Source organism: Flavobacterium sp. LK-23, assembly GCF_058135255.1.
Map to the genome: position 1 here is coordinate 403,701 of NZ_JBYUVT010000003.1, position 41,312 is coordinate 445,012.

40 protein-coding genes, 1 tRNA gene and 1 rRNA gene (1 of these 42 only partly in view) are annotated in these 41,312 nt (G+C 33.4%); 20 read left to right on the plus strand and 22 right to left on the minus strand.

The genetic code is table 11. The features are described 5' to 3' along the window. Together AC3Y25_RS07400 and AC3Y25_RS07405 are read left to right on the plus strand one after the other, a co-directional pair. Positions 1-559, plus strand: partial view of a 3-ketoacyl-ACP reductase gene (locus tag AC3Y25_RS07400; protein ID WP_095931102.1) — the 3' portion only. 158 nt of this gene lie to the left of the window's left edge; the window shows 559 of its 717 coding nt (coding positions 159-717); its start codon lies off the left edge, out of view; the stop codon is at positions 557-559. 111 nt (positions 560-670) lie between these two features. Continuing rightward, positions 671-1,177 (plus strand): hypothetical protein, encoded by a 507-nt coding sequence (locus tag AC3Y25_RS07405; RefSeq protein ID WP_489902289.1) that lies wholly within the window; start codon positions 671-673, stop codon positions 1,175-1,177. A gap of 182 nt (positions 1,178-1,359) precedes the next feature. On the opposite strand, the gene mtaB is transcribed toward AC3Y25_RS07405, so the two are convergent. Then, positions 1,360-2,694: a tRNA (N(6)-L-threonylcarbamoyladenosine(37)-C(2))-methylthiotransferase MtaB gene (mtaB, locus tag AC3Y25_RS07410; protein WP_489902290.1), complete on the minus strand. Its 1,335-nt coding sequence runs from the start codon at positions 2,692-2,694 to the stop codon at positions 1,360-1,362. 488 nt (positions 2,695-3,182) lie between these two features. Here mtaB and AC3Y25_RS07415 point away from each other — a divergent pair, with 488 nt between their 5' ends. Beyond that, positions 3,183-3,707 carry a hypothetical protein gene (locus AC3Y25_RS07415; protein ID WP_095931853.1) on the plus strand — a complete coding sequence of 175 codons (525 nt, stop codon included), beginning with the start codon at positions 3,183-3,185 and terminating at the stop codon, positions 3,705-3,707. An 81-nt stretch (positions 3,708-3,788) separates the two neighbouring features. Here the strand turns inward: AC3Y25_RS07415 and AC3Y25_RS07420 are convergent, their stop codons facing one another. The 11 genes from AC3Y25_RS07420 to hisS all read right to left on the minus strand — a co-directional run bounded on the left by AC3Y25_RS07420 (position 3,789) and on the right by hisS (position 13,901). Then, entirely contained in the window at positions 3,789-4,319 is a 531-nt protein-coding gene (locus AC3Y25_RS07420) for a GNAT family N-acetyltransferase (protein WP_489902291.1), read from the minus strand. 7 nt (positions 4,320-4,326) lie between these two features. Further along, positions 4,327-5,130: a Cof-type HAD-IIB family hydrolase gene (locus AC3Y25_RS07425; RefSeq protein WP_379797033.1), complete on the minus strand. Its 804-nt coding sequence runs from the start codon at positions 5,128-5,130 to the stop codon at positions 4,327-4,329. Positions 5,131-5,209: 79 nt separating this feature from the next. Continuing rightward, positions 5,210-5,428, minus strand: a complete 219-nt coding sequence (locus AC3Y25_RS07430) for a putative signal transducing protein (protein WP_489902292.1) — start codon at positions 5,426-5,428, stop codon at positions 5,210-5,212. 94 nt (positions 5,429-5,522) lie between these two features. Further along, positions 5,523-6,182, minus strand: a complete 660-nt coding sequence (locus AC3Y25_RS07435) for a DEAD/DEAH box helicase (RefSeq protein ID WP_489902293.1) — start codon at positions 6,180-6,182, stop codon at positions 5,523-5,525. 102 nt (positions 6,183-6,284) lie between these two features. Beyond that, entirely contained in the window at positions 6,285-7,448 is a 1,164-nt protein-coding gene (locus tag AC3Y25_RS07440) for a sigma-54-dependent transcriptional regulator (protein ID WP_489902294.1), read from the minus strand. Between the two features lie 96 nt (positions 7,449-7,544). Continuing rightward, the gene (locus AC3Y25_RS07445; RefSeq protein ID WP_489902295.1) at positions 7,545-8,861 is read right to left on the minus strand and encodes an ABC transporter permease; all 1,317 of its coding nucleotides are present in this window, start codon (positions 8,859-8,861) and stop codon (positions 7,545-7,547) included. 82 nt (positions 8,862-8,943) lie between these two features. Next, positions 8,944-9,873, minus strand: coding sequence for an ABC transporter ATP-binding protein (locus tag AC3Y25_RS07450; protein ID WP_489902296.1), 930 nt, complete (start codon positions 9,871-9,873; stop codon positions 8,944-8,946). A gap of 160 nt (positions 9,874-10,033) precedes the next feature. After that, positions 10,034-11,143: a molecular chaperone DnaJ gene (dnaJ, locus tag AC3Y25_RS07455; protein ID WP_095931836.1), complete on the minus strand. Its 1,110-nt coding sequence runs from the start codon at positions 11,141-11,143 to the stop codon at positions 10,034-10,036. 69 nt (positions 11,144-11,212) lie between these two features. Beyond that, on the minus strand, positions 11,213-11,791 hold the full coding sequence (locus AC3Y25_RS07460) for a nucleotide exchange factor GrpE (RefSeq protein ID WP_379797042.1): 579 nt from the start codon (positions 11,789-11,791) through the stop codon (positions 11,213-11,215). Between the two features lie 491 nt (positions 11,792-12,282). Further along, a tRNA-Trp gene (locus tag AC3Y25_RS07465) sits at positions 12,283-12,353 on the minus strand. A 120-nt stretch (positions 12,354-12,473) separates the two neighbouring features. Next, the gene (gene hisS, locus AC3Y25_RS07470) at positions 12,474-13,901 is read right to left on the minus strand and encodes a histidine--tRNA ligase (protein ID WP_489902297.1); all 1,428 of its coding nucleotides are present in this window, start codon (positions 13,899-13,901) and stop codon (positions 12,474-12,476) included. Positions 13,902-14,103: 202 nt separating this feature from the next. On the opposite strand from hisS, the gene AC3Y25_RS07475 reads away from it, so the two are divergent. Continuing rightward, complete coding sequence (locus tag AC3Y25_RS07475) at positions 14,104-15,348, plus strand: ABC transporter permease (RefSeq protein WP_489902298.1); 1,245 nt, start codon at positions 14,104-14,106, stop codon at positions 15,346-15,348. 64 nt (positions 15,349-15,412) lie between these two features. On the opposite strand, the gene prmC is transcribed toward AC3Y25_RS07475, so the two are convergent. Beyond that, entirely contained in the window at positions 15,413-16,267 is an 855-nt protein-coding gene (prmC, locus tag AC3Y25_RS07480) for a peptide chain release factor N(5)-glutamine methyltransferase (protein WP_489902299.1), read from the minus strand. An 86-nt stretch (positions 16,268-16,353) separates the two neighbouring features. Continuing rightward, the gene (locus AC3Y25_RS07485) at positions 16,354-16,839 is read right to left on the minus strand and encodes a GNAT family N-acetyltransferase (RefSeq protein ID WP_489902300.1); all 486 of its coding nucleotides are present in this window, start codon (positions 16,837-16,839) and stop codon (positions 16,354-16,356) included. Positions 16,840-16,969: 130 nt separating this feature from the next. Here AC3Y25_RS07485 and ribD point away from each other — a divergent pair, with 130 nt between their 5' ends. The 3 genes from ribD to AC3Y25_RS07500 all read left to right on the plus strand — a co-directional run bounded on the left by ribD (position 16,970) and on the right by AC3Y25_RS07500 (position 19,374). After that, the gene (ribD, locus tag AC3Y25_RS07490; RefSeq protein WP_489902301.1) at positions 16,970-18,016 is read left to right on the plus strand and encodes a bifunctional diaminohydroxyphosphoribosylaminopyrimidine deaminase/5-amino-6-(5-phosphoribosylamino)uracil reductase RibD; all 1,047 of its coding nucleotides are present in this window, start codon (positions 16,970-16,972) and stop codon (positions 18,014-18,016) included. After that, positions 18,009-18,611 carry an HAD family hydrolase gene (locus AC3Y25_RS07495; protein ID WP_489902302.1) on the plus strand — a complete coding sequence of 201 codons (603 nt, stop codon included), beginning with the start codon at positions 18,009-18,011 and terminating at the stop codon, positions 18,609-18,611. The genes ribD and AC3Y25_RS07495 overlap by 8 nt, the downstream gene beginning before the upstream one ends. 130 nt (positions 18,612-18,741) lie before the next feature. After that, a complete protein-coding gene (locus tag AC3Y25_RS07500; RefSeq protein WP_489902303.1) occupies positions 18,742-19,374 on the plus strand; it encodes an IMPACT family protein in 633 nt (210 codons plus the stop codon). A gap of 24 nt (positions 19,375-19,398) precedes the next feature. Here the strand turns inward: AC3Y25_RS07500 and AC3Y25_RS07505 are convergent, their stop codons facing one another. Beyond that, on the minus strand, positions 19,399-19,812 hold the full coding sequence (locus tag AC3Y25_RS07505; protein WP_250837157.1) for an acyl-CoA thioesterase: 414 nt from the start codon (positions 19,810-19,812) through the stop codon (positions 19,399-19,401). A 187-nt stretch (positions 19,813-19,999) separates the two neighbouring features. On the opposite strand from AC3Y25_RS07505, the gene dnaA reads away from it, so the two are divergent. The 10 genes from dnaA (at position 20,000) to scpA (ending at position 30,224) form a co-directional block, all read left to right on the plus strand. Further along, positions 20,000-21,427, plus strand: coding sequence for a chromosomal replication initiator protein DnaA (gene dnaA, locus AC3Y25_RS07510; RefSeq protein ID WP_095931847.1), 1,428 nt, complete (start codon positions 20,000-20,002; stop codon positions 21,425-21,427). 8 nt (positions 21,428-21,435) lie between these two features. Continuing rightward, a complete protein-coding gene (locus tag AC3Y25_RS07515) occupies positions 21,436-21,903 on the plus strand; it encodes a low molecular weight protein-tyrosine-phosphatase (RefSeq protein ID WP_250837158.1) in 468 nt (155 codons plus the stop codon). Positions 21,904-21,963: 60 nt separating this feature from the next. Beyond that, positions 21,964-22,677: an SAM-dependent methyltransferase gene (locus AC3Y25_RS07520; RefSeq protein WP_489902304.1), complete on the plus strand. Its 714-nt coding sequence runs from the start codon at positions 21,964-21,966 to the stop codon at positions 22,675-22,677. Between the two features lie 23 nt (positions 22,678-22,700). Next, a complete protein-coding gene (locus tag AC3Y25_RS07525; RefSeq protein ID WP_489902305.1) occupies positions 22,701-23,153 on the plus strand; it encodes an energy transducer TonB in 453 nt (150 codons plus the stop codon). A gap of 44 nt (positions 23,154-23,197) precedes the next feature. After that, positions 23,198-24,325, plus strand: a complete 1,128-nt coding sequence (locus AC3Y25_RS07530; protein ID WP_489902306.1) for a methionine aminotransferase — start codon at positions 23,198-23,200, stop codon at positions 24,323-24,325. A 77-nt stretch (positions 24,326-24,402) separates the two neighbouring features. Continuing rightward, a complete protein-coding gene (locus AC3Y25_RS07535; protein WP_172426967.1) occupies positions 24,403-25,284 on the plus strand; it encodes an SDR family oxidoreductase in 882 nt (293 codons plus the stop codon). A gap of 251 nt (positions 25,285-25,535) precedes the next feature. Next, complete coding sequence (udk, locus tag AC3Y25_RS07540; RefSeq protein ID WP_489902307.1) at positions 25,536-26,144, plus strand: uridine kinase; 609 nt, start codon at positions 25,536-25,538, stop codon at positions 26,142-26,144. A gap of 194 nt (positions 26,145-26,338) precedes the next feature. Beyond that, positions 26,339-26,671 carry an FtsB family cell division protein gene (locus AC3Y25_RS07545; protein WP_095931869.1) on the plus strand — a complete coding sequence of 111 codons (333 nt, stop codon included), beginning with the start codon at positions 26,339-26,341 and terminating at the stop codon, positions 26,669-26,671. A gap of 14 nt (positions 26,672-26,685) precedes the next feature. Next, positions 26,686-28,050, plus strand: coding sequence for a methylmalonyl-CoA mutase subunit beta (locus AC3Y25_RS07550; protein WP_489902308.1), 1,365 nt, complete (start codon positions 26,686-26,688; stop codon positions 28,048-28,050). Positions 28,051-28,097: 47 nt separating this feature from the next. Beyond that, positions 28,098-30,224, plus strand: coding sequence for a methylmalonyl-CoA mutase (gene scpA, locus AC3Y25_RS07555; RefSeq protein ID WP_489902309.1), 2,127 nt, complete (start codon positions 28,098-28,100; stop codon positions 30,222-30,224). A gap of 129 nt (positions 30,225-30,353) precedes the next feature. Here the strand turns inward: scpA and AC3Y25_RS07560 are convergent, their stop codons facing one another. The 4 genes from AC3Y25_RS07560 to dapF all read right to left on the minus strand — a co-directional run bounded on the left by AC3Y25_RS07560 (position 30,354) and on the right by dapF (position 33,930). After that, positions 30,354-30,992 (minus strand): peptidoglycan-binding protein LysM, encoded by a 639-nt coding sequence (locus AC3Y25_RS07560; RefSeq protein ID WP_095931871.1) that lies wholly within the window; start codon positions 30,990-30,992, stop codon positions 30,354-30,356. Positions 30,993-31,477: 485 nt separating this feature from the next. Next, complete coding sequence (gene mltG / locus AC3Y25_RS07565) at positions 31,478-32,518, minus strand: endolytic transglycosylase MltG (protein ID WP_250837167.1); 1,041 nt, start codon at positions 32,516-32,518, stop codon at positions 31,478-31,480. Positions 32,519-32,528: 10 nt separating this feature from the next. Further along, positions 32,529-33,062: a GNAT family N-acetyltransferase gene (locus tag AC3Y25_RS07570; RefSeq protein WP_095931873.1), complete on the minus strand. Its 534-nt coding sequence runs from the start codon at positions 33,060-33,062 to the stop codon at positions 32,529-32,531. Positions 33,063-33,147: 85 nt separating this feature from the next. Next, entirely contained in the window at positions 33,148-33,930 is a 783-nt protein-coding gene (gene dapF, locus AC3Y25_RS07575; protein WP_489902310.1) for a diaminopimelate epimerase, read from the minus strand. A gap of 161 nt (positions 33,931-34,091) precedes the next feature. Between dapF and AC3Y25_RS07580 the strand changes: the two genes are divergently transcribed. Continuing rightward, a complete protein-coding gene (locus tag AC3Y25_RS07580) occupies positions 34,092-35,492 on the plus strand; it encodes a trypsin-like peptidase domain-containing protein (protein ID WP_095931875.1) in 1,401 nt (466 codons plus the stop codon). 200 nt (positions 35,493-35,692) lie between these two features. Then, entirely contained in the window at positions 35,693-37,141 is a 1,449-nt protein-coding gene (locus AC3Y25_RS07585) for a glyceraldehyde-3-phosphate dehydrogenase (RefSeq protein ID WP_427875012.1), read from the plus strand. A 64-nt stretch (positions 37,142-37,205) separates the two neighbouring features. Here the strand turns inward: AC3Y25_RS07585 and AC3Y25_RS07590 are convergent, their stop codons facing one another. Further along, positions 37,206-37,664 carry an Lrp/AsnC family transcriptional regulator gene (locus AC3Y25_RS07590; protein WP_073416996.1) on the minus strand — a complete coding sequence of 153 codons (459 nt, stop codon included), beginning with the start codon at positions 37,662-37,664 and terminating at the stop codon, positions 37,206-37,208. Between the two features lie 201 nt (positions 37,665-37,865). Between AC3Y25_RS07590 and ald the strand changes: the two genes are divergently transcribed. Beyond that, positions 37,866-38,984, plus strand: coding sequence for an alanine dehydrogenase (ald, locus tag AC3Y25_RS07595; protein WP_095931877.1), 1,119 nt, complete (start codon positions 37,866-37,868; stop codon positions 38,982-38,984). Positions 38,985-39,108: 124 nt separating this feature from the next. On the opposite strand, the gene pafA is transcribed toward ald, so the two are convergent. Further along, positions 39,109-40,728 (minus strand): alkaline phosphatase PafA, encoded by a 1,620-nt coding sequence (gene pafA, locus AC3Y25_RS07600; protein WP_489902311.1) that lies wholly within the window; start codon positions 40,726-40,728, stop codon positions 39,109-39,111. Positions 40,729-41,065: 337 nt separating this feature from the next. Then, positions 41,066-41,175, minus strand: a 5S ribosomal RNA gene (gene rrf, locus AC3Y25_RS07605). Positions 41,176-41,312 lie beyond the last annotated feature (137 nt).

Below are 41,312 nucleotides of genomic sequence, written 5' to 3' on the forward strand. Positions count from 1 at the left end.
GGGCGTAAAAACTTTGGCTTTGTCTGCCGATGTTTCTGACATCAGTTCTATCAATTCTGCTGTTGAAAAAGCTATTGCAGAATTTAAAAGCATTGACATTTTAATCAATAGCGCTGGAATTGCTTCTTTTGGAAAATTCTTAGAATTAGAGCCAGAAGCTTGGGAAAGAATTATTCAGGTAAATTTAATGGGAACGTATTACACTACTCGTGCCATTATCCCAAATATGATCGAAAGACAAACTGGAGATATTATCAATATTTCATCAACTGCTGGATTAAACGGAAACGCTTTGACAAGTGCTTACAGTGCTTCTAAATTTGCTGTTTTAGGCTTAACCGATTCTTTGATGCAGGAAATGAGAAAACACAATATTCGTGTTACGGCTTTAACGCCAAGTACAGTTGCAACTGACATGGCAAAAGATCTAAATCTGACTGACGGAAACCCAGAAAAAGTAATGCAGTCTGAAGATATGGCAGATTTAATCATTGCTCAATTAAAATTAAACCGAAGAGTGTTTATTAAAAATAGCAGCATCTGGTCTACTAACCCATAAAGAATAAAATCCAATTTTTTGAAATTCCAAATTCCAATCTCAAAGTAATTGGAGTTTGGAATTTAAATATTGGAATTTGGAATTTAATTATTGGAATTTTAAAAAAACATGATGGAACAATATTTAAGACAATTGGTCGAAATAGAATTTCAGGATAAAAAACAGATTTTCTCTGGATTTCTTATTGATTATTCTGATGAATGGATTTTGCTTCGAAATAACCCTGTCGATTTTATTTTGGATGGTTTTGTTATTTTGAGAAATAAAAACATTGAAGCTGTTAACCGAGATCACGATTTGGCCTTCACAGAAAAAGTAATCCGCATGAAAGGATTAAAAATTAATTCTGATGATATTATCCCGATTAAAGATTTGGCTTCGATCATTAAATTTATTTCTGAGAAATATGGCATTTTTCAGATTGCAAAAAAATCTTCTAAATCTGCTTATCTAGGAAAATTAATCGAATTAAATGAGGAAGAATTGACTATCGATTTTTTAGATACGCAAGGTCAGTTTGGCGGAGAATTAAGTTTTAATCCCGAAAAAATTCGAGTTATAGAATTTGATACCGATTATATTAATTCTTTGAAATTGATTGTTCAGGAAAATGAATAATTTATAAAAACAGAAAATCCCTTTTTACAAAGGGTTTTTCTGTTTTTTGTCATTTCGACGAAGGAGAAATCTTCACTAGAAGCTCGACAAAGATTGGATTTTCGTTGTGGAGTTACTTGCGGAGATTTCTCCTTCGTCGAAATGACAAACTATGTGGTAACTTTTGGATTATCTTAAAAAAATTAAGCTTCCGCCAATTTATTCAAAAACTCCAAACGTACACTTCCGTCTTCGTCTATTTTTGTCAAATTGATTTCTTGTAAAGTATTTACCAATTCTGGATTCCAAGGTGTTTTTACTTTTACGTAATTTTCTGTAAATCCGTGAATGTATCCTTCTTTGTTTTCACTTTCAAAAAGAACCGTTCTATTTGTTCCCAATTGACTTTCGTAAAAAGCACGGCGTTTTTTAACCGACAAACCGCGAAGCATTTTACTGCGTTTTGCTCTAACATTTGAAGGAACTACGCCTTCCATATCAACAGCTTCAGTATTATCTCTTTCTGAATACGTAAAAACGTGTAAATACGAAATATCCAATTCATTTAAGAAATGATACGTTTCTAAAAAGTGTTCATCTGTTTCTCCAGGAAAACCAACAATCACATCGACACCAATACAAGCGTGTGGCATTACTTCGCGAATTTTATTGACACGGTCAATATAAACTTCACGTAAATAACGGCGTTTCATCAATTTCAAAATATCATTGCTTCCTGATTGCAACGGAATATGAAAATGCGGTACAAAAGTTCTGCTTTTAGAAACAAATTCGATCGTTTCATTTTTCAATAAATTCGGTTCGATAGACGAAATTCTCAAACGCTCAATTCCTTCTACTTTATCTAAAGCCTGAACTAAATCTAGAAAAGTATGTTCGTGTTTTTTGTTTCCGAATTCGCCTTTTCCGTAATCACCAATATTTACACCCGTTAAAACAATTTCACGGATATTTTGAGCCGAAATTTCTTTGGCATTTTTTAAAACATTTTCTAAAGCATCACTTCTGGAAATTCCTCTTGCCAACGGAATTGTGCAATAGGTACATTTATAATCGCAACCGTCTTGAACTTTTAAGAATGCTCTGGTACGGTCTCCAATAGAATAACTTCCAACGTAGAAATCGGCTTCAGCAATTTCGCATGAGTGAACTTCCCCCATATCGTTTTTGCTCAAATCATGGATATAGTCTGTAATTTTGAATTTTTCTGTTGCGCCCAAGACCAAATCAACACCGTCTACTGCCGCTAATTCTTCAGGTTTTAATTGTGCATAACAGCCAACAGCAGCAACAAATGCTTTATCATTCAGCTTCATTGCTTTTCTAACTACCTGCTTAAACTGCTTATCTGCATTTTCTGTTACAGAGCAAGTATTGATAACATAGATATCTGCTATTTCTTCAAAATCGACGCGGTCAAAACCTTCGTCATTAAAATTTCTGGCAATTGTAGAAGTCTCTGAAAAATTCAGTTTACAACCCAGTGTATAAAAGGCAACTTTTTTTCTGTTTTCCATAATCTGCTTAAATTAATGAAATCGTTGTCAAAAAATTTAAGGCTGCAAATTTACAAACAATATTCATCAAAAGAAAGCAATTAATTTACTTCGAATCAATAATTTGACACTAATGTTAATTTAAAAACATTCGAAAGCTATTTTTTTCTATTTTTATTAAAAAAAAAATCTGAACCTGATATTCTTGAAATTTTAACACTCTGATAAGAATTAAATGACAAAATAATCGATTAAATGCAAATTTTATCGATTAAATACATTTTTCTCGGTTTTAAATTCTAAATTTCTTACATTTACCATTGTTATGAATGTAATTCAAAATTAGTTGAGATTAAAGAATTTTGATACGCTTTAATTAATTTAATAATAATTCGGGCATAACAATTTTGAATTTTACTCGTTATGTTGTTGTTTTGTGTTACAAAATGAAATGGGAAAGCCGAAAACCAAAGAGAGTAGGCAAAATTAAAATACAAATACCACGCTTTATGAAAGCATTTTTACCCACAATCTGCTTGATGTTCTTAACCGTATTTAGTTCGCAAGCGCAAACTAATGCTCCAGCCGCAAATGCAAATCCATTTCCTACTATTAGCACATTGACGACTTGGGCAAGCTTTAACTCACAACAGCAATTTGATGTTGCTATTCGTGCAGTTGGGTTTAAGTTTGAAGTTAAAGAACCTGGTGAAGGATCTACAGCTTATACCTACATTCGTAAAGTAACAGTTAACGAAGTAAATTATACCGATAGAATTGTATACAGAATTACAAATAACAATTCTGCAAGTATCATTTCTTTAGTAACCGCTTCTACTGATTTAGTTAGTTTATACACTCCACAATTAGCAAGCTTTAAAAACAACAACTGTAAAACAGAAATGTCTAAAGACAAAAATACGACTTGCAGCTGTTACGAAAGTGCCAATTTTGCAATCGATCTTTGCGACGAGCGTGTAAAATTAACTATGGGTGACGGAAATAAATATTTTGTTTCTGTAGCTAAAAAATAATATTTTCAAATATTACTTCTTAATTAATTCCAAATCTTTACTGACTTTTAAGTATGTAAAGATTTGGAATTCGTTTTTTATTTAAATTCTGTTTGGATTCTTAAGTTCGTACCAAACTTCTAATTCTTCATCGTATTCAAAAGAATTTACAAAATGAAATCCTAATTTCTCCAGAATTTTTCTTGAGTTTTCGTTTCCTGCATCTGCATAAGCATAAAGCACTTCTACTTTCATTTCATTAAAAGCATGATCAATAAAAGCTCTTCCTGCTTCTGTAGCATAACCTTTTCCCCAATGCTTTTCGATAAAACGATATCCTAACTCATAAAAGTTTTTATGATTATTTATCTCGTCTGTAATAAATTTGATTCCAGACCAGCCAATAAATTCGTTAGTTTCCTTAAGAACAACAGCCCATCTTCCTGTACCAAGATCTTTGTATTGTTTTTGAACAAATTTGATATATTCAATGCTTTCGTCAATATGTTTTACAGGTCTATTGCCGACAAATAAATGCACATTTGGATTAGAATCCAATTCAAACATTCCTTCTGCATCAGAAAGTTCTAATTCTCGTAAAAGCAAACGCTCTGTTTCAATTGGATTTTTCATCTTTTATTTAATTTAAAATATATTTTTGCACCACTTCAGCAACACCATCATCATTATTTGAAGCTACGATTAAATCTGCTCGATCACGCAATTCAGGATTCACATTATCTACCCAAACTCCTAAACCTGCATATTCTATCATTGTCAAGTCATTTCCTGCGTTTCCAACGGCGATAATCTCACTTTGATGAATACCCAGCTTTTCTGCCAAAAGTTTCAAACTCGCAGCTTTATCAATGCCTTGCTGTGCCGCTTCTAAGAAAAATGGTTTAGACATCGAAACACTTAAATGTGGCATAGCCTCCATTAAATCTTTTTCCAAGGTTTTTAAATAAGCTGGATCTTGCAGCAAAATACATTTAACCGCTGGTCTATCTACATAATCTTTAAAGCTCGAAACTTTAAGATGTGCCATTCCCGTGATTTCTTTTTCTACCTCAATATATTCAGAATCTGTTTCGCTAATGATTTGGTCATCTAAATACGTAATGATGTGCGCATTCTTTTTTACACTATAATCGTATAATGCATGAATTTGCTCTACAGTCAACTTTTGTTCAAACAAAACTAAATCATCTTTCACACGGCTGATTATTGCGCCGTTAAACGAAATCATATACGAATCGTTTTTATCTAATTCCAACTCCTTTGCATAAGCTGTCATTGCGGTAGTCGGTCTTCCAGAAGCCAAAACAACATAAACGCCTTTTGCTTGCGCTTCTAATATTACTTTTTTATTTAAATCTGATATTCTGTGATCGTCTGTCAACAAGGTGTCATCCATGTCGAGCACTAACATTTTGTATTGCATTTTTTTTTAGTTTTCAGTCGCAGTTTTCAGTCGCAGTCTCAATAACTATTGAAAAACTGCGACTGAAAACTGACAACTTTTAAAGACTCATTCTAAACTCTTCTATAACAGGATTTGCTTTTGCAAAATCTGTTTCTTGTATAAATACTTCAATTGCCAAATCTGTCTGGCCAAAACCTCCTAAACGTGCAGATTGAATATTGTCTTTTTTTACTGTTTCTACTCCAGCTTCTTGTAATCTTTCCTGCAAAGCAATTGCTAATACTTCACTTCCAGAAAATACTTTCATTAATCCCATAACTCTATATTTTTATTCTATTAATTTCTAAATCAAAAAATCCCGCTTTTCAGTTACTGAGACTGAAAACCGGGACTAAAAACTTTATTGTAAATTATTCTTCTTCAATATCGTCTTCGTCTTCATCAAGCTCTTCCCCATCTTCATCCATATCAAACAAATAAGGCTCAACCATGATTTTATCTGCCAAAATTTCAATACGCTCTGTCAGAGTTTCAGAAAAGATAATTCGTTGCACTTTGGCAATACTATTTGAAATACGTGTGATTTTTGGATCATGGCGTAATTTCAAGATCGGATCTGCATCATCCAAAATAAACATTTTTAAACGATTTACATTGTAACCCGCTGTACTAAACATGTCATTTAATTTAGTTGGCGTACCAATTAAAACGTCGATTCCTGTAGAAACGTAGTTTTTATCATAATCCATGTCGCCTTTTTCGTTTACACCATAAACTTCCAAATTGGTGTATTTCCCATACTTCTCAAAAAGCTCAACCATTTCCAAAACCTTTGCTTTGTCTTCCACAATAATTAAAGCGCGTGGCGATTCTTCCGTTTTACCAGCCAATTGCTGAATCACATTTAAAACAATCGTTGTTGTTTTTCCACTTCCTTTTGGAGAAATAATTATACAATCAGCACCACTTTTTATGGTTGAAAAAGTTTCCAACTGCAAAGCATTCGCTTCCGTTAAACCATTTTCAACTAATCCGTCTTGTAATTTCTCGTTTATTTTTTTTAGTTTCATTTTTTTGAGCTTTAAGCTTTAAGCTATACGCTGTAAGCAAAAATTATTTAATTTCTATAAAAGCTTAAAGCCTAAAGCTTATAGCCTAAAGCGCGAAGCACTTTATTTGCTTGCGAACATTTTCACATCTGATTCTGAGATTTCGTTTCCTCCCAAAATAATCAATCTTTCTACTACATTTCGAAGTTCACGAATATTTCCTGTCCAATCGTATTCTTGCAATAATTTTATGGCTTGCGCCGAAAACGACTTAACCACATTTCCTTGCTCTAAAGCTATTTTTTCTGCAAAATGCGAAATCAAAGCCGGAATATCATCACGTCTTTCATTTAATGGCGGAACTTTAATTAAAATCACAGCCAAACGATGGTATAAATCTTCACGGAAACGGCCTTCTGCAATTTCTGTTTTCAGATCTTTATTTGTTGCTGCAACAACACGAACATCAACTTTAATATCTTTATCAGCACCAACTCTCGTAATCATACTTTCTTGCAAAGCACGCAAAACTTTAGCTTGCGCCGAAAGACTCATATCTCCAATTTCATCTAAGAAAATAGTTCCTTTGTCTGCTGCTTCAAACTTTCCGGCACGATCTTTCACTGCCGATGTAAAAGCACCTTTTACGTGTCCGAACAATTCGCTTTCAATCAATTCGCTCGGAATTGCAGCACAGTTTACTTCAATTAACGGAAAACTAGAACGCTCGCTTTTTTCATGTAACTGATGCGCCACTAATTCTTTTCCTGTTCCGTTTGGTCCAGTAATCAAAACTCTAGCTTCTGTTTGCGCCACCTTATCAATCATCACTTTAATATGATTAATCGATTCGCTGTCACCAATCATTTCGTAGTTTTTGCTAACTTTTTTCTTCAGGATTTTATTTTCAACTACTAATTGTTTTTTATCCAAAGCATTACGAACCGTATTCAATAAACGGTTCAAATCTGGCGGTTTTGAGATATAATCAAAAGCTCCCAAACGCATGGTCTGAATCGCAGTTTCCATATCACCGTGCCCCGAGATCATCACCATCGGGATTTCTGGTTTGATCTTTTTTACTTCTTCCAAAACCTCAACACCGTCCATTTTTGGCATTTTGATATCACACAAAACCAAATCATAGTCGTTGTTTTTTATTTTTTCAAGTCCCGCAACACCATCTTCAGCTTCATCAACTTGATATGCATCATTTTCTTCTGATAATATTTTTACCAAAACTCTTCTGATCGCCGCTTCGTCTTCAATAATTAGTATTTTACTCATTCTTTTTAAAGATACTAAGATACTAAGATGCTAAGATTCTGAGTTTTTTAGCTAAAATCTTAGCATCTCAGAAACTTAGAATCTTAGAATCTCAAGTTAATATTTTAGCCACTTATACAATTCCTTCCACGTCGGTTTTTTGCCGTACATTAAAATACCTACACGGTAAATTTTGGCAGCAAACCAAACCAGAAGGAAAAAGGTAGCAAACAATAATGATACCGAAATTGCGATTTGCCACCACGGCACACCAAACGGAATACGCATTAGCATTACAATTGGCGAAGTTAACGGAATCATTGAAAAAATAACCGCAACACTTCCATGCGGATCGTTTACTACTGTAAAAAATCCGATATAGACGCTCAAAATCAGAGGCATTAAAATTGGCAGCAAAAATTGCTGAGAATCGGTTTGATTGTCAACTGCCGCTCCAATTGCTGCGTAAAATGAGCTATATAAAAAATATCCTCCAATAAAATAAATCACAAATCCGATTATGATACTTGCAATTGGCAAATTCCATAATTCAGCAATATACATTTGCGCTGATCCAGCAAATTCGTGCTGCGCACTTTGCATTAATTCTGGAGAAATTCTGGCTGTCGGACCAACATTCACTCCAAAAAAAGCTGAAGCTGCAAACATCAATCCTAATCCAATTATCGCCCAAATCATAAATTGTAAAATCCCAGCCAATGATGTTCCTACAATTTTACCAATCATCAACTGAAATGGTTTTACAGATGAAATAATGATTTCGATAATTCTGTTTGTTTTTTCTTCGATTACGCTTCTCATTACCATATTTCCGTAAATGATAATAAACATCATGATCAAGTAACCAAATGCGCCTCCGATTCCGATTTTAATTTCATTTAAACCTTTCAGACTTTCTTCTCCAGAAGCTTTAATCAAATGAATATTTACATCTGACTGCGCTTTCTGAATGGCCAAAGTGTCTAGTTTAGCTTCTTCCAGATTTAGTTTTGTAATTTTATTTCCAATGATATCTTGAGTGTTTTCAATAAAAGAAATGCTCGGACTATTATTAGAAATAAATTCAATTTTACTTTCTAAATCTTTTATATTTTTTGTTTTCGGAATAACAATTAGTCCGTTGAAATTTTCTTTTGTAATGCTGTCTTTTAAAGCCTTTACATCAATTTCAGATAAATTTAAATATTTGAATTCGGCTCCTTTTTTATTTTCTTTTAAAAAATCAGATGCAAAAAGTCCGGTTTCGTCATGAATTGCAATTCTTTTTGTTTCTGCTTTCATCGAGCTTAAATAGCCAATAAAAACAGCAATCGCCACAAATAAAAGCGGACTCAAAAATGTCATGACAACAAAAGATTTATTGCGGACTTTGGCAATAAATTCTCTTTTTATAATCAACGAGATGATGCTCATTTATAATTTTAGATTTTAGATTGTTGATTTTAGATTCCCGATTTCGATTTTAGTTTTCACTCTAAAATCTAAAATCTGAAATCTAAACTTTATTCTCTGTTACCGTTTGGATAAAAATATCGTTTATGCTCGGAATTTTTTCTACGAAATGTGTTACTTGTCCACGTTGTGTTAAAATATTCAATAATTCGTTTGGACTTGCATTTCCAATCTGAATATTTAATTTCAAATCATCATTTAGCGATTTAAAATTAGCAGGCGAAACCGTGAACTTTTGAGTGATATCGTACATCAAACCTTCAACATTATTGGTCAAAATTCCCACTTCAAAACTATTGGTTCTAAACTGACGTTTCACATCTGCCACTTTCCCTTCGATCAATTTATTTGATTTGTGAATTAAAGCAATGTTTTCACAAAGCTCTTCTACACTTTCCATTCTGTGCGTCGAAAAAATAATAGTAGAACCTTGTTCTTTCAATGCCAAAATTTCATCTTTAATAACATTTGCATTTACAGGATCAAATCCGGAGAAGGGCTCATCTAAAATTAGCAATTTTGGTTTATGCAAAACACAAACCACAAACTGAATTTTCTGTGCCATTCCTTTAGAAAGTTCCTGAATTTTCTTGTTCCACCAGCCTTGAATTCCTAATCGGTCAAACCAATAATCCAATTGTTTTTTGGCTTCAGCCTTAGAAAGGCCTTTCATTTGAGCCAGATACAAACATTGCTCTCCCACTTTCATCGAACTGTACAAACCTCTTTCTTCTGGAAGATACCCGATAGTTTGCACATGTTTGGGTTGCAATCTTTCTCCATCCAAAATTACTTCGCCACTATCTGGCAATGTAATTTGGTTTATAATTCTGATAAGGGAAGTTTTTCCGGCTCCATTGGGACCTAAAAGTCCATATATACTGCCTTTTGGCACATTTAATGAAACTTCGTTAAGTGCTACATAATCGCCGTATTTTTTTACGACTTTATGTACTTCAAGTAAGTTACTCATGCTATTTTTAAGGATTTACTGCGTCACTTTGCCTGTTACGGTTCAGCGACTGTAAAAGTAAATAATTCGAAGCGAAATTGTGGCATATTACGCAAAAAACCCATTCTAATTTATACTAGAATGGGTTTTTAATTTTTTATAACTTTAAAAGAAGTTAAGATTATGAGAACATATCTTTTACTTTTTCAAAAAACGATTTCTCTGATTTCTCTGGACTTGGAACAAAATGTTCGTCTGCCAAAGCATTTTCAAAGAATTGTTTTTGCTCTTTATTTAATGTTTTTGGAGTCCAAACGTTTACGTGAACTAATAAATCTCCGCTTCCGTAACCATTTAAACTTGGAATTCCTTTTCCTTTCAATCTTAAGATTTTTCCAGACTGAATTCCTTCTTCCAATTTAATACGAACTTTTCCGTTGATTGCTTCAATATCTTTTGAAGCTCCCAAAACTGCTTCAGGAAAACTAATGTATAAATCGAAATGGATGTTTTCTCCTTCACGCTTCAAGAATTCGTGCTCAACTTCTTCAATCGCGACAATTAAATCTCCTGGAATACTGTTTCCTGGAGCATCGTTACCTTTGTTAGCAACTTTTAACTGCATACCATCAACAACTCCCGCAGGAATTTTAATTGATACTGTTTCGTCTTCTTGAACCATTCCTTGAGCATCTGCCTCAGAAGGTTTTTTATCTAAAATCTGACCAGAACCACCACAAGTAGGACAAGTAGATGCAGATTGCATTCTTCCTAAAATGGTATTGGTTACACGCATTACTTGTCCTTGACCATTACAAGTCGTACAAGTTTTATACGTTACGCCTTTTGCCTGAACTTTACGTTTTACTTTTACTTTTTTCTCCACTCCATTTGCAATTTCTTCTAAAGTTAATTTCACTTTAATTCGAAGATTGCTTCCTTTCGCACGACGAGGGCCACCGCCTCCGCCTCCGAAACCGCCAAATCCGCCACCAAAAATATCACCAAACTGGCTGAAAATGTCATCCATATTCATACCGCCGTGGCCACCGCCAAATCCGCCAGAGCCATCAAATGCTTGATGACCATATTGATCGTATTTCGCTTTTTTCTGTGGATCACTTAAAACTTCATAAGCTTCTGCCGCCAATTTGAAGTTTTCTTCTGCCTCTTTGTCGCCTGGGTTTTTATCAGGGTGGTATTTAAGCGCGCTTTTTCTATACGCTTTTTTAATTTCGGCAGCATCAGCATTTTTTGAAATGCCTAGTATTTCGTAAAAATCTTTTTTCATAATTAGGTTTAAATTCCAAATTCTAAAATTCCAAAATCCAAAATTGGAGTCAGAATTTTTATTTGCTTTTTAGTTTCCAACTACAACTTTAGGGTAACGAATAATTTTGTCTCCTAATTTGTATCCTTTTTCAATAACATCAACAATTTTCCCTTTTAATTTATCAGACGGCGCTGGAATTTGGGTAATTGCTTCAGCAATATCAGCATTGAAAGCATCTCCTGCTTGAATTTCAACTTGCTCTAAACCTTTAGAAACTAAAGTACTTTTCAGTTTTTCGTGAATCAACTCAACACCTTTTTTCAAATTCTCATCCTCAGACTTGTTGATCTCTACTGCCGCTCTGTCAAAATCATCTAAAACCGGAAGCATAGCCAATAAAACCTCTTGATTTGCTGTTTTAAATAAATCAAGACGCTCTTTTGAAGTTCTTTTTTTGTAATTTTCAAATTCAGCAAATAATCTCAAAAACTTATCTTTTTCGTGAGCCAAGTCTTTAGCTAATTGCTCCTCAACACTTAATTCTTCAACAATTAACTGTTCTCCGTTGGCATTGTTCTCTAACGTTACATCGTCTAATTCCTGATCGAATTCTGTATTTTCCGTAGTCATATTACTTTTATTTTTAAAAATATTCTTAAACTTCATTTTTATTTCTTTCTGTTGGATTGCAAAAGTACTGCCAAATCTTATAAAATGTCAAATTGTCACTTTATTAATTATGAGACATTTAAAAAACGTATTTGCACAGAAAAAATTTATTATAATTTTAAGACTATTACGTTTTAGTTTATGTTATCTTTGAGACCAATAAATATAAATTATTACCACCAAAAATTGAATTTAAGGGTTGGCTTCGGCCTCTAAATAATTATTAATTCAAGTTTACCTTATATTAAAAAAAGCTTCGCCTATAGAGACGAAGCTTTTTTTTATGGTTTCTTCATCTTTAATGTATTCATGACAAAAGCTGAAAACGAAAAAAATTAGCGCAAAAAACGCTAAGTTTTTCGCTCTTAAGCTTTATAAAAATAAAGTTCGCAAAGCTTTGTATTGTATAAGCTTTGCGAACTTTGTGTTTTTTAAAGTATTCTAAGATAAAATCTTCGCGTTCTTTGCGGTAAAAAACTTTTTTTTTGCACGGGCGGAGGGATTCGAACCCCCATCAACGGTTTTGGAGACCGCTATTCTACCCTTGAACTACGCCCGTAACTTAAGGTTGGCAAATTAAAAGTTTTTTTTCTTCTCTGGCAACTATTTTAGGCAGAGATTTTAAAAGAAAAACCTTTGAATCTGCGGAATCTAAAGCAAAAACTTTTGTTCCAGATAGTTAACTTGATAAAGTTTTTTTCAATCCTTCGAAATCTACAGAAACCTGTTCTCCTGTCACTAAATTTTTAAGCGTATATGAGTTTGAATTAATCTCCTGATCACCAACTAATACTGCAAACGGAATCAAACGTTTGTCTGCATATTGAAATTGTTTTCCAACTTTTACACTATCAGGATACAATTCTACTTTTATATTTTCTTTTCTCAATTTCTGAATTGCCTGCGAAGCGTAAAGCGCTTCTTTGTCTCCAAAATTCAAAAACAGTGCTTTTGAAGTAGCTGCAACAGTTTCAGGGAATAATTGCAATTCCTCTAAAACCAAATAAATTCTATCTAATCCAAAAGAGATTCCGACACCACTCATATTTTTTAAACCAAAAATACCCGTCAAATCGTCGTATCTTCCGCCACCACCAATAGAACCCATGGCAACAGTTTTTGGAGCTGCAACTTCAAAAATAGCTCCTGTATAATAATTTAAACCACGAGCTAAAGTCACATCTAAATCTAAAATCGCAGTAAAAAGTCCTAATTCAGCAACATTGTCACATATAAACTTAAGCTCTTCAACGCCTTTCATACCTTCTTCAGAAGATGACAATAATTCTGAAAGCTGTGCAATTTTGTCTGCAAAAGTTCCAGAGAAACTAAAAAGTGGCTGTACTTTTACCAAAGCCTCCTCAGAAATTCCTTTTTCAATCATTTCTTTCTTTACGCCGTCTTCTCCAATTTTATCCAATTTATCAAGAGCAACCGTAAAATCGATTAATTTGTCTGAAGCGCCAATTACCTCAGCAATTCCAGATAAAATTTTTCTATTATTGATTTTAATTGTAACGCCTTCTAAACCTAAAGAAGTAAAAACTGTATCGTACAATTGAACTAACTCAACTTCTTGCCAAAGTGATTTTGAACCTACAACATCGGCATCACATTGAAAAAATTCTCTAAAACGTCCTTTTTGCGGATTATCTGCTCTCCAAACTGGCTGGATTTGGTATCTCTTAAAAGGAAATTCAATTTCACTTTGGTGCTGTACCACGTATCTTGCAAACGGAACTGTCAAATCGTAACGTAACGCTTTCTCAGAAATTTTTCCTGTAAATTTATTTAGCTCAATTCTTTGTTCTAAAGTAATTTTTTCAGCAGAATTTAATTGCAATTCTTCTATCGATTCTGGCAATTCAATTTTACTTTTATTGTAGAAAAAGTTACCTGAATTCAAGATTTTAAAAATCAGACGATCTCCTTCTTCTCCATATTTCCCCATTAAGGTATCTGAATTTTCAAACGAAGGCGTTTCGATTGGCTGAAAACCAAATTTCTCGAAATTAGCTTTTATAGTTTGAATAATATATTGACGTTTTGACACCTCTGCTGGTGAAAAATCTCTTGTTCCTTTTGGTATACTTGGTTTTGAAGCCATCTCTTTTATTTTAGATTTTAGATTTCTGATTTTAGATTATTTTCTAATCTTTATCTTCAAAAATCTTTAACATTAATTTCTTATTGATTTGGATTTTATTCAAAATCTCAAATCGTCTGCAAATATCTTACTTTTTAAAATAAATAATAACACTTCGAAAACAAACTTGTAACAAAAACCGTATTTTCGTGACAAATTGGTCATGATGCTAAAATTATTTAAAGAAAATATCCGAATTGCATTTGGTTCTATCAAAACACAATTGCTGCGAACTATTCTTACTGTTTTAATTATTGCCATCGGTATTACCGCTTTGGTTGGAATCTTGACTGTAGTTTCTGCGTTAGAAAACACAATTTCCAGCGATTTTGCTTCTATGGGAGCCAATACTTTTAACATCAATCAATACGAAAATAAAGTTCGAAACCGTGGCGGAAACGAACGCGAAGTCATCAATCCGATTATTTCCTATCCAGAAGCTGTGGCTTTCAAAAGCAAATACAAATACCCATTTACAGAAACCTCTCTATCTTTTACCGCAACTACAACTGCTGAAGTAAAATACTTGAGCGAAAAAACAGACCCAGAAATTACAATTGTGGGTGTAGACGAACATTTTATTACCAATTCTGGACTAGAAACTAGTTTAGGAAGAAGTTTTAACCAATTTGATATTGAAAACAATACTTACTCCTGTATTGTTGGTTCTGATTTTGAAAAAGGACTTTTGAAAGACGTTAATCCAATTGATAAAACCATCTCTATTCGAGGTGCACGATTTAAAGTAATTGGAGTTTTAAAAGAGAAAGGTTCTACGTTTGGCAACAGTCAGGATTTAAGAGTTCTAATTCCAATTCAAGTTGCGAGATCTTTATTTACTGCACCAAATATCAATTATACAATTAGTGTGATGGTTTCTAAGAAAGAAGTTTTAGACGAAGCCATAGACAATGCTACAAGTACCATGAGAAGAGTTCGTAAATTAAGTCCGGTTCGTGACAATAATTTTGGAATAGTTCGAAGCGATGATTTGATTAATCGTATCCTAAGCATAACTCAATATCTAGGATTGGCAGCGTGGACTATTTCTGTAATTACCATTTTAGGATCGTCTATTGCTTTAATGAATATTATGATTGTTTCGGTAACAGAACGTACACGCGAAATTGGTGTTCGTAAAGCATTAGGGGCAAAAAGATCAACAGTTGCTTTTCAGTTTTTTATTGAAACTTTATTAATCGGACAAATTGGTGGTTTAGTTGGAATCTTTCTTGGAATTCTTCTTGGTTTCGGAATAGCCACAGCTATGAGTTTTTCTTTTGTGATTCCGTGGATGGCTATTTTTGCCGCTTTTGCAACCAGTTTCTGCGTGGCAATAGTTTCTGGTTTGTATCCTGCTATTAAAGCATCAAAATTAGATCCTATTGAAGCATTGCGTTACGAATAAGTTTTTAGTCTCAGTCTCAGTTTTCAGTTAATGCTCTATGAAAACTGAGACTGAGACTGAAAACTTAAACACTTCCTTTAATCATTCGTTCATTATCATAAATATCTTTTCGAAGCTCTATACTTTTAAAATCCATACTTTCTAATAAATCGGTCATTTCTTTTCCAAGATATTGATTGATTTCGAAATATAATTTCCCTTTTTCTAGAAGGGCTTTTTTTGCCAGTAAGGCAATTTTTCTATAAAAAATCAAAGCATCGTGATCTTCAACAAAAAGAGCTAAATGCGGTTCGTAGTCCAAAACATTTTTTTTGATTTCTGCTTTTTCTAAATTTCGGACATACGGCGGATTGGAAACAATAATATCAAATTGACATCTCAACTCCTCTTCCTTTAAGATATCCTGCATAACAAAAGTTACATCTACATTATTTCTAACCGCATTTCTTTTCGCAGTTTCAATTGCTTTTTTCGAAACATCTATAGCAACAACCTCGGCATTTGGAAGGTTTTTAGCCAAAGAAATAGCAATACAGCCACTTCCTGTTCCAATATCCAGTATTTTTATTTTCTTAGATTTCTCTGGACTTGCATTTTCATTAATAATCCATTCTACCAATTCCTCAGTTTCTGGTCTCGGAATTAAAACATTCTCATTAACCTCAAAGTCCAAACCATAAAAATGTGTTTTTCCTAATAGATATTGAATAGGTACTTCTTTCTTCAAATGTTGCAAGATTTCATCCCATATCACAAAATCATTCTCATCAAATACCAACTCATGATTTAAAGCTAAATCAATCTGGCGAAGTTGGTGCTTATCTTCTAAAATCAAATAAAAAAAACTCTCAGCTTCGTACGCATCGTAAAAAGGAGATAATTCTTTAATAAACTGAGTACGATATTGTTTAATTTTCATTTTTATTTTTTGGGCATTTACATCAGTCAAAAACTGATATTTTATCTTTCAATAAGTCTTGCTACTTCAAATTTGTTACATTAAAATCACAATACTTTCAGCATCCATACCGGACAAGAATTGTGCCCAGTACATCCCATTGGAGTATCTAAATACTCAAAACCGGATTTTTTATAAAGCTTCTGCGCGGCATGCATAAATGGCATCGTTTCAATATAACATTTTTTGAAACCAAAAGCTCTTGCTTGTTCCAAACATTTATCCATCATTTGGGTTCCAATACCCAATCCTCTTGTTTTTGGAAGGAAATACATTTTCTGCAATTCACAAATTTCAGGATCTCCATTTTCTAAAGGCGCAATTCCAGCACAGCCTACAATTTCTCCATCATTTTCAACAACAAAATAGGCCGATTTCGTTTTACTATATTCCTCAAACATCAAATCCAAATAAGGATCTTCATATGCTGTCCCTACTTTTGGAATTTCCATTTCATCAAAAACAGATCTTATCAAACTTGCAACAGCTTGATTGTCTTCTTTTTTAATTGTCCTTATAAACCAATTTACCATTTTTTTATTCTAAATCATTATAAACACAAAGATAAATATACTTTTTTGATACCATTATAACTATCGGGATTGTTTCACAACTTAATCTTTTCGAGTTAGTGATAATCTTAAAATTAACTACTTTTGCACTGTGAATATACATGAAAAATACATACAACGCTGCATCGAACTGGCACAAAATGGACTTGGAACAACGTATCCGAATCCTATGGTTGGTAGTGTCATTGTTTATGAAGATAAGATTATTGGCGAAGGTTGGCATAAAAAAGCAGGTGAACCCCATGCCGAGGTAAATGCAGTTAAATCTGTAAAAGACAAATCGTTGTTAAAAAAAGCTACAATTTATGTAAGCTTGGAACCTTGCAGTCATTTTGGAAAAACTCCTCCTTGCTGTGATTTGATTATTGCAAATGAAATTCCGAATGTTGTGGTCGGTACAGTTGATCCTAACGAAAAAGTAGCCGGAAGGGGTATTTTAAAATTAATCGAAGCGGGAGCGAATGTTACTGTTGGAGTTTTAGAAGAGGAATGCAACGAACTGAATAAACGCTTTTTTACGTTTCATCAAAAAAAGAGACCGTATATTATTTTAAAATGGGCCGAAAGTCAGGACGGATTTTTAGCTCCAGAAAAAGAAATTGATCAGGCGCGCAAGCCAATTTGGATTACAAACCAATATTCAAGACAATTGGTTCACAAATGGCGAACTGAAGAACAGGCAATTTTGGTTGGAACACAAACCGTTGTTGATGACAATCCAAAATTAAATGCTCGAGATTGGAACGGTAACAATCCCGTTCGAGTGGTTATTGATCAAAATAATAGAATTGATGAAAACAGTTTTATTTTTGATGATTCTGTAAAAACTTTTATTTTTTCTAAAGATTCGAAACCATCAAAAGAAAACACTCAATTTGAAGTAATTGATTTTGATAAAAATATTCTCCCTCAGATTTTGGATGTTTTATTTCAAAATCAAATTCAATCTATAATAATTGAAGGCGGAAGACAAACGCTTCAATCATTTATTGATAAAAATCTTTGGGATGAAGCGAGAATTTTTGTTGGAAAGACAAGTTTTCTAAACGGAACAAAAGCTCCAATTATTACAAGAAAAAACATCACAAAGACCAACATATTAAGTGACGAACTAATACAAATTAGAAATCATGATTAATGCGATAATTTTTGACTTTGGAGATATTTTTATCAATTTAGATAAGCCTGCCACAATTTCTGGTTTGCAAAAACTAGGAATGAAAGAATGGAATAATGAATTCGATCAATTAAATCTTTCTTTTGAAGTTGGAGCTATTTCACCAGAAGATTTTGTTGGAGGTTTTCAAAAACAACTGCCAAATGCTTCTAAAGAAGATATTCTGAGAGCTTGGAATGCAGTTTTAGCAGATTTTCCTTTTTATCGTTTAGAGTTTCTGCAGGAGTTATCAAAAAAATACCGCTTGTTTTTATTGAGTAATACCGATTCTATTCACATTAATACATTTGAAGAAAAAAGCGGAATTTCTTTTTACAAAGATTTTTATGCTTGTTTCGAAAAAGTATATTTTTCGTTTGATATAGGAATGAGAAAACCAGATCCGAAAATCTATCAATTTGTATTGGACCAAAATAATCTAGTTGCAGCAAACACTTTGTTTGTTGATGATAAAACAGAAAACACCGACAGCGCCGCAGCTTTAGGAATTAAAGTCTGGAATCTTCAAGTTGGAAAAGAAGATGTTGTAGATTTATTCGACAAAGGATTATTATAAACATTTATTTATCATAAAATATTTTGTCACAGATTAAAAAGATTCCAACAGATTTTCTTTAAAAAACAAAAAAGAAATCTTTTTTAATCCTTTTCATCTGTGGCAAAAAAACATTTTTAAAGCATAACAATTGGAAATTAACGATACTTATCAAACTATTGCATCTGCATCTGAAGAAATACTGTTTAAAGAAAAAGGCAGTAAATTCTTTGGTTATGCTTTTCCGATAGATCATGAAGACGAAGTAAAACCAATTATCGAAGATCTTAAAAAACAACATCCCCATGCCGTGCATTATTGCTACGCTTATCAAATTGGTGTTGGAAATAAAATCTCGTATCGTGCCAACGACGATGGAGAACCAAGCAATACAGCTGGAGCTCCAATTTACGGACAAATACAATCTTTTGACTTAACGAACGTTCTAGTAGTAGTCGTTCGTATTTTTGGCGGAGTAAAATTAGGCGTTGGCGGATTGATTTCTGCCTATCGAACAACTGCACAACAGACTTTGGAAGTTTGTGAAATCGTTGAAAAGACAATTGATGTTGAATTTTTAATTTCTTTTGATTACAAAAACATGAATAAAGTAATGCGAGTGATCAAAGAAAAGAAATTAGAAATCACTTCTCAGGAAATGGAAATGGATGAAATTTCTGGACTGCCAATTGGCAAAATTGGGACAAAAACACGAAAAAAAAATGCCGAAACAGTGTTCAGCATTTTTGATTTAATGTTCGAAATTGATATTAAAATTATATAATTTAACACCAAAATGAAGGCTATTTTAACACTTTTCATCAAGTGCTTTGAATATGTCTAAAATGTATTCTGGAGGAGCTGTTGGACGACCCGTTTTTAACGCTACAAATACTAAAATAAATGTCGCAGTTGTTAATAACTCATTAGCCTCATTGTAAATTGCGCAGTCAAATTCGATCTTCACAGAAGAGTGACTTTTGAAAGTTGTATGAATTGTCAAAAGTTCGTCGTATCTCGCCGATTTTTTGTAATTGATGTTCATGTTGACAATTGGAAGACCAATACCGCTTTCTTCCATGCTTTTATACGAAACCCCTTTATTTCTAAGCCATTCCACGCGTCCAATTTCAAAATAAGGAACATAATTACCGTGATAAACGACTCCCATTTGGTCAGTTTCTGAGTAACGAACTCGTACTTGAGTCTGATGATTTTTCATTTATAAAATATTAAAAAAATTCGAATTTAAAAAGCCGTATTACAACTTTTTTTTATAAAATTAGATACCAAAATATTTTTTTTTACAGAAATTTGTTCACATATTTGTTATCCCGAAATACGGAATAAAATTGCTCCTATTTTATTAGGAGAATCTTTATAACAATAATAAAAATTTATCTGAATCTATGACTAAAACTGCTCAATCGGTATGGGAAAACTGTTTGTCCTTTATAAAGGATAATATTCAAGACCAAGCATATAAAACTTGGTTCGAACCAATCAAATCAGTTGAGCTAACCGATAACGCATTATACATTCAGGTTCCAAGTAAATTTTTCTACGAATGGCTCGAAGAGCATTACGTAAAATTATTGAAAGTTGCGCTTACCAAAGAACTGGGAAAAAACGCAAAGTTACTCTATAAAATTAAAATGGAGAACACTTATGGCAATAAACAGCCGTTTACCGAGCAGCTGCCAAGTGCCAACAGAGTGCCAATGAAACCGCAAGAGGTTGATGCTCCGTTTAAAAACTTAAATCCTGAACTAAAAAATCCGTTTGTAATTCCTGGAATTAGAAATTTAAAAATTGAGTCTCAGTTAAATCCGAACTACAGTTTTGACAATTTCTTAGAAGGAGATTCCAACCGTTTGGCTCGTTCTGCAGGTATGGCTGTTGCCAACAAACCTGGAGGAACTTCATTTAATCCGTTATTGATTTTTGGAGGAGTTGGTTTAGGAAAAACGCACTTAGCGCATGCTATAGGTGTAGAAGTAAAAGATAAATATCCAGAAAAGACCGTTTTATATATTTCTGCTGAGATTTTTACACAGCAATACATTGATTCTGTAAAAAAGAATAATCGTAATGATTTCATTCACTTTTACCAATTAATTGATGTTTTAATTATTGACGACGTTCAGTTCTTATCTGGAAAATCAGGAACACAAGATGTATTCTTCCATATTTTCAACTATTTACATCAAAACGGAAAACAAGTAATCTTAACTTCAGATAAAGCTCCTGTTGATATGCAGGATATCGAACAAAGATTATTATCTCGTTTTAAATGGGGATTATCTGCAGAGTTGCATCAGCCTGATTACGAAACTCGTATCTCGATCTTAAAAAACATTTTATATCGTGATGGTGTTGAGATGCCTGAAGATATTTTAGAATATGTTGCTCGAAACATAAAATCGAATGTTAGAGAATTGGAAGGGGCAATTATTTCGTTGATCGCTCAATCTTCTTTCAATAAAAAAGAAGTTACGATTGAACTGGCTAAAAGTGTTGTAGAGAAATTTGTTAAAAACGTAAAGAGAGAAATCTCAATCGATTATATTCAAAAAATCGTTTCAGATTATTTCCAATTAGATATTGAAACACTTCAGTCTAAAACTCGAAAGAGGCACGTTGTACAAGCAAGGCAACTAGCGATGTTCTTTGCTAAAAAATTCACAAAAGCTTCTTTGGCAAATATTGGTTCACAAATTGGAGACCGCGATCACGCAACTGTTCTTCATGCTTGCAAAACAGTCGATAATTTAGTTTCTACAGACAAACAATTTAAAAAGTTTGTTGAAGACATCAATAAAAAACTAACGCTTTAAGACGTACCATGCCTGTAAAGATCCTAATGGTTTGTTTAGGGAATATCTGCAGATCTCCTTTAGCAGAAGGAATTTTAGCTTCTAAACTTCCCGAAGATAAATTTTTAGTCGATTCGGCTGGAACAGGTTCTTGGCATATTGGCCATTGTCCTGACAAACGTTCTATCGAAGTTGCCAAAAAAAACGGAATCCATATCGGCGAACAAAAAGGGAGACAAATTCAAGTTTCTGATTTTGACAAATTCGATTATATCTATGTAATGGATAATTCTAATTTTCGCGATGTACTCCATTTAGCCAAAACTCCAGAACACAGAAACAAAGTTCGTTTGATTTTAAACGATTTATTTCCAAACGAAAATGTCGATGTTCCAGATCCATATTACGGTTCAGCAAATGGCTTTGACAATGTTTATCAAATGCTAGACGAAGTAACCGATCTTATTGCAGATCAATTACTTAAAAAACACTCCTAATTCGATTCAATTGTTTCTAAAAAAGAAATAATTGAATTTTTTAATTTTAAAGAAAAACACATGAAACTTCTCGGAAAATTATATTTAATTCCAACTACAATGGGCGAAAGCGATCCGATGGATGTTTTACCACAAACAGTAAGAAGAACGATAGAAGTTATTGACCATTATATTGTAGAAAACGACAAAACGGCAAGAAAATCTATAAAAGCAGTTTATCCAGAAAAAAAACAATCTGAACTGGTTCTTTTTACTTTAAACAAAAGAACAGAAGCAAGCGAGCATAATGATTTCATAAAACCTTTGTTGGAAGGAAAAAATATGGGATTAATGAGCGAAGCCGGCTGTCCTGGAGTTGCAGATCCTGGGGCTGCAATTGTAAAATTAGCTCACGAAAAAGGAATTCAAGTTGTACCTTTAGTAGGTCCTTCTTCTATCCTACTGGCCATGATGGCTTCTGGAATGAACGGTCAGAGCTTTACTTTCAACGGATATTTACCAATTGACAAAGACGAAAAAAAATCGGCAATTCGTCATTTTGAGAAATTATCTTATGATAAAAATCAATCGCAACTATTCATTGAAACTCCGTACAGAAACAACAAACTGATTGAAGATCTTCTACAGATTTTAAGTCCTGCAACTCATCTTTGTATTGCTGCAGATATAACACTTCCAACAGAATTCATCAAAACATTGAAAGTTGCGGATTGGAAAAAGTTAAAAGTCGACTTAGATAAACGTCCTGCGATTTTTATTATTCATAAAATGTAAGCCAACATTTAAATCTCGTTATCATGAAAAAGTCTTTATTTTTGATTTTATTCTGTTTTGCACTAAATGTATTTTCTCAACACAAAGAACTTAAGAAATCCCCAGATGATTTACGAGACAATCTAAAAAATTACAAAGAGGAAGAAATAATTCTTGATGAAAATCATATCTATAATACTGCTGGATTAGAAATTCTTCCAAGCTTTCCTGGAGGCAGAGTAAAATTTAATCATTTTATAGATGAAAATTATAAAAAGTCAAACAAAAGACCAACTCTTCAAGGAAAAGTCTTTGCAACTTTTGTAATTGAGAAAGATGGCTCACTAAGCGATATAAAAATAATGAGAGATATTGGATCTTGGTCAGGAGATGAACTTATACGTGTTCTAAAATTATCTCCTAAATGGAAAGCCGGAAAACAAAATGGAAAAGAAGTCAGAACTTTATATTCAATTGTGGTACCAGTACAAATTTAAAGCGTACTAATACTCAAAGTTCTCCCCTAATCAAACTTCACACTATGAGCAAACTTCCAAACATAACCACAAGCATATTCACGGTAATGTCAAAAATGGCGGCCGAGTACAATGCAATCAATCTTTCGCAGGGATTTCCAAATTTTCCTGTAGATGAAAGATTAACAGATATTGTTGCCCGATTAGCAAAGGAAAACGTTCACCAATATACACCAATGGCAGGTTATCCGCCGTTGATGAACAAAATTGCGGCGTTAACCCAGAGTTCTTATAACAGAACAATTAATCCTGACACAGAACTTTTGGTTACCGCTGGAGCTACACAGGGAATTTTCACTACTATTTTAGCTTTAGTAAAAGAAAACGATGAAGTAATTATTCTCGATCCGAGTTATGATTCTTATGAGTCTCCAGTTTTACTTTGCAAAGCCAAACCCGTTCGAGTAGCGCTGAATGACGATTATACTCCAAATTGGGAAAGAATTGAAAAAGCGTGTTCTGCAAAAACCAGAATGATGATTATCAATAATCCGCATAATCCGACGGGAAAAATTTTAACCGAAAATGATTTCATTCAATTAAAAAATCTTCTCGAAAAACATCCGGATATTATCATTTTATCTGATGAAGTTTACGAATATATTACTTTCGAAGAGAAACATATTTCTGCACATACAAAAGATTTCCTTTTAGATCGTTGTGTGATGGTTTCTTCTTTTGGGAAATCATTTCACATAACAGGATGGAAGATTGGATATACCATTGCTCCAGAACATTTAATGAAAGAGATTAAAAAAGTACATCAATTTTTAGTTTTTAGTGTAAACAGCATTTCGCAGTTTGCTATAAGCGAATATCTTGATGTTGTTGATGTTAATCTTCTTGGAAAATTCTATCAAGAAAAAAGAGATTACTTTCAGAAACTGCTTCAAAACAGCCGTTTCGAATTGAAAGCTTGCGAAGGAACTTATTTTCAAGTTGCTTCTTATACTAACATTTCAGACGAAGACGATGTTACTTTCTGCAAAAATCTTATTACTAAACACGGAGTTGCTGCAATTCCTATTTCAACCTTCTATTCAGATCATAAAGATCAAAAATTAATTCGTTTTTGTTTCGCAAAGGATGACTTCACATTAGAGTCTGCAACAAAAAAATTATCTGAAATATAATTTTTTTCAAAATTTTATAACATTATTATGCATGCATCCTATTTTATTTAACTAATATTGCAAAAAAAGAAAAAAGTATGAGCTACACAGATAAGATGTTACGTGATGATGCTTTACAAGGCAAAGTCATTGTCGTTACAGGCGGCGGAAGCGGTTTAGGTAAAGCTATGACCAAATATTTTCTCGAATTAGGAGCTCAAGTAGCCATAACTTCTAGAGATCTAGAAAAGTTAAAAACTACGGCTGCCGAACTGGAAAGTCAAACGGGAGGTAAATGTCTTCCTCTTCAATGTGATGTTCGTCATTATGAAGAAGTAGAAAATATGCTTCAGGAAACTTTAAAAGCTTTCGGTAAAGTAGATGTTCTTTTAAATAATGCTGCAGGAAATTTCATTTCTCCAACAGAAAGATTATCTGCAAATGCATTTGACACTGTGATAGATATCGTACTTAAAGGTTCTAAAAACTGTACGTTGGCTTTTGGAAAACACTGGATCGACACGAAACAAACTTCTGCTACGATTTTAAATATTGTTACAACTTACGCTTGGACAGGATCTGCTTATGTTGTTCCTAGTGCTACAGCAAAAGCGGGAGTTTTGGCCATGACAAGAAGTCTTGCAGTAGAATGGGCTAAATACGGAATCCGTTCTAACGCTATTGCTCCAGGACCATTTCCAACAAAAGGAGCTTGGGACAGATTATTACCAGGAGATCTTTCTGAGAAATTTGACATGGCGAAAAAAGTGCCATTAAAAAGAGTTGGAGATCACCAAGAATTGGCCAATTTAGCGGCTTATTTAGTTTCTGATTTTTCATCTTATATCAACGGAGATGTAATTACAATTGATGGAGGCGAATGGTTAAAAGGCGCTGGACAGTTCAACTTGTTAGAAGCAATTCCAGAAGAACTTTGGGATCAGCTTGAAATGATGATTAAAGCAAAAAAGAATAAATAATTACAAGTGCTTACTAAATTCAGAATATTTTTTTAAACTATACTGATTGCACGAAATCCCGAAGGTTTACTTTCGGGATTTTTTTTATATTTTTTGCCATATAAGTAATATAATTTCAGTTAAGTAACATTTTGTTTAAACATTTTCTAGCTTAATTTTACTTACATTACTTATATGGTTAAATTACATTAAATGTTTAGCGATTCAGTTAAATTATTATTTTTGCGAAACAAATATCAAACAAAAATTTTATGCTCATTATTGGAATTGCAGGAGGAACAGGAAGTGGAAAAACAACAGTAGTACACCAAATCATGAACGAATTGCCACATACAGAAGTTGGGGTAATTTCTCAAGATTCTTATTATAAACAAACTGATAATTTATCGTTTGACGAAAGAGCATTAATCAACTTTGATCACCCAAGAGCAATTGATTTCGAATTATTGGTTAAGCATTTAAAAGCGCTAAAAGCAGGTGAAACAATTGACCAACCTGTTTATTCTTTTATTCAGCATAACAGAACAGACGATACCGTTTCGACACATCCTAGAAAAGTAATGATTGTAGAGGGAATTTTAATTTTGACAAATCCAGAATTAAGAGAGCTTTTCGACATCAAAATATACGTTCATGCAGATTCTGACGAAAGATTAATTCGTCGTTTAAAAAGAGATATTTCGGAGCGTGGACGTGATATAGACGAGGTTTTAAACCGCTACCAAACTACTTTGAAGCCTATGCATGAGCAATTTATAGAACCTTCTAAAGCTTTTGCAGACATTATTATCCCGAATGACAAATACAATACGGTAGCAATAGATGTAGTTCGCGCTGTAATTAATCAGAGAATTTCATAATTTTTATCGTAAATTTAAACCATAATAATTAGGAGCTGATTCCCGCTATTCGTTATAAACGGAGTTCACTGAACTCCAATGAAAATAAAAATTAAGTGAAGTAATCTTTTGTGCCGAACCCCGGCACAAAAGGATTTTCACTACTATCGGGGCTAAAGACAACACTCAAATTCAAAAGAAATATTCGTTTAAAAATGAAATTTAAAATTCCATACAAAGACAGAAAATGGTTCAAATACCTGGGAAACAAATACGTTTGGGTTTTGCTATTTTTTATTGTTTGGATGTTATTTCTAGACAATTACTCCTATTTTGATCATCGCTTTTTAGATGAGCAAATTCATGAACTTGAGGATAATAAAAAGTATTATCAGGACGAGATCAAAAAAGATCAAGAGCAGATTAAACAGCTCAAAAACCCTGAACAAATTGAAAAATATGCTCGCGAAAAGTATTTCATGAAAAAAGACAGTGAGGATATTTATATCATTCAATTTGAAGGAGACACGATTCAAGAAAAAGAATAATCAAATAAAATACAATGGCCACTAACCTATTCGACGATTTTAATCCGATTTCATCCAAACAATGGAAACAAAAAATTCAGTTTGAATTAGATGGAGCCGATTACAATCAAACTGTTATTTGGAATTCGCCAGAAGATATTCAGGTAAAACCTTTTTATCATAGCGATGAATTTACAAAAGCAGCAAATGTAAATACTCAAGCCTCAGATTTTAAGATCTGCCAGAATATCTTTGTTTTCGATGTAGAAAAATCTATCGAACGTGCTTTGAATACTTTAGAAAGAGGCGCAGAAAGTCTTCGTTTTACAATTGAAAATGACAAAATTGACGTTCAAAAACTATTGGGAAATCTTCCTTTAGAAAACAAAACGGTTTACTTTAATTTCAATTTTACCTCAATCGATTTCGTTAAAAAATTAGATACTATTTCAATCCAGAAAAAAGCTAAATTCTATTGCAATTTTGATCCAATCGGACAATTAGCAAGAGAAGGAAATTGGTTTACAACTTCTGAGAAAAATAATTTCGACACTGTAGATCTACTCTTTAAAAACACGACCCATTTAAATCTGCTAAGTGTAGATTTAGGATTGTATCAAAATTCTGGAGCTAATATTACGCAGCAAATTGCTTATAGTTTAGCGCATGCAAACGAATATTTAAATCGTTTCTCTGATACTGCAAAATCTATTGTTTTTCAGGTTTCTGTTGGAACAAATTATTTCTTTGAAATTGCTAAACTTCGCGCGCTTCGAATGCTTTTCGATTTAATTGCTAAAGAATATAATCCAGAAATAAAATGTCATTTCTTGGTAACTCCAACTAAACGAAACAAAACAATTTACGATTACAACGTAAATATGCTTCGCACCACAACCGAATGCATGTCGGCAATTTTGGGAGGAGCCGATGCAATTGCCAATTTACCTTATGATGCATTGTACCATAAAGACAATGAATTTGGAGACCGAATTTCCAGAAATCAGCTTTTGATTTTAAAACACGAAAGTTATTTTGATAAAGTAGACAATCCAGCCGATGGAAGTTATTATATCGAAAGTTTGACTATGCAATTGGCTGAGAAAAGTTTAGCGTTATTTAAAGAAATTGAAGCTAATGGAGGTTTCTTGAAACTTTTAAATGATGGAACAATCAAAAAGAAAATTCAGGAAAGCGCCAACAAAGAGCAGGAATTATTCGATTCTAAAAAAGAAATTCTTTTAGGAACTAATAAATATCCCAACAAAGAAGACCGAATGAAACAGGATTTAGAATTGTTCCCTTTTGTCAAAATAAAACCAAGAAAAACATTAATTACGCCAATTATTGAAAAAAGATTGGCTGAGAAAATGGAGCAAGAAAGATTGGAGCTTGAATAATAATCTCAACCGTAATTAATTACAAATTCAAAAAAACAAGTGTCTCAATGATTAGAAAAGACCTTAAAAATATAAAGCTAGAAGTTAAAAGTCAGAAACCAGAAGTTAATTCTAGTTCTGACAACTTTACGACTGCCGAAGGAATCGAAATCAAAAAAAAATATTCGGAGAAAGATATCGAAGAATTGGAATTTCTTGATTTCGGAGCTGGTTTTGCACCCAATTTACGCGGACCATACGCAACCATGTATGTAAGACGTCCGTGGACGATTCGCCAGTATGCGGGATTTTCTACCGCAGAAGAAAGTAATGCTTTTTACAGAAAAAATTTAGCTGCAGGACAAAAGGGACTTTCCATTGCTTTTGATTTACCAACGCATCGCGGTTACGATTCAGATCACGAAAGAGTTGTTGGTGATGTTGGAAAAGCAGGTGTTGCAATTGATTCTGTTGAAGACATGAAAGTGCTTTTCGATCAGATTCCGTTAGACGAAATGTCGGTTTCTATGACCATGAACGGGGCTGTTTTACCTATTATGGCTTTTTATATCGTTGCTGCAGAAGAACAAGGCGTTAGTCCAGAAAAACTGGCAGGAACAATTCAAAACGATATTTTAAAGGAGTTTATGGTTAGAAATACCTATATCTACCCTCCGACTCCTTCAATGAAAATAATCGCAGATATTTTTGAATTTACGAGCAAGAAAATGCCAAAATTCAATTCTATTTCCATTTCTGGCTACCATATGCAAGAAGCTGGTGCAACGGCCGATATTGAATTGGCTTATACTTTGGCTGATGGTTTAGAGTACATCAGAACTGGATTATCAACTGGAATGACGATTGACGATTTTGCTCCAAGACTATCTTTCTTCTGGGCAATCGGCATGAATCATTTTATGGAAATTGCCAAAATGAGAGCTGGCCGCATGATCTGGGCTAAATTATTAAAACAGTTCAATCCAAAAAGCGATAAATCTTTAGCCTTAAGAACACACTGCCAAACTAGTGGATGGAGTTTAACAGAACAAGATCCGTTTAATAATGTGGCGAGAACTTGTATAGAAGCTTCTGCAGCGGTTTTTGGAGGAACACAATCTTTGCATACCAATGCTTTAGATGAAGCTATCGCGCTTCCAACAGATTTTTCTGCAAGAATTGCTAGAAATACTCAAATATTTCTTCAAGAAGAAACCAAAATTACTAAAACAGTAGATCCTTGGGCTGGAAGTTATTATGTTGAAAGTCTGACAAACGATATTGTTGAAAAAACGTGGAAGCTAATTGAAGAAGTTGAAGAACTTGGCGGAATGACAAAAGCGATCGAAGCTGGAATTCCGAAACTTCGAATTGAAGAAGCCGCAGCAAGAAAACAAGCAAGAATTGACAGCGGACAAGATATTATTGTTGGCGTAAATAAATATCGTTTAGAAAAAGAAGATCCATTAGACATCCTAGATGTAGACAATCAATTGGTTCGTAAACAGCAAATTGAACGTCTGGAAGAAATAAAAAGAACCAGAGATTCTGAAAAAGTAAATCAATCACTAGAAAAATTAATCCTTTGTGCACAAACTGGACAAGGCAACTTACTGGAAATTGCTGTTGAAGCTGCGAGAAACAGAGCAACATTAGGCGAAATTAGTAATGCATTGGAAACCATTTTTGGCCGTTTTAAAGCACAAATCAAATCTTTTAGCGGAGTGTATAGTGCAGCAATAAAAAATGACGAAAATTTTGAGCGAGCAAAACAACTAGCAGATGTTTTTGCTAAACAAGAAGGTAGACGTCCTAGAATTATGATTGCCAAAATGGGACAAGACGGTCACGACCGAGGTGCAAAAGTAGTTGCAACAGGTTATGCCGATGTAGGTTTTGATGTAGATATAGGTCCGTTATTTCAAACTCCTTCAGAAGCAGCAAAACAGGCGGTAGAAAATGATGTTCATATTTTGGGTGTTTCATCTCTTGCTGCTGGACATAAAACTTTGGTTCCACAAGTAATAGAAGAACTAAAAAAACATGGACGCGAAGATATAATGGTAATTGTGGGCGGTGTAATTCCGTCTCAGGACTATCAATTCTTGTTTGATGCTGGGGCATCGGCCGTTTTTGGGCCTGGAACTAAAATAAGCGAAGCGGCTATAAAAATCTTAGAAGCTTTAATAGATTAAGTTCTCAGTCTCAGTTTTCAGTTATGAATGATGTGGAATAAAGTTGAGGATTGAGATTTACGACTCATGAAAGAGAATAAAAAATAGAAAAAGAGGTTGTTTCACAAATGTGAAACAACCTCTTTTAATTTAGTCGTTTACTGTTGCGTTACTATCTGCCTCTATAAAAGAAAGATCGTAACCTGCAAAATCTCTCATGTAGCTTTTCAAAGAAGTCCCGAAAGCATCTCTAAAATGTCTGCTTCCTTTGTTCTTGAAAAAATTCTTTACAGAACCTGCACCACCTAAATGCGCTGCTGCTAAAATTCCAGATTCGGTAATTTCAATACCACTGATGATTTTACCTTGATACTTTTCGATTTCGTAACGTAAAATCCATTTGTTTTTGGCTAACAAAGCTATAAAAGCTTTTTCTTGTAGAGCAGGATCTTTTAAAAAGGCTTTATTATCATTAATTCCGATTGCTCTTAAAGCTTTAGAACCAAATTGATATTTACCCATATAACCAAGAGAATTTACTAGTCTGTATTGCCCTTGTGATTCTTTAAAAGCTACTGCCTCTTTAAATCCTATTAGATGATTTCCTGTGTATGGGACATTGGTGTTGGGATAATCATCCTTTTCTTTTGATGGAAAAATATATTCTGATCCATCTGTTTTTTCAATTAAAAACCAAGGTTTGGTTTCTTTTTCTGAGGGAATAAATCCCAAACTTAAAAATGTAATAATAACGACTAAACTCGCATAAAAATACCATTTCTTTATCATAAATTGTTTTTCTTCAAGACGCTGTCACCCTCTTGAAATTTCTACGGTGCAAAGATAAGTTATTTCAAAAATATACTAAAAACCAATGCTTTAGCGTTTTTTACGTAAAACCGTAAATCGCGATCATCCCAGTTATGATAATGGTTTCCGAAAGATTTGAGGCTTATTTTTTTGAGCTTAAAAATTGAAAAATGAGGCCAAAAAAAATCGTATTTTATATAAATTTTAAGCTTTTTTAGCAAAAAAGAAAGAATTATCTTACGTTAAAATGGTGATTTTTTATACAAATCTTGAAAAGCAATTTTCGAATTTTATAAAATTCTTCATTAATAAATGTTTATTTTTTTATTATGATAAACTTAAAAATCGTCAAAATAGCAATTTGATAAATTTTAGTTCTAAAGGACATTTTCACTTCAAAAAGAAAACAAAAAAACCGAAGCAAAATTGGCTTCGGTTTTTTAATATTATTAAGACAAACAAAATTATCTTGTTACGCCCTGACTGGCGATCCAGTCTGAATATTTTTTTGCGTTTACATTGTGTTCTGCCAATGTCGCCGCAAACTCGTGATATCCGAAACGGTCAACACTTGCACAGAAATAAATATAATCGTTCTTTTCTGGGTTTAAAACCGCTTCTAAAGCTGTAATATCTGGCATTGCAATTGGTCCTGGAGGAAGTCCTTTGTTTACGTAAGTATTGTATGGAGATCTCATAACTAAATCATTATAAAAAACTCTTTTAATAACTTGATCAAAGTCGTTATCTCTCAATTTTAAAGCATAAATAACTGTTGGATCTGCTTGTAATGGCATTTCTAAACGCAAACGGTTTAAATAAACACCAGCAATACGAGGTCTTTCGTCTTTTTTAACGGACTCTTTATGTACAATTGATGCTAAAATTGTGGCTTGAACTGGGGTTAATCCTTGCGCTTTTGCTTTAGCGATTCTATCAGCTGTCCAGAAATTATTATATTCTTTAATCATTTTATCACGGAACTTCTCTGCCGATGTATTCCAATAAATTTCATACGTATTTGGAATAAACATTGCAAAGACGTTTTCTTCATTAAATCCGTTTGCGGCTAAAAATGTAGAATCTTTTATAGCTTTCATTAAGGATAAACTGTCAGCTTCGATTTCTTTGCCGATTCTTCCAGCAAAGTTTTCTAAACGTTCTTGGTTATTAAAAACTAACTTAACCGGAATATTAGAACGCATTGCACGAACTAGATCGATGTTGTTCATATCCTTCTTTAAAAGAAAACGACCCGATTTTACATTTTGCGGATAATCTCTTTTTTCAGCAACCATTTCAAAGTTGTCAAAATTCTTAATATAAGGTGCTAATATTTTCTTTACATCGGCATAACTAGCATCTGTAGGCACGTAAACATATACTTCTTTCTCTTCAAATTTAGTATTAGAACTAAAAATTTTACTTACTAAAATAAAACCATATATCAATAGAACTGAAATAATGGCTACGGCACTTATTGTGATTATTTTCTTTAGACTCAAAGCTTAAAATTTAAATTTGTTTATTAATTAACTGATAAATTGCTTCATCATGATAGTGGTTATGATACAAAATCCAGTCTTTTTTGATTCCGATTTTCTTAAAACCAAATTTAGTAAAAAGTGCAAGACTGGCTACATTTTGTACACCAATATTTGCATACAATTGATGGAGATTTAAATTGTAAAAAGAATACTTAATTAAAAGCTCTAAAGCCTCAGAACCAATATTTTTTCCCTGATTTTCTTCTTTCTGAATGACAATACCAATCCCTGCCCTATTATTTCTAGGATCAAAATCAAACAAATCAATCAATCCGATAGCAGGAAAATCTTCGTCTTGACAGATTGCCAAACGAAGCTGTTTTGCTTCATAAATATCTTGATGAGCATTTTCTAAATATTGTTTAATCAAAAAACGGCTATAAGGAGTTTGTGTATTGCTAACTTCCCAGATATTTTCATCATTTTCTATAGAGTAAATAAACTCGAGATCTTGAGGTTCAAGAGCACGTAGATAAATGGAATCGCCTTTTAATGTTATCATCTCGATATTTCAGATTTTAGATTGCAGATTTTAGATTTTAAAATCTCAATTGGAATTTGGGATTTTAAAAATTGGTATTTATAAATTAAATCTCAATTGTACCTTTGAATACAAATTTTGCAGGTCCTGTTAAGAAAACATTGGTATAACCATCATTATCTTTATCAAAAGAAACGACAAGTTTTCCGCCTTCAACATTTAAGTTTATTGAAGTTTTATCTGTTTCGCCAATTGCATTCATAGCAATTGCAACGGCTGTAGCGCCAGTTCCACAGGCAAGAGTTTCATCTTCAACGCCTCTTTCGTATGTTCTTAAAGAAAAAGTATCGTTATCTACTTTTTTTACAAAATTGACATTACTGCCTTTTTCTCCGTACAATTCACCATAACGAATCGCGGCTCCGTTCTCCTTTACATTATAATGTTCCAAATCATCCACAATCTGAACATGATGAGGAGAACCTGTATTTAGGAACGTATAAGAATCTTTTTTTTGGATTTCATTAACATCTATCATTTGTAAAGAAACAATGGAGTCGGCATTTACAGAAGCATGATGCAAACCATCTGTTGCGATAAAAGTCGTTTTATCATCAATTACTCCCAATTGATTAGCGAAAGCAACAAGACAACGACCTCCATTTCCACACATCGAACTTTGGTTTCCATCCGAGTTGTAATAGACCATTCTAAAATCGGTTTCGGTATCATTTTCTAAAAGGATTAATCCGTCAGCTCCAATTCCGAAACGTCTGTCGCACAGACGCTCAATAAGTTTAACATCATCTTTTGGAAAGAAATTAGAACGGTTATCAATCATTACAAAATCATTTCCTGTGCCTTGATATTTATAAAATTCTACTTGCATTTTTTAGTTGTTAGAGATACAAAAGTACGAACTATTAATTAATGAAATGTTAATCATTGTTAAAGAGCGTTAAACCGTTTTTCCAAATAATTTTTTGAAGTAATTTTACGTTAAATAAAACATGAAACTTAAATTCTAATAACTTAATTACAAATTCTAATATGAAAAGATTTTCAGCCTTATTTTTAGTATCATTATTAAGTGGTGCTATTACTCTTGGTGCTTACAAGTTATTATTTGAAAGCAACAATTCTTTTTTTGGAAAAGGAAATTCTGTTGTAACTCTTGCCCCTAACTCTTATGGAAAAAATGTTGGTTTAGGTGCTGAAATACTAGATTTTACCGAAGCCGCAGACAAAACTGTCCACACTGTTGTTCACGTAAAAAATGTTTCGAGAAGAACCGTAAGCAATCCGATGCTTGAGTTTTTCTACGGATACGGCGGACAGCAACAACAAGAACAAGTAGGAACTGGTTCTGGTGTAATTATTTCTGAAGACGGGTACATTGTGACTAATAATCACGTAATTAAAGACGCTACAGAAATTGAAATTACTTTAAACAATAAAAAATCATACAAAGCGAAGTTAATTGGTACCGACTCTAAAATGGACATTGCTCTTTTAAAAATCAATGCCGATGAAAAACTTCCTTACACTGCTTTTGCTAATTCTGACAATGTAAAAGTTGGAGAATGGGTATTGGCAGTTGGAAACCCGTATAATTTAACTTCAACAGTAACTGCAGGAATTGTTTCGGCGAAAGCCAGAAATTTAGACCAAAGCGGAATCCAATCTTTCATACAAACTGACGCTGCTGTAAACCCAGGTAATAGTGGTGGAGCGTTAGTAAATGCGAGAGGAGAATTAATCGGAATCAACACCATGATTTCTTCTATGACAGGTTCTTATGTTGGATATTCTTTTGCTGTTCCTTCTAATATTGCCCGCAAAATTATTGAGGACATTATGGAATACGGAAATGTTCAAAGAGGTATTCTTGGAGTTGAAGGAGGCGAATTGAATGCAACGGCTTCTAAAGAATTGGGTGTAACAGAAACGCAAGGATTCTATATTAATAGAGTTTCTAAAAACTCTGGTGCAGAAAAAGCTGGTTTAACAAAAGGTGACATTATCGTAAAATTGGATGACCAAAATATTGCAACTTATGCAGATTTATCAGGTTATATCAATACAAAACGTCCAAACGATGTTGTAAAAGTAACTTATATTAAAGAAGGAAAAACCAAAACAGTTCCTGTAACGTTAAGCAAAAATGAGTTTTACAGCGCTGAATTTAAAGGAATTGAATTAGAAAACATTGATGCCGCTGACAAGAAAAAATTCAGAATTGATTATGGTGTTAAAATTAAAAACATCAGCAATGAAAATTTAATGCAATATCAAAACGAACTACTAGGAAATATTATTCTAAGTATTGATAATGTAAAAGCAACCAACGTTGAAACTGTTTCAAAACTTTTAAGTAAAAAAGACGAAGGACAAAGCGTACGAATTGAAATGATCAACAGAAACGGAGAGATTTTCAGAATAATTATTTAAGTCGCAGTTTTCAGTCACAGTTTTCAGTTACTAAAAACTGAAAACTGTGACTGCGACTGAAAACTTCAAAAAAGCCATCTTAAAAAATTAAGATGACTTTTTTATTTTCAAAAATAAATGCTAAAATAGTTTACGAAATCGATTGAAATGGATACTTTTGCGCCAAATTTTAAAATAGTGAGCATTTTATTTTTTCAATTATGAGTAACAAATCATTGTACCAAAAAGAGGTATCCTTACAAGTCGACCGAAGAAAAGCAGGTGTCGAATTAATTAAAGTCATAAGCGATTTATGGTATGACAAATCAATCGAGATGGTTTTATTCAAAAATCAATTATTGGATAAAAACGTTAGCGATATTATCAATCTTCATCAATACGCTGGTGAATTTGTTGGAAAACCAATTACAATATTCGATTCTGTCGAGATTGCAAAAGTGGTTTTATCATTAGATCTTCCGCCAGCAAAAATAGATCTAGGAAAACTAACTTACGAGTATCGTTTAGAAGATGAAAAATATCCCGATGCAAGATATTTTGTTATTGATAAGCTGAAAAAAGCAAAATCTTCAAAAGAAATCAAACCAAAAGATGTTGTTTTATATGGCTTTGGAAGAATTGGACGTTTATTGGCAAGAGAGCTAATGTCGAAAACAGGAAAAGGAAATCAGTTGCGATTAAGAGCAATTGTAACCCGTGATAAAAATGACGCATCAAGCTTAGAGAAACGAGCTTCTCTATTACGATACGACTCCATTCACGGAGATTTCCAAGGATCAGTAATAGCCGACGCTAAAAATAATGCCTTAATTATAAACGGAACAACCGTTCATATCATTACTGCCAATTCACCTGAAGAAATTGATTATACCACATACGGAATTAATGACGCTTTAGTTATTGATAATACTGGCGCATTTACAACCGAAGAAGCATTAAAAAGACATTTAACCTCAAACGGAGCAAATAAAGTTCTGTTAACTGCTCCAGGAAAAGGTGTTCCAAATATTGTACATGGTGTGAATCATAACGATTTTAATCCTGATGAAATAAATATTTTCTCTGCCGCTTCTTGTACAACAAACGCCATAACTCCAATTTTAAAAGTAGTTGAAGAAACTCTTGGAGTTGTAAAAGGACATTTAGAAACCATTCATGCCTACACCAACGACCAGAATCTGGTTGATAATATGCACAAAAAATACCGTCGCGGAAGAGCTGCAGCTTTAAACATGGTAATTACCGAAACTGGAGCAGGAAGCGCTGTAGCAAAAGCTTTACCATCTTTGGAAGGCAAATTAACTTCGAATGCGATTCGTGTTCCTGTTCCTAATGGATCACTTGTGGTTTTAAACTTAGAAGTTAAGAAGCCTACCTCTATTACGGCAATCAATAAAATCATGAAGAAGTATGCTCTTGAAGGAGAACTGGTAGAGCAGATAAAATACTCATTAAACAACGAATTAGTTTCTTCTGATATTGTTGGAACTTCAGCACCATCAATTTATGATAGCAATGCAACAATTGTTTCAAAAGATGGAAAAAACATTGTACTGTATATTTGGTATGATAACGAATATGGTTACAGTCATCAAGTAATTCGCTTAGCAAAATATATTGCCAAAGTAAGACGTTATACTTATTATTAATTCAACCAAACTAACTTTTTTTCTTAAAACCATCAGGATTTTCTTGATGGTTTTTTGTTTTAGTTTAAATAGGAAGAACAGTAGTACTCTTTACTTCTGAAATTACAAAAACGGTATTTATTAGTGAAACCTCAGGCAGTATTGATAATTTTTTCTGGTGAAAATGATGGTAACTTTCCATGTCTGGAATTATGATTTTCAGCATATAATCGAAGTTTCCTGAAACATAATTGCATTCTACAACCTCAGGCAAATTCAAAATCGACTGATTAAATCCTTCTGAAGTATCATAAGTCTGTTTTGTCAGTGTAACTTGACAATAAACCGTCAAATTATTTCCAAGTTTTTTTTTATCTAAAAGCGTCACATATTTTTCTATAATTCCATCTTTTTCAAGACGTTTCACCCGATCATGAACAGGCGTTAAAGACAAATTTATTTTGTTTGCGATGTCTTTTAAAGTGTAGTGCGCATCTTCCTGTAACAGACGTAGGATTTTTTTGTCAATTTCATCTAAAGCCATAACGAAAACGTTTTATTAAAATTAGTCCGATTTAGTCTTTTTTTCTTTTTAAAGAATAAAATCCGCTCCTAAACAGAATATTTTTCTGTAAAAGTAAAAAATAAAATAATATTTTCTTATTTATTATGCATTAAACCATAATTTATTCTCTATCTGTAGATTTGTAAAACAATTTCAATAAAAACAAAAAAATATAACAAAATGATAATAGGTGTTCCTAAAGAAATAAAAAATAACGAAAACAGAGTTGCCTTAACTCCTGCAGGTGTTTCTGAAATGAAAAAACACGGACATACAGTTTATGTTCAATCTACTGCTGGATTAGGAAGCGGTTTCGCTGATGCGGAATATGCTGAAGCTGGGGCAGTTGTTTTACCAACTATTGAAGAAGTTTATGCTATCGCTGAAATGATCATCAAAGTAAAAGAGCCAATTGCTTCTGAATATCCATTGATCAAAAAAGATCAATTATTATTTACTTACTTCCACTTTGCTTCTTCTGAAGAATTGACGCATGCAATGTTAGAAAAAGGAGCTGTATGTTTAGCTTATGAAACTGTAGAAAAAACAGACAGAAGCTTACCATTATTAGTTCCAATGTCTGAAGTTGCTGGTCGTATGGCAATCCAACAAGGAGCAAAATACCTTGAAAAACCATTAAAAGGAAGAGGAATTCTTTTAGGAGGTGTTCCAGGTGTTCCGCCAGCAAAAGTATTAGTTTTAGGTGGAGGAATCGTAGGAACTCAAGCTGCTAAAATGGCTGCTGGATTAGGTGCTCAAGTTACTATTATGGATTTAAGCTTACCACGTTTACGTCAGTTAGATGACATCATGCCAGCAAACGTAAACACAGAAATGTCTAATCACTACAATATCACAAGAGCAATTAAAGATGCTGACTTAATTGTTGGAGCAGTTTTAATTCCAGGAGCAAAAGCACCTCACTTAATTACTCGTGATATGCTAAAATTAATGCGTCCAGGAACTGTTGTTGTTGACGTAGCGGTAGACCAAGGAGGATGTATTGAAACTTGTACTCCAACAACTCACGAAAACCCAACTTTCATTATCGACGATATCGTTCACTATTGTGTAGCTAATATGCCAGGAGCTGTACCTTACACTTCTACTTTAGCTTTAACAAATGCAACTTTACCATATGCTGTACAATTAGCAAATAAAGGATGGGAAAAAGCTTGTGCTGAAAATGAAGAACTAAATAAAGGGTTAAACGTAGCAAATGGAAAAATCCTTTACAAAGGAGTTGCAGAAGCTTGGAATTTACCTTTTAACGAAGAAATAGTATTAGCAAACGCATAGGCTAATACTTAAAAAAGTGCTTACTAAGTCACTATTACAAAAGGTTTTTCTTAATTGAAAAGCCTTTTTTTATGCCATAAAAAAACCTGTCATGAAGACAGGTTTTCAAAGTATTATATTTTTTCTATTTTTTACTATCTAGAACTTCAGTCATAACTTTCGCTTCTGTTCCATTTGGAAACGTAACTTTAATTTTCTGCGCTATTGTTGGAGCAATCTCTGTAATAGCTTTTTTATCGTAAGATTCTCCTTTTTTGATGTGCCAACCATAAAAAATAGCAGGAACATGTGTATCGTAGCTATAAATTGTTCCATGTGATGTTCCTGTTGGTGTATATTCTATCATTCCAGGTTTATCTACAATAACTAAATCACCGTTTTGTGTAACATCATATCCTTTAGCCACAAAATTAAGAGCATAATCATTTCCAGCATTAGCTAAAATTTCCTCTTCCGTATAAACCTTTTTAACTTGTGGCTGAGTAATTAAAAACTTTTTAAAAGCATCTTTCACTTTATCAAGCTCTAATTTCTTGTCCTTAATAATCTGCTTATTAAAGAAAACATTAAAGTTTGAGTAATTTTGAATCAAATCTACTCCAAAAGTCTTAGTTGAAAACTCCTGTAAGCTTTTCTTAACCTCTTTAGAAGGGTAATTATCTACATTATACTTACGGTCTTTAAGATAAATTACATTTTCTGCACCAGCGTGATCAGCTGTTAAGAAAAGCAAATAATTTCCTTTACCAACCGTTTTATCAAGATATGCTAAAAAATCAGCAATGGTTTGATCCAATCTCAAGTAAGTATCTTGAAGTTCCATAGATCTTGGCCCTAACAAGTGCCCAACGTAGTCTGTAGAAGAAAAACTTACAGTCAAAAAGTCTGTAATATTGTCTTTACCCAATTCTTCTTTCTCAATTGCTCTTTTTGCAAATTCAGCTAACAAATCATTTCCGAAAGGCGTCGCTCTAATAACACCAGCGTCATTTTTCTCATACATAGATTTTAAATCGTATGGAAAAACTGGTGCAGCACTTCCATATAATTTCCCTTCATACGGATTATTATCTGGAAGACTTTCATTATAAACAGAAGCTGGTTTATATAAATCCCAACCTTTATTAATATATTTTAAGTAATTTTTTTCATTATTGAATTCTGTAACCCATTCAGGTAACTTCTCTCCATAGAAAGTACTTGAAATAAAAGACCCAGTTTTACTGTACCAAAATGCCCAGTTAGCAAAATGGCCCGCTGGCAGTATGGCACCACGATCTTTTAAACTCATTCCAATAACTTTTCCAGTAAAATTAGTAGCCATTCTAACTTCATCAGTAATAGTAGTGCTTTGAAGGTTTTTTGGAGACATAGCACCTTCTTCTGCCGTACCATCCCCTACTGTTTTAACACCAGCATCGTCAGTACAGTACGTTTCTTTACCAAGCGTTCTGCTAAACCATTCGTTACCTACAATTCCGTGAGTCGCTGGAGTTGTACCTGTGTAGATTGAAGCATGCCCAGGAGCAGTGTAAGTTGGCATATAATTGTAATGCATATTCTGGAAAGTAAATCCATCATTCATTAGTCTTTTAAAGCCATTTGGAGAAAAATCATCTGAAAAACGATATAAATATTCCATTTTCATTTGATCGACAACTATACCCACCACTAACTTTGGACGTTGTTGTGCACTTAAGCCTGTTACAGCAAGAAGCGCTAACAATAAAATATTTTTCTTCATGTTTAAAAAGTAATTTAAACAGCAAAAATACTCATTCAAATCCAAAAAGTCTCTAAAGTATCAATATTTAACCGCCGATAATTGTCTATAATTTAACACTTATATGCACAAGCTTTCTAATGCCAATGGCGTTTCCCTGCGGGCCGTGCTGTCCGCTGTATCTTTTGCGGATGGATGCTTATGGGAAAAAGAAGCCCTGCGTGCCCCGCAAAAGGATGCCGCTCCCATCACTAACGCGGCACTTGCTTAATCTGAGGCTATTATTCCATCATGTTCGGTCAGATCAAAACTTCTTAAAAACAGAAAACCCCATCCGGTTTGGATAGGGTTTTCAAAAGAAAGGCGACGACATACTCTCCCACAAAACTGCAGTACCATCTGCGCAGGCGGGCTTAACTTCTCTGTTCGGGATGGGAAGAGGTGAGCCCCGCCGCAATAACCACCTTAAGGCTATTCGCTGCAAGCAGCTTTTAATTGTTAATTATTAATTATCAATTAAACAATATTTTAACATACTGAGATAAAGAAACAAATATGATTTTTTAGAAAGTTTCCTCCCCCCGATTGCTCGGGGGGAAAAGTTT

Bases quoted from the DNA above. Each gene is read 5' to 3' on its own strand.
- AC3Y25_RS07485 (WP_489902300.1), bottom strand. From the start codon at position 16,839: ATGGTAAATTGGTTTATAAGGACAATTAAAAAAGAAGACAATCAAGCT.
- AC3Y25_RS07550 (WP_489902308.1), top strand. From the start codon at position 26,686: ATGGCCACTAACCTATTCGACGATTTTAATCCGATTTCATCCAAACAA.
- AC3Y25_RS07525 (WP_489902305.1), top strand. From the start codon at position 22,701: ATGAAAAAGTCTTTATTTTTGATTTTATTCTGTTTTGCACTAAATGTA.
- AC3Y25_RS07515 (WP_250837158.1), top strand. From the start codon at position 21,436: ATGCCTGTAAAGATCCTAATGGTTTGTTTAGGGAATATCTGCAGATCT.
- AC3Y25_RS07505 (WP_250837157.1), bottom strand. From the start codon at position 19,812: ATGAAAAATCATCAGACTCAAGTACGAGTTCGTTACTCAGAAACTGAC.
- scpA (WP_489902309.1), top strand. From the start codon at position 28,098: ATGATTAGAAAAGACCTTAAAAATATAAAGCTAGAAGTTAAAAGTCAG.
- AC3Y25_RS07445 (WP_489902295.1), bottom strand. From the start codon at position 8,861: ATGAGCATCATCTCGTTGATTATAAAAAGAGAATTTATTGCCAAAGTC.
- AC3Y25_RS07495 (WP_489902302.1), top strand. From the start codon at position 18,009: ATGATTAATGCGATAATTTTTGACTTTGGAGATATTTTTATCAATTTA.
- mtaB (WP_489902290.1), bottom strand. From the start codon at position 2,694: ATGGAAAACAGAAAAAAAGTTGCCTTTTATACACTGGGTTGTAAACTG.
- AC3Y25_RS07530 (WP_489902306.1), top strand. From the start codon at position 23,198: ATGAGCAAACTTCCAAACATAACCACAAGCATATTCACGGTAATGTCA.
- udk (WP_489902307.1), top strand. From the start codon at position 25,536: ATGCTCATTATTGGAATTGCAGGAGGAACAGGAAGTGGAAAAACAACA.
- AC3Y25_RS07440 (WP_489902294.1), bottom strand. From the start codon at position 7,448: ATGAGTAAAATACTAATTATTGAAGACGAAGCGGCGATCAGAAGAGTT.
- ald (WP_095931877.1), top strand. From the start codon at position 37,866: ATGATAATAGGTGTTCCTAAAGAAATAAAAAATAACGAAAACAGAGTT.
- AC3Y25_RS07570 (WP_095931873.1), bottom strand. From the start codon at position 33,062: ATGATAACATTAAAAGGCGATTCCATTTATCTACGTGCTCTTGAACCT.
- AC3Y25_RS07450 (WP_489902296.1), bottom strand. From the start codon at position 9,873: ATGAGTAACTTACTTGAAGTACATAAAGTCGTAAAAAAATACGGCGAT.
- AC3Y25_RS07545 (WP_095931869.1), top strand. From the start codon at position 26,339: ATGAAATTTAAAATTCCATACAAAGACAGAAAATGGTTCAAATACCTG.
- AC3Y25_RS07560 (WP_095931871.1), bottom strand. From the start codon at position 30,992: ATGATAAAGAAATGGTATTTTTATGCGAGTTTAGTCGTTATTATTACA.
- AC3Y25_RS07430 (WP_489902292.1), bottom strand. From the start codon at position 5,428: ATGGGATTAATGAAAGTATTTTCTGGAAGTGAAGTATTAGCAATTGCT.
- AC3Y25_RS07580 (WP_095931875.1), top strand. From the start codon at position 34,092: ATGAAAAGATTTTCAGCCTTATTTTTAGTATCATTATTAAGTGGTGCT.
- dnaJ (WP_095931836.1), bottom strand. From the start codon at position 11,143: ATGAAAAAAGATTTTTACGAAATACTAGGCATTTCAAAAAATGCTGAT.
- pafA (WP_489902311.1), bottom strand. From the start codon at position 40,728: ATGAAGAAAAATATTTTATTGTTAGCGCTTCTTGCTGTAACAGGCTTA.
- AC3Y25_RS07405 (WP_489902289.1), top strand. From the start codon at position 671: ATGGAACAATATTTAAGACAATTGGTCGAAATAGAATTTCAGGATAAA.
- AC3Y25_RS07535 (WP_172426967.1), top strand. From the start codon at position 24,403: ATGAGCTACACAGATAAGATGTTACGTGATGATGCTTTACAAGGCAAA.
- AC3Y25_RS07585 (WP_427875012.1), top strand. From the start codon at position 35,693: ATGAGTAACAAATCATTGTACCAAAAAGAGGTATCCTTACAAGTCGAC.
- AC3Y25_RS07415 (WP_095931853.1), top strand. From the start codon at position 3,183: ATGAAAGCATTTTTACCCACAATCTGCTTGATGTTCTTAACCGTATTT.
- AC3Y25_RS07460 (WP_379797042.1), bottom strand. From the start codon at position 11,791: ATGAAGTTTAAGAATATTTTTAAAAATAAAAGTAATATGACTACGGAA.
- dnaA (WP_095931847.1), top strand. From the start codon at position 20,000: ATGACTAAAACTGCTCAATCGGTATGGGAAAACTGTTTGTCCTTTATA.
- AC3Y25_RS07425 (WP_379797033.1), bottom strand. From the start codon at position 5,130: ATGCAATACAAAATGTTAGTGCTCGACATGGATGACACCTTGTTGACA.
- AC3Y25_RS07520 (WP_489902304.1), top strand. From the start codon at position 21,964: ATGAAACTTCTCGGAAAATTATATTTAATTCCAACTACAATGGGCGAA.
- AC3Y25_RS07590 (WP_073416996.1), bottom strand. From the start codon at position 37,664: ATGGCTTTAGATGAAATTGACAAAAAAATCCTACGTCTGTTACAGGAA.
- hisS (WP_489902297.1), bottom strand. From the start codon at position 13,901: ATGGCTTCAAAACCAAGTATACCAAAAGGAACAAGAGATTTTTCACCA.
- AC3Y25_RS07420 (WP_489902291.1), bottom strand. From the start codon at position 4,319: ATGAAAAATCCAATTGAAACAGAGCGTTTGCTTTTACGAGAATTAGAA.
- dapF (WP_489902310.1), bottom strand. From the start codon at position 33,930: ATGCAAGTAGAATTTTATAAATATCAAGGCACAGGAAATGATTTTGTA.
- AC3Y25_RS07435 (WP_489902293.1), bottom strand. From the start codon at position 6,182: ATGAAACTAAAAAAAATAAACGAGAAATTACAAGACGGATTAGTTGAA.
- AC3Y25_RS07475 (WP_489902298.1), top strand. From the start codon at position 14,104: ATGATGCTAAAATTATTTAAAGAAAATATCCGAATTGCATTTGGTTCT.
- prmC (WP_489902299.1), bottom strand. From the start codon at position 16,267: ATGAAAATTAAACAATATCGTACTCAGTTTATTAAAGAATTATCTCCT.